The 57,671-nt window shown below is 52.0% G+C and carries 43 protein-coding genes and 3 pseudogenes (2 of these 46 cut by a window edge); 29 read left to right on the top strand and 17 right to left on the bottom strand.

The features are described 5' to 3' along the window. Positions 1-894, top strand: partial view of a gamma-glutamyltransferase gene (gene ggt / locus ACJHWR_RS08955; RefSeq protein ID WP_000595068.1) — the 3' portion only. Its footprint begins 852 nt before the window's first position; only the last 894 of its 1,746 coding nucleotides appear in the window; its start codon lies beyond the left edge, outside the window; it ends in the stop codon at positions 892-894. A 60-nt stretch (positions 895-954) separates the two neighbouring features. Here ggt and yhhY read toward each other — a convergent pair whose 3' ends face one another. Beyond that, positions 955-1,443: an N-acetyltransferase gene (gene yhhY, locus ACJHWR_RS08950; protein ID WP_012311612.1), complete on the bottom strand. Its 489-nt coding sequence runs from the start codon at positions 1,441-1,443 to the stop codon at positions 955-957. Positions 1,444-1,775: 332 nt separating this feature from the next. On the opposite strand from yhhY, the gene ACJHWR_RS08945 reads away from it, so the two are divergent. The 7 genes from ACJHWR_RS08945 to ACJHWR_RS08915 all read left to right on the top strand — a co-directional run bounded on the left by ACJHWR_RS08945 (position 1,776) and on the right by ACJHWR_RS08915 (position 10,298). After that, entirely contained in the window at positions 1,776-2,813 is a 1,038-nt protein-coding gene (locus tag ACJHWR_RS08945) for an oxidoreductase (protein WP_000236279.1), read from the top strand. 122 nt (positions 2,814-2,935) lie between these two features. Next, positions 2,936-3,631 carry a quercetin 2,3-dioxygenase gene (gene yhhW / locus ACJHWR_RS08940; RefSeq protein WP_000639811.1) on the top strand — a complete coding sequence of 232 codons (696 nt, stop codon included), beginning with the start codon at positions 2,936-2,938 and terminating at the stop codon, positions 3,629-3,631. A gap of 223 nt (positions 3,632-3,854) precedes the next feature. After that, on the top strand, positions 3,855-4,850 hold the full coding sequence (gntR, locus tag ACJHWR_RS08935) for a gluconate operon transcriptional repressor GntR (RefSeq protein ID WP_000730252.1): 996 nt from the start codon (positions 3,855-3,857) through the stop codon (positions 4,848-4,850). A gap of 138 nt (positions 4,851-4,988) precedes the next feature. Beyond that, the gene (gntK, locus tag ACJHWR_RS08930) at positions 4,989-5,516 is read left to right on the top strand and encodes a gluconokinase (RefSeq protein ID WP_000108319.1); all 528 of its coding nucleotides are present in this window, start codon (positions 4,989-4,991) and stop codon (positions 5,514-5,516) included. A 3-nt stretch (positions 5,517-5,519) separates the two neighbouring features. Beyond that, positions 5,520-6,860 (top strand): gluconate transporter, encoded by a 1,341-nt coding sequence (gene gntU, locus ACJHWR_RS08925; protein WP_000210111.1) that lies wholly within the window; start codon positions 5,520-5,522, stop codon positions 6,858-6,860. A gap of 139 nt (positions 6,861-6,999) precedes the next feature. Then, the gene (locus tag ACJHWR_RS08920) at positions 7,000-9,096 is read left to right on the top strand and encodes a RecQ family ATP-dependent DNA helicase (protein WP_000410858.1); all 2,097 of its coding nucleotides are present in this window, start codon (positions 7,000-7,002) and stop codon (positions 9,094-9,096) included. Next, entirely contained in the window at positions 9,003-10,298 is a 1,296-nt protein-coding gene (locus tag ACJHWR_RS08915) for a DNA-processing protein DprA (RefSeq protein WP_072157211.1), read from the top strand. Before ACJHWR_RS08920 ends, ACJHWR_RS08915 begins: the two co-directional genes overlap by 94 nt. 45 nt (positions 10,299-10,343) lie before the next feature. On the opposite strand, the gene yhgN is transcribed toward ACJHWR_RS08915, so the two are convergent. After that, a complete protein-coding gene (gene yhgN / locus ACJHWR_RS08910; RefSeq protein WP_001002544.1) occupies positions 10,344-10,937 on the bottom strand; it encodes an NAAT family transporter YhgN in 594 nt (197 codons plus the stop codon). A gap of 191 nt (positions 10,938-11,128) precedes the next feature. Between yhgN and asd the strand changes: the two genes are divergently transcribed. The 9 genes and pseudogenes from asd to ACJHWR_RS08865 all read left to right on the top strand — a co-directional run bounded on the left by asd (position 11,129) and on the right by ACJHWR_RS08865 (position 25,128). Further along, complete coding sequence (asd, locus tag ACJHWR_RS08905) at positions 11,129-12,232, top strand: aspartate-semialdehyde dehydrogenase (protein WP_000799946.1); 1,104 nt, start codon at positions 11,129-11,131, stop codon at positions 12,230-12,232. A gap of 272 nt (positions 12,233-12,504) precedes the next feature. Beyond that, positions 12,505-14,691, top strand: coding sequence for a 1,4-alpha-glucan branching enzyme (gene glgB / locus ACJHWR_RS08900; protein WP_001283737.1), 2,187 nt, complete (start codon positions 12,505-12,507; stop codon positions 14,689-14,691). Then, complete coding sequence (gene glgX / locus ACJHWR_RS08895; RefSeq protein WP_000192569.1) at positions 14,688-16,661, top strand: glycogen debranching protein GlgX; 1,974 nt, start codon at positions 14,688-14,690, stop codon at positions 16,659-16,661. Before glgB ends, glgX begins: the two co-directional genes overlap by 4 nt. Before the next feature lie 17 nt (positions 16,662-16,678). Then, positions 16,679-17,974: a glucose-1-phosphate adenylyltransferase gene (glgC, locus tag ACJHWR_RS08890; RefSeq protein ID WP_000253975.1), complete on the top strand. Its 1,296-nt coding sequence runs from the start codon at positions 16,679-16,681 to the stop codon at positions 17,972-17,974. Then, positions 17,974-19,407 carry a glycogen synthase GlgA gene (gene glgA / locus ACJHWR_RS08885; RefSeq protein ID WP_001197646.1) on the top strand — a complete coding sequence of 478 codons (1,434 nt, stop codon included), beginning with the start codon at positions 17,974-17,976 and terminating at the stop codon, positions 19,405-19,407. The genes glgC and glgA overlap by 1 nt, the downstream gene beginning before the upstream one ends. 18 nt (positions 19,408-19,425) lie before the next feature. After that, positions 19,426-21,873, top strand: a complete 2,448-nt coding sequence (gene glgP / locus ACJHWR_RS08880) for a glycogen phosphorylase (RefSeq protein ID WP_000993450.1) — start codon at positions 19,426-19,428, stop codon at positions 21,871-21,873. 125 nt (positions 21,874-21,998) lie between these two features. After that, positions 21,999-23,507 carry a PstS family phosphate ABC transporter substrate-binding protein gene (locus ACJHWR_RS08875; RefSeq protein ID WP_122991685.1) on the top strand — a complete coding sequence of 503 codons (1,509 nt, stop codon included), beginning with the start codon at positions 21,999-22,001 and terminating at the stop codon, positions 23,505-23,507. 25 nt (positions 23,508-23,532) lie between these two features. Continuing rightward, positions 23,533-24,525: a PstS family phosphate ABC transporter substrate-binding protein gene (locus ACJHWR_RS08870; protein ID WP_001032210.1), complete on the top strand. Its 993-nt coding sequence runs from the start codon at positions 23,533-23,535 to the stop codon at positions 24,523-24,525. Between the two features lie 2 nt (positions 24,526-24,527). Next, positions 24,528-25,128: pseudogene (locus ACJHWR_RS08865) on the top strand (hypothetical protein). Positions 25,129-25,342: 214 nt separating this feature from the next. Here ACJHWR_RS08865 and glpD read toward each other — a convergent pair. Further along, positions 25,343-26,848: a glycerol-3-phosphate dehydrogenase gene (gene glpD, locus ACJHWR_RS08860; RefSeq protein WP_000448165.1), complete on the bottom strand. Its 1,506-nt coding sequence runs from the start codon at positions 26,846-26,848 to the stop codon at positions 25,343-25,345. Positions 26,849-27,037: 189 nt separating this feature from the next. Here glpD and glpE point away from each other — a divergent pair, with 189 nt between their 5' ends. The 3 genes from glpE to ACJHWR_RS08845 are packed head-to-tail and all read left to right on the top strand — an operon-like array spanning position 27,038 to position 29,014. Further along, complete coding sequence (gene glpE / locus ACJHWR_RS08855) at positions 27,038-27,364, top strand: thiosulfate sulfurtransferase GlpE (RefSeq protein WP_000371924.1); 327 nt, start codon at positions 27,038-27,040, stop codon at positions 27,362-27,364. A 44-nt stretch (positions 27,365-27,408) separates the two neighbouring features. Continuing rightward, positions 27,409-28,239: a rhomboid family intramembrane serine protease GlpG gene (gene glpG, locus ACJHWR_RS08850; RefSeq protein WP_000928723.1), complete on the top strand. Its 831-nt coding sequence runs from the start codon at positions 27,409-27,411 to the stop codon at positions 28,237-28,239. Positions 28,240-28,255: 16 nt separating this feature from the next. Beyond that, positions 28,256-29,014 (top strand): DeoR/GlpR family transcriptional regulator, encoded by a 759-nt coding sequence (locus ACJHWR_RS08845; RefSeq protein ID WP_000815099.1) that lies wholly within the window; start codon positions 28,256-28,258, stop codon positions 29,012-29,014. On the opposite strand, the gene rtcR is transcribed toward ACJHWR_RS08845, so the two are convergent. Continuing rightward, a complete protein-coding gene (rtcR, locus tag ACJHWR_RS08840; RefSeq protein WP_001232898.1) occupies positions 28,996-30,594 on the bottom strand; it encodes a DNA-binding transcriptional regulator RtcR in 1,599 nt (532 codons plus the stop codon). The genes ACJHWR_RS08845 and rtcR overlap by 19 nt on opposite strands. 187 nt (positions 30,595-30,781) lie before the next feature. Here rtcR and rtcB point away from each other — a divergent pair, with 187 nt between their 5' ends. The 3 genes and pseudogenes from rtcB to rtcA form a co-directional block, all read left to right on the top strand. Then, complete coding sequence (rtcB, locus tag ACJHWR_RS08835; protein ID WP_001105518.1) at positions 30,782-32,008, top strand: RNA-splicing ligase RtcB; 1,227 nt, start codon at positions 30,782-30,784, stop codon at positions 32,006-32,008. Between the two features lie 3 nt (positions 32,009-32,011). After that, positions 32,012-32,434: pseudogene (locus ACJHWR_RS08830) on the top strand (RNA 3'-terminal phosphate cyclase); the annotation flags it as partial. A gap of 14 nt (positions 32,435-32,448) precedes the next feature. Then, positions 32,449-33,195 (top strand): annotated as a pseudogene (gene rtcA, locus ACJHWR_RS08825) (RNA 3'-terminal phosphate cyclase); the annotation flags it as partial. Positions 33,196-33,237: 42 nt separating this feature from the next. Here the strand turns inward: rtcA and malT are convergent. Beyond that, complete coding sequence (gene malT, locus ACJHWR_RS08820; RefSeq protein WP_000906949.1) at positions 33,238-35,943, bottom strand: HTH-type transcriptional regulator MalT; 2,706 nt, start codon at positions 35,941-35,943, stop codon at positions 33,238-33,240. Positions 35,944-36,565: 622 nt separating this feature from the next. Here malT and malP point away from each other — a divergent pair. After that, on the top strand, positions 36,566-38,959 hold the full coding sequence (gene malP / locus ACJHWR_RS08815) for a maltodextrin phosphorylase (protein WP_000081901.1): 2,394 nt from the start codon (positions 36,566-36,568) through the stop codon (positions 38,957-38,959). Positions 38,960-38,968: 9 nt separating this feature from the next. Further along, entirely contained in the window at positions 38,969-41,053 is a 2,085-nt protein-coding gene (gene malQ / locus ACJHWR_RS08810) for a 4-alpha-glucanotransferase (RefSeq protein ID WP_000444336.1), read from the top strand. Positions 41,054-41,097: 44 nt separating this feature from the next. Here malQ and gntT read toward each other — a convergent pair whose 3' ends face one another. The 3 genes from gntT to gntX all read right to left on the bottom strand — a co-directional run bounded on the left by gntT (position 41,098) and on the right by gntX (position 44,092). Then, entirely contained in the window at positions 41,098-42,414 is a 1,317-nt protein-coding gene (gene gntT, locus ACJHWR_RS08805) for a gluconate transporter (protein ID WP_001131758.1), read from the bottom strand. Between the two features lie 360 nt (positions 42,415-42,774). Beyond that, positions 42,775-43,350, bottom strand: a complete 576-nt coding sequence (nfuA, locus tag ACJHWR_RS08800) for a Fe-S biogenesis protein NfuA (protein WP_000619389.1) — start codon at positions 43,348-43,350, stop codon at positions 42,775-42,777. 58 nt (positions 43,351-43,408) lie between these two features. Continuing rightward, positions 43,409-44,092, bottom strand: coding sequence for a DNA utilization protein GntX (gntX, locus tag ACJHWR_RS08795; RefSeq protein WP_012311770.1), 684 nt, complete (start codon positions 44,090-44,092; stop codon positions 43,409-43,411). A 37-nt stretch (positions 44,093-44,129) separates the two neighbouring features. Here gntX and bioH point away from each other — a divergent pair, with 37 nt between their 5' ends. Further along, positions 44,130-44,900 carry a pimeloyl-ACP methyl ester esterase BioH gene (gene bioH, locus ACJHWR_RS08790; protein ID WP_001060097.1) on the top strand — a complete coding sequence of 257 codons (771 nt, stop codon included), beginning with the start codon at positions 44,130-44,132 and terminating at the stop codon, positions 44,898-44,900. A gap of 28 nt (positions 44,901-44,928) precedes the next feature. Here bioH and rpnA read toward each other — a convergent pair whose 3' ends face one another. The 6 genes from rpnA to greB form a co-directional block, all read right to left on the bottom strand. Then, a complete protein-coding gene (gene rpnA, locus ACJHWR_RS08785; protein WP_000039086.1) occupies positions 44,929-45,807 on the bottom strand; it encodes a recombination-promoting nuclease RpnA in 879 nt (292 codons plus the stop codon). A 202-nt stretch (positions 45,808-46,009) separates the two neighbouring features. Next, the gene (gene feoC / locus ACJHWR_RS08780) at positions 46,010-46,246 is read right to left on the bottom strand and encodes a [Fe-S]-dependent transcriptional repressor FeoC (RefSeq protein WP_000157586.1); all 237 of its coding nucleotides are present in this window, start codon (positions 46,244-46,246) and stop codon (positions 46,010-46,012) included. Beyond that, positions 46,246-48,567 carry a Fe(2+) transporter permease subunit FeoB gene (feoB, locus tag ACJHWR_RS08775; RefSeq protein WP_000737007.1) on the bottom strand — a complete coding sequence of 774 codons (2,322 nt, stop codon included), beginning with the start codon at positions 48,565-48,567 and terminating at the stop codon, positions 46,246-46,248. Before feoB ends, feoC begins: the two co-directional genes overlap by 1 nt. Before the next feature lie 16 nt (positions 48,568-48,583). Beyond that, positions 48,584-48,811 (bottom strand): ferrous iron transporter A, encoded by a 228-nt coding sequence (gene feoA, locus ACJHWR_RS08770; protein ID WP_001200455.1) that lies wholly within the window; start codon positions 48,809-48,811, stop codon positions 48,584-48,586. A 437-nt stretch (positions 48,812-49,248) separates the two neighbouring features. Next, positions 49,249-51,570, bottom strand: coding sequence for a Tex family protein (locus tag ACJHWR_RS08765; protein WP_410226692.1), 2,322 nt, complete (start codon positions 51,568-51,570; stop codon positions 49,249-49,251). A 96-nt stretch (positions 51,571-51,666) separates the two neighbouring features. Then, positions 51,667-52,143 (bottom strand): transcription elongation factor GreB, encoded by a 477-nt coding sequence (greB, locus tag ACJHWR_RS08760; protein WP_000856744.1) that lies wholly within the window; start codon positions 52,141-52,143, stop codon positions 51,667-51,669. 227 nt (positions 52,144-52,370) lie between these two features. Between greB and ompR the strand changes: the two genes are divergently transcribed. Next, a complete protein-coding gene (gene ompR / locus ACJHWR_RS08755; protein ID WP_001157751.1) occupies positions 52,371-53,090 on the top strand; it encodes a two-component system response regulator OmpR in 720 nt (239 codons plus the stop codon). Beyond that, positions 53,087-54,439 carry a two-component system sensor histidine kinase EnvZ gene (gene envZ, locus ACJHWR_RS08750; RefSeq protein WP_001253708.1) on the top strand — a complete coding sequence of 451 codons (1,353 nt, stop codon included), beginning with the start codon at positions 53,087-53,089 and terminating at the stop codon, positions 54,437-54,439. Before ompR ends, envZ begins: the two co-directional genes overlap by 4 nt. Before the next feature lie 31 nt (positions 54,440-54,470). Here envZ and nadS read toward each other — a convergent pair whose 3' ends face one another. The 3 genes from nadS to pckA all read right to left on the bottom strand — a co-directional run bounded on the left by nadS (position 54,471) and on the right by pckA (position 56,880). Continuing rightward, complete coding sequence (gene nadS, locus ACJHWR_RS08745) at positions 54,471-54,767, bottom strand: NadS family protein (RefSeq protein WP_000650976.1); 297 nt, start codon at positions 54,765-54,767, stop codon at positions 54,471-54,473. A 58-nt stretch (positions 54,768-54,825) separates the two neighbouring features. Beyond that, on the bottom strand, positions 54,826-55,143 hold the full coding sequence (locus ACJHWR_RS08740) for a type II toxin-antitoxin system RelE/ParE family toxin (RefSeq protein ID WP_000493757.1): 318 nt from the start codon (positions 55,141-55,143) through the stop codon (positions 54,826-54,828). A 114-nt stretch (positions 55,144-55,257) separates the two neighbouring features. After that, on the bottom strand, positions 55,258-56,880 hold the full coding sequence (gene pckA, locus ACJHWR_RS08735) for a phosphoenolpyruvate carboxykinase (ATP) (protein ID WP_001361659.1): 1,623 nt from the start codon (positions 56,878-56,880) through the stop codon (positions 55,258-55,260). A gap of 378 nt (positions 56,881-57,258) precedes the next feature. Between pckA and ACJHWR_RS08730 the strand changes: the two genes are divergently transcribed. Then, positions 57,259-57,671: the beginning of a DUF4153 domain-containing protein gene (locus tag ACJHWR_RS08730; protein WP_000378656.1), read on the top strand. The gene runs 1,312 nt beyond the window's last position; 413 of the gene's 1,725 nt are visible here — the first part of the coding sequence; the start codon lies at positions 57,259-57,261; the stop codon falls past the right edge of the window.

The raw sequence follows: 57,671 nt of genomic DNA, 5'->3' as shown, positions 1-57,671 counted from the left end.
GGGTATCAGGTTTACTCGATGCCACCGCCATCTTCCGGTGGGATTCATATCGTGCAGATCCTCAATATCCTGGAAAACTTCGATATGAAGAAATATGGCTTTGGCAGTGCCGACGCGATGCAAATCATGGCAGAAGCTGAGAAATACGCCTACGCCGACCGCTCGGAATATCTTGGCGATCCGGATTTTGTCAAAGTACCGTGGCAGGCGCTGACCAATAAAGCCTATGCCAAATCTATTGCCGATCAAATCGATATCAATAAAGCGAAGCCATCCAGCGAAATTCGCCCCGGCAAGCTTGCGCCTTATGAGAGTAATCAAACTACCCATTACTCAGTGGTGGATAAAGACGGTAACGCGGTGGCGGTGACCTATACGCTGAACACCACCTTCGGTACGGGCATTGTCGCGGGCGAGAGCGGTATTCTGCTTAATAACCAGATGGATGATTTCTCCGCCAAACCGGGCGTACCGAACGTTTACGGGCTGGTGGGCGGCGATGCCAACGCCGTCGGGCCGAATAAACGCCCGCTGTCGTCGATGTCACCAACCATTGTGGTCAAGGATGGTAAAACCTGGCTGGTCACCGGAAGCCCAGGCGGTAGCCGGATTATCACCACTGTGCTGCAAATGGTGGTGAATAGCATCGATTATGGAATGAACGTCGCCGAAGCGACCAATGCGCCGCGTTTCCACCATCAGTGGTTGCCGGACGAGCTGCGTGTCGAAAAAGGGTTTAGCCCGGATACGATCAAGCTGCTGGAAGCAAAAGGTCAGAAAGTGGCGCTGAAAGAGGCGATGGGCAGTACACAAAGCATTATGGTTGGGCCGGACGGTGAGCTGTACGGTGCATCCGACCCACGCTCGGTGGATGATTTAACTGCGGGGTATTAATATCTTAAGCCCTCTCCCGGTAGGTGAGGGCTTAAATGACAAACGTAGATTGCAAATTCTCTATTTCACCCGCGCCATATAATACGCATCGACATATTCACCATTACGCAGCGCGTACTTCTTGCCAGTCCCTTCAATCTCAAAGCCAAATTTTTTATAGACCTTAATTGCTGGCGCGTTATCGACGAACACCGTTAGCTCAATACGATCTACCCGCAACCAGTTGTCGCACATTTCAATCATCTCTCGCATCAGGGCGCTGGCGACGCCGCGGTTCTTCCAACGGGAGTCGACACAGATACCAAAGTCGGCAACATGACTGCGGTGTGGGCGTTGTTGCACGTCAATGGTGAGATGGCCTACGACGATTCCATCAATACAGGCGACTAACTGCTTGATGCCGGGGCGAGCGGTGAGTCGTTCCAGCCACATTTGTTCTGAAGGATGAGGCACCTGTAGCGTGTTGTAATACACCTCCGGCTGGGCGTGAATCTGCCTGATGGCCTCGTAATCGCGTGTTTCTGCGTGGCGTATTACTATCTCACTCATTCCTTTGTCCTCTTTGGGGTAAATGTCCCTTTCAACATCATTGACTTTCAAATGCGAGTCAAATGCATTTTTTTGCAAAAAGTGTTGGACAAGTGCGAATGAGAATGATTATTATTGTCTCGCGATCAGGAAGACCCTCGCGGAGAACCTGAAAGCACGACATTGCTCACATTGCTTCCAGTATTACTTAGCCAGCCGGGTGCTGGCTTTTTTTTGACCTTTCGTTCTCAATTTATCCTCGGGAAGTGCTTGTGTTCGTTATGCGCACTCCAGTAGGAACCACGTCCGCTTTGCGCTAAGGTGTAAATAACCACCTTAAAAAGGACGAAATCATGGTCATTAACTGCGCCTTTATTGGCTTCGGCAAAAGCACCACCCGTTACCATCTGCCGTATGTACTTAACCGCAAGGATAGCTGGCATGTCGCGCATATTTTTCGCCGCCATGCGAAGCCGGAAGAACAGGCCCCCATTTATTCCCATATCCATTTCACCAGCGATCTCGACGAAGTGCTAAACGATCCCGATGTTAAGCTGGTTGTCGTCTGCACCCACGCGGACAGCCACTTCGAGTACGCGAAGCGCGCGCTGGAAGCCGGGAAAAATGTGCTGGTCGAAAAACCGTTCACTCCGACAATTGCGCAGGCGAAAGAGCTGTTTGCACTGGCGAAAAGCAAAGGGCTGATCGTTACGCCGTATCAGAATCGTCGCTTTGATTCCTGTTTCCTGACAGCGAAAAAAGCGATTGAAAGCGGCAAGCTGGGAGAGATTGTCGAAGTGGAAAGCCATTTTGACTATTACCGCCCGGTGGCAGAAACCAAACCTGGGCTGCCGCAGGATGGCGCGTTCTATGGCCTTGGTGTGCATACGATGGACCAGATTATTTCTCTGTTCGGTCGCCCGGATCACGTCGCTTATGACATCCGCAGCCTGCGTAATAAAGCCAATCCGGACGACACCTTTGAAGCGCAGCTGTTTTATGGCGATCTAAAAGCCATCGTCAAAACCAGCCATCTGGTGAAAATCGATTATCCGAAATTTATCGTTCACGGTAAGAAAGGTTCGTTTATTAAATACGGTATCGACCAGCAGGAAACCAGCCTGAAGGCTAATATTATGCCGGGCGAACCGGGATTCGCAGCGGATGATTCGGTCGGTGTGCTGGAGTATGTCAATGACGAGGGTGTGACGGTCAGAGAAGAGATGAAGCCGGAGGTGGGCGATTACGGGCGCGTTTATGATGCGTTGTATCAAACCATCACCAACGGTGCGCCAAATTACGTCAAGGAATCTGAAGTTCTTACCAATTTGGAAATCCTTGAACGCGGTTTTGAGCAAGCCTCTCCCTCCACAGTGACTCTCGCGAAGTAAGTTTGATGGCCCCTCGAATAGTTCAATTTTTTTGAACAGAGGGGTCAATTTTCACCCTCTATCATCCCAGGCAGATCGGGTCCACACTAAGCCCATCGAAAACATTCAGGGGGCGAATACAAATGATCTACTTACGCAAAGCAAATGAACGTGGTCATGCAAATCATGGCTGGCTGGATTCCTGGCATACTTTCTCTTTTGCCAACTATTACGATCCGAACTTTATGGGCTTCTCCGCGCTGCGCGTGATTAACGACGACGTGATTGAAGCAGGGCAGGGCTTTGGCACTCACCCGCATAAAGATATGGAAATTTTGACCTACGTGCTGGAAGGTACTGTTGAGCACCAGGACAGCATGGGCAATAAAGAGCAGGTTCCGGCGGGTGAGTTCCAGATTATGAGTGCGGGTACGGGTATCCGTCACTCTGAGTACAACCCAAGCAGCACCGAGCGTCTGCATCTGTATCAGATCTGGATCATGCCTGAAGAAAACGGCATTACGCCGCGTTATGAACAGCGTCGCTTCGATGCCGTACAGGGCAAACAGCTGGTGCTCTCGCCGGATGCGCGAGATGGTTCGCTGAAAGTGCATCAGGATATGGAACTGTATCGTTGGGCATTGCTGAAAGATGAGCAGTCGGTGCATCAGATTGCCGCTGAACGCCGCGTCTGGATCCAGGTGGTGAAAGGCAATGTCACCATTAACGGCGTGAAAGCCTCGACCAGCGATGGTCTGGCAATCTGGGATGAGCAGGCAATCTCCATTCATGCGGATAGCGACAGCGAAGTGTTACTGTTCGATCTGCCGCCGGTTTAAAACTCAACGGCATCTTTGAAGCCTGCCTTTTTGCAGGCTTCCTCGCTCGCTCCGGTCGCGTGCTGATGTACGCGACCGGGGTTTTGCCGCGTCGTTAGCACAATGCGATGCAATTGATTTAGTGTATATCTAATAATTGTAAACAAGCACTGTTTTCCCCGGGAAGGTTCTGAGGCGTCCGTGTTAAACTAAAAGAATCTATCTCTTTTGTACCTTCAGGACGATGAAAAAGAAAAGACCCGTACTTCAGGATGTGGCTGACCGTGTAGGCGTGACCAAAATGACGGTCAGCCGTTTTTTACGCAACCCGGAGCAGGTTTCCGTCGCTCTACGCGGCAAGATTGCCGCCGCTCTTGATGAACTGGGTTATATTCCCAATCGCGCACCCGATATCCTCTCTAACGCCACCAGCCGGGCGATTGGCGTCCTGTTACCTTCTCTCACCAACCAGGTTTTTGCGGAAGTATTACGCGGAATCGAAAGCGTCACCGACGCGCACGGTTATCAGACCATGCTGGCCCACTACGGTTATAAACCGGAAATGGAGCAAGAACGCCTCGAATCCATGCTCTCCTGGAATATCGACGGCCTGATCCTCACTGAACGTACGCACACGCCGCGCACCTTAAAGATGATTGAAGTGGCGGGGATTCCAGTGGTGGAACTGATGGACAGCAAGTCGCCGTGCCTCGATATTGCCGTCGGTTTTGATAACTTTGAAGCGGCACGCCAGATGACCACCGCCATTATTGCTCGCGGGCATCGCCACATTGCCTATCTCGGCGCACGTCTCGACGAACGTACTATCATCAAACAGAAGGGATACGAACAGGCGATGCTGGATGCAGGCCTGGTGCCATATAGCGTGATGGTTGAGCAATCTTCTTCTTACTCTTCCGGTATTGAATTGATTCGCCAGGCGAGGCGGGAATATCCGCAGCTGGATGGCGTGTTCTGTACTAATGATGACCTGGCGGTCGGCGCGGCGTTTGAATGCCAGCGTCTGGGGTTGAAAGTTCCTGACGATATGGCGATTGCCGGTTTCCATGGTCATGACATTGGTCAGGTGATGGAACCTCGGTTGGCGAGCGTACTGACGCCGCGTGAGCGGATGGGCAGTATTGGCGCTGAACGCCTGCTGGCGCGTATTCGTGGCGAATCTGTGACACCGAAAATGTTAGATTTAGGTTTCACCTTGTCACCGGGCGGATCTATTTAAGCCCACAAATTTGAAGTAGCTCACACTTATACACTTAAGGCACGGATGGATATTGCTTCTGATATTGTCCGGCTGGACAATGTTACCGATAACAGTTACCCGTAACATTTTTAATTCTTGTATTGTGGGGGCACCACTTTGAGCACGACTAACCATGATCACCACATTTACGTCTTGATGGGCGTATCGGGCAGCGGCAAATCTGCGGTCGCCAGTGAAGTGGCGCATCAACTTCATGCCGCGTTTCTTGATGGCGATTTCCTCCATCCGCGCTGCAATATCGAAAAAATGGCGTCTGGCGAACCGCTGAATGACGACGATCGCAAACCGTGGTTGCAGGCGCTGAACGACGCCGCGTTTGCTATGCAGCGCACTAATAAAGTGTCGCTGATTGTCTGTTCTGCACTGAAAAAACACTATCGTGACCTGCTACGCGCGGGTAATCCGAATCTCTCTTTCATCTACCTGAAAGGCGATTTTGATGTGATTGAAAGCCGCCTGAAAGCGCGCAAAGGCCATTTCTTTAAAACCCAAATGTTGGTGACGCAGTTTGAAACGCTGCAGGAGCCGGGTGCGGACGAAACCGATGTACTGGTGGTAGATATCGATCAACCGCTGGAAGGTGTTGTGGCAAGCACCATTGAGGTTATTAAAAAAGGCAAATAAGTAGTGACTACATTAACGCTTGTTTTAACAGCAGTAGGGTCTGTTTTACTGCTGCTGTTTTTAGTCATGAAGGCGCGTATGCACGCTTTCCTGGCTTTAATGGTGGTGTCTATGGGGGCTGGCCTTTTTTCCGGTATGCCGCTCGATAAAATCGCAGCGACGATGGAAAAAGGGATGGGAGGCACCCTCGGCTTCCTGGCGGTGGTTGTCGCCCTGGGAGCCATGTTTGGCAAGATCTTACATGAAACCGGCGCAGTCGATCAGATTGCCGTCAAAATGCTCAAATCCTTCGGTCACAGCCGCGCGCATTATGCCATCGGCCTTGCGGGGCTGGTCTGTGCGCTGCCGTTGTTCTTTGAAGTGGCGATTGTTCTGCTGATTAGCGTTGCTTTCTCAATGGCGCGCCACACCGGTACGAACCTGGTGAAGCTGGTAATCCCATTATTTGCAGGCGTGGCGGCCGCTGCTGCGTTCCTGGTGCCTGGACCAGCGCCAATGCTGCTGGCATCGCAGATGAACGCCGACTTTGGCTGGATGATCCTGATTGGCCTGTGTGCGGCAATTCCGGGAATGATTATTGCCGGGCCGCTGTGGGGTAATTTCATCAGCCGCTACGTGGAGCTGCATATTCCTGACGACATCAGCGAACCGCATCTCGGCGAAGGCAAAATGCCATCTTTCGGATTCAGCCTGTCGCTGATCCTGTTGCCGCTGGTGCTGGTAGGGCTGAAAACCATTGCCGCGCGTTTTGTGCCAGAAGGCTCTACCGCTTACGAATGGTTCGAGTTTATTGGTCATCCGTTTACCGCGATTCTGGTTGCTTGTCTGGTAGCGATTTATGGCCTGGCAATGCGTCAGGGCATGCCGAAAGATAAAGTGATGGAAATTTGCGGTCACGCGCTGCAACCGGCGGGGATCATTCTGCTGGTGATTGGTGCGGGCGGCGTATTCAAACAGGTGCTGGTTGACTCTGGCGTAGGTCCGGCACTGGGCGAAGCGTTAACCGGCATGGGCCTGCCGATTGCCATCACCTGCTTCGTGCTGGCAGCTGCAGTGCGCATCATTCAGGGTTCTGCCACCGTTGCCTGTTTAACGGCGGTGGGACTGGTGATGCCGGTTATTGAACAACTGAACTACTCCGGTGCGCAAATGGCGGCGCTGTCGATTTGTATCGCCGGTGGTTCGATTGTTGTCAGCCACGTTAACGACGCGGGTTTCTGGTTGTTCGGTAAATTTACCGGCGCGACCGAAGCCGAAACGCTGAAAACCTGGACCATGATGGAAACCATACTCGGCACTGTTGGTGCCATCGTTGGGATGATTGCGTTCCAGCTGTTGAGTTAATTACTGCGACAAATTACTGCGAGCTTGCTCGCAGTAATTCATTTCTCTTATCTCCTCTCTTCATCTTTTGGATCTCTCTCGCAAATTTACCTGCTAATAATCCGTTCTAATCACTGCCTAAAGATCGCAGGAGATAAAGATGGAAAAGCACGGAGCTGAATTGCTTTTACAGCGGATGTTAGGAAATACCACCGCTACTTTCAGGGAAGGGCAATGGGAAGCCATAGATGCAGTGGTTAATCAGCGGCGAAAACTGCTGGTTGTACAGCGCACCGGCTGGGGGAAAAGTGCCGTGTACTTCATCGCCAGTAAAATCTTCCGCGATCGCGGCGCTGGCACGACAATTATCATCTCTCCTTTGCTTGCCCTGATGCGTAACCAGGTTGCCGCCGCTGAACGGTTAGGTATTACGGCTGAAACGTTGAATTCTACAAACAGGGAAGAATGGCAGCGCATTAGCGATAAGTTGCTGCAAGGTGAGGTCGATTGCTTGCTGGTTTCCCCGGAACGTTTGGCAAACCAGGACTTTATCGAAACGGTTTTATATCCTATAGCCGATCGTATTGGCTTGCTTGTGGTCGACGAGGCGCACTGCATCTCTGATTGGGGCCACGATTTTCGCCCGGATTACCGACGTATATTAGATATTTTGCGCCAACTGCCTGCGAATACCCCTGTTCTGGGTACAACCGCGACAGCGAATAACCGTGTTGTTGAGGATATCCGTCAGCAATTGGGTGACATTGTGATTCAGCGTGGAACGCTGGCTCGCGAAAGTTTGGCGCTTGATGCCTTAGTCTTAGGAGAACAGTCATCCCGTCTGGCATGGTTAGCAACGGTTATCCCTCAGTTTTCCAAATCGGGAATTGTTTATACCCTGACGACTCGCGATGCTGAACTTGTCGCCGAGTGGTTAAGGAAAAATGGTATCAGTGCATTTGCTTACTACAGCGGCGTGACTTGTGAAGGCGCGGAAGATTCTAATACTGCCAGGGAATATCTGGAGCAGGCACTGCTGGCAAATAAAATCAAAGTGCTGGTCGCGACGACGGCATTAGGTATGGGGTTTGATAAACCTGATTTAGGTTTCGTCATTCATTATCAGATGCCGGGGTCTATTGTCGGTTACTACCAACAGGTGGGGCGTGCCGGGCGTGCTATAGATTCCGCAGTTGGCATATTGCTTTGTGGTGGTGAAGACCGCGCTATTCATCAATTCTTCCGTGAAAGCGCCTTTCCTGCGGAGGCGCAAATTCATGAAATACTCAACGTACTTAGCGAGAATGACGGTCTTACCCTACGAGGCATTGAACAACGGACGAATCTTCGTTATGGGCAAATAGAAAAAGCACTGAAATTATTGGTAGCGGAAAATCCATCGCCTGTGGTGTATACCGAGAAATTATGGCGCAGAACTATCGTCAGTTTTTCTCCTGATCATGAACGAATTAACCATTTGATGAATCAGAGAAAAAGTGAACTGGCAGACGTTGAAAGCTATATCACGACCAAGGAGTGCAAAATGCAATTTCTGCGCCGTGCACTCGATGAGCCAAGTGCCGAACGTTGTGGTAAATGTAGCAGTTGTCTTCAGCATCCGTTATTGTCGCCCGACATTGATAGCGGCTTACTCCATGCGGCAAATTTATTTATTAAACACGCTGACCTGCCGTTAAATCTCAATAAACAGATGGCAGCTGGGGCTTTTACTCAATACGGATTTAAAGGGAACTTGCCTGCGGGTTTACAAGGATCTACGGGGCGAATCCTTTCTCGTTGGGGAGATTCCGGGTGGGGAAAGCAGGTAGCACAGGAGAAAAAAACGGGGCGCTTAAGTGATGAGCTGGTAGAAGCATGTGCGGAAATGGTTTGCCAACGCTGGAATCCGCATCCTGAACCAACCTGGGTATGCTGCGTTCCTTCATTAAGGCACCTCGACCTGGTTCCTGATTTTGCCCGGCGACTGGCGGCGAAACTTGGCTTACCTTTTATTGATGCCATTGAAAAAGTCGTGGACAATCCACCGCAGAAAATGCAGCAAAACCGTTTTCACCAGTGTCAAAATCTCGACGGGGCGTTTGTGATTATCCCTCCTTTGATGCCAGGTCCGGCGTTGCTGGTTGACGATATCGTGGATTCTGCATGGACGCTGACAGTTCTGACAGCACTGTTACGCCAGGCAGGTTGCCCGACGGTTTATCCTCTTGCCCTTGCGTCTACCTCGGTAAAAAATTGATGAATCTTTCAGCCAATGCACAAGCGACCCTCCTGCTAACCAGCGATTTTTCTCGCGCGGCGGCGAGTGAGTATAAACCTCTTAGTAATAGTGAATGGGGGAAGTTTGCATTATGGCTGAAGCACCAACGTATCAGTCCCGCCGATCTTCTGGTGCCGCAACCGCAAGAGAAACTTACAGGCTGGAGCGATCCGCGTATTTCTCAGGAGCGTATTCTTGGCTTGCTGGCGCGTGGTCATAGTTTGGCGTTGGCGGTAGATAAGTGGCAACGCGCCGGTTTATGGATCTTAACCCGCGGAGATGCCGATTATCCCGTTCGCTTGAAAAACCGATTGCGAACGGATGCACCTCCCGTTTTATTTGGCTGCGGGAATAAAGCATTACTGCAAGCGGAAGGTATGGCGATTGTTGGCTCGCGAGATGCTCCGACTGCCGATTTGCGCTATACCCAACAACTGGCAGCGAAACTGGCCCAACAGGGGATTTGCGTTATCTCTGGTGGTGCGCGAGGTATTGATGAATGTGCAATGGCGTCGGCACTGGAGGCCGGGGGAACTGCCGTTGGCGTATTAGCTGATAGCTTGTTAAAAACGAGTACGTTAGTGAAATGGCGTGAAGGGCTTATAGCAGGCAACCTGGTGTTGATTTCGCCGTTTTACCCAGAGGTACGTTTCACCGTCGGCAATGCGATGGCGCGAAATAAATATATTTATTGCCTTGCTGAAAGCGCAATGGTTGTACGTGCGGGAATGACCGGTGGAACGATAACCGGGGCGATGGAGGCATTAAAACATCAGTGGCTGCCTGTGCAGGTTAAACCAAATCAGGATATGCAATCAGCCAATTCACGATTAGTAGAAAATGGGGCGTCATGGAGTACTGAACAGGCTGAGAATGTGACGTTCAGACTGCCAGACGTTACTGGGCTGATGTATGACAAAGCACTCCGTAACGCTCAACCAGAATTGTTTTCGCTGCACGAAGATGACGCAAATTACGCAGTGATGCCCTCGCATACCCCTGTCGATTTTTATCAACTTTTTGTGGCGGAACTGGCGATCCTTGCAAAGGAATCGATAAGTATTGAAAGGCTGGCGTCTTGTACTGGTTTAACCATCGAACAAATTAGTGTGTGGCTGAACCGCGCAGAAGAAGAGGGAAGGGTTATCCGATTGGGCGAAGGTCATTATCAGTTCAGGTAATAAAACAGGTGCCGCGTCTGGTTGTGTGCAGCACCTGTTTGAACCTTACCCCTTCATCCACATTCGAATGCCGTCGAGGAACATCTGAGTTGCCATCATCACCAGAATCAATCCCATCAGGCGTTCAAGTGCATTCACCCCTTTCTCGCCCAGCAGACGTAAAAATAGCGAAGACTGTAGCAGGATGACAAAGGTGCCACCCCAGGCCAGCAGCAGAGCAATTACCAGATGTCCCATCTGATTCGGGTACTGATGAGACAACAACATCAGCGTGGCGAGAATAGTCGGCCCGGCGACTAACGGAATTGCCAACGGCACGATAAACGGCTCTTCACCTGCCGGAAGCCCGCTGCTATTTCCTGAAGCGCTGGGGAAAATCATCTTAATGGCGATCAGAAACAGAATGATGCCGCCAGAAATGGAGACGGTTTCTGCTCGCAGGCTGAGAAATGCCAGAATTTTCTCACCCGCAAACAGGAACACCAGCATCACCAGGAGAGCAATAAGCAACTCTCGCACCATGATTGCCCGCCGTCTTTTCGGTTCAGTATGTTTCAGTACGGACATGAAAATAGGTAGGTTTCCGAGCGGATCCATAATCAGGATCAATAAAACTGCTGCAGAAATGATTTCATTCATAACTCAAATTCCCTGATAATTGCCGCGGACTTTCTGCGTGCTAACAAAGCAGGATAAGTCGCATTACTGATGGCTTCGCTATCATTGATTAATTTCACTTGCGACTTTGGCTGCTTTTTGTATGGTGAAAGATGTGCCAAGAGGAGACCGGCACATTTATACAGCACACATCTTTGCAGGAAAAAACGCTTATGAAAAATGTTGGTTTTATCGGCTGGCGCGGTATGGTCGGCTCCGTTCTCATGCAACGCATGGTTGAAGAGCGCGACTTCGACGCCATTCGCCCTGTCTTCTTTTCTACTTCTCAGCTTGGTCAGGCTGCGCCGTCTTTTGGCGGAACCACTGACACACTTCAGGATGCCTTTGATCTGGAGGCGCTAAAGGCCCTCGATATCATTGTGACCTGTCAGGGCGGCGATTATACCAACGAAATCTATCCAAAGCTTCGTGAAAGCGGATGGCAAGGTTACTGGATTGACGCAGCATCATCTCTGCGCATGAAAGATGACGCCATCATCATTCTTGACCCCGTCAATCAGGACGTCATTACCGACGGATTAAATAATGGCATCAGGACTTTTGTTGGCGGTAACTGTACCGTAAGCCTGATGTTGATGTCGTTGGGTGGTTTATTCGCCAATGATCTTGTTGATTGGGTGTCCGTTGCAACCTACCAGGCCGCTTCCGGCGGTGGTGCGCGACATATGCGTGAGTTATTAACCCAGATGGGCCATCTGTATGGCCATGTGGCAGATGAACTCGCGACCCCGTCCTCTGCTATTCTCGATATCGAACGCAAAGTCACAACCTTAACCCGTAGCGGTGAGCTGCCGGTGGATAACTTTGGCGTGCCGCTGGCGGGTAGCCTGATTCCGTGGATCGACAAACAGCTTGATAACGGTCAGAGCCGCGAAGAGTGGAAAGGGCAGGCGGAAACCAACAAGATCCTCAACACATCTTCCGTAATTCCGGTAGATGGTTTATGTGTGCGTGTCGGGGCATTGCGCTGCCACAGCCAGGCATTCACTATTAAATTGAAAAAAGATGTGTCTATTCCGACCGTGGAAGAACTGCTGGCTGCGCACAATCCGTGGGCGAAAGTTGTTCCAAACGATCGGGAAATCACTATGCGTGAGCTAACCCCAGCTGCCGTTACCGGCACGCTGACCACGCCGGTAGGCCGTCTGCGTAAGCTGAATATGGGACCGGAGTTCCTGTCAGCCTTTACCGTGGGCGACCAGCTGCTGTGGGGGGCCGCGGAGCCGCTACGTCGGATGCTTCGTCAACTGGCGTAATCTTTATTCATTAAATCTGGGGCGCGATGCCGCCCCTGTTAGTGCGTAATACAGGAGTAAGCGCAGATGTTTCATGATTTACCGGGAGTTAAATAGAGCATTGGCTATTCTTTAAGGGTGGCTGAATACATGAGTATTCACAGCCTTACCTGAAGTGAGGACGACGCAGAGAGGATGCACAGAGTGCTGCGCCGTTCAGGTCAAAAAAATGTCACAACCAGAAGTCAAAAATTCAGTTGGATGGGGTGACACAATAAAACAGGAAGACAAGCATGTCCGATCGTATCGATAGAGACGTGATTAACGCGCTAATTGCAGGCCATTTTGCGGATCCTTTTTCCGTACTGGGGATGCATAAAACCACCGCGGGACTGGAAGTCCGTGCCCTTTTACCCGACGCTACCGATGTGTGGGTGATTGAACCGAAAACCGGGCGCAAACTCGCAAAACTGGAGTGTCTCGACTCCCGTGGATTCTTTAGCGGTGTCATTCCGCGACGTAAGAATTTTTTCCGCTATCAGTTGGCTGTTGTCTGGCATGGTCAGCAAAACCTGATAGATGATCCTTACCGTTTTGGTCCGCTAATCCAGGAAATGGATGCCTGGCTATTATCTGAAGGTACTCACCTGCGCCCGTATGAAACCTTAGGCGCGCATGCAGATACTATGGATGGCGTCACAGGTACGCGTTTTTCTGTCTGGGCTCCAAACGCCCGTCGGGTCTCGGTGGTTGGGCAATTCAACTACTGGGACGGTCGCCGTCATCCGATGCGCCTGCGTAAAGAGAGCGGCATCTGGGAACTGTTTATCCCTGGGGCGCATAACGGTCAGCTCTATAAATACGAGATGATTGATGCCAATGGCAACTTGCGTCTGAAGTCCGACCCTTATGCCTTCGAAGCGCAAATGCGCCCGGAAACCGCGTCTCTTATTTGCGGGCTGCCGAAAAAGGTTGTACAGACTGAAGAGCGCAAAAAAGCGAATCAGTTTGATGCGCCAATCTCTATTTATGAAGTTCACCTGGGCTCCTGGCGTCGCCACACCGACAACAATTTCTGGTTAAGCTACCGCGAGCTGGCCGATCAACTTGTGCCTTATGCTAAATGGATGGGCTTTACCCATCTCGAGCTACTGCCCATTAACGAGCATCCGTTCGATGGCAGTTGGGGTTATCAGCCAACCGGCCTGTATGCACCGACCCGCCGTTTTGGTACCCGCGACGACTTCCGTTATTTCATTGATGCCGCACACGCAGCTGGTCTGAACGTGATTCTCGACTGGGTGCCAGGCCACTTCCCGACCGATGACTTTGCGCTTGCCGAATTTGATGGCACGAACTTGTATGAACACAGCGATCCGCGCGAAGGCTATCATCAGGACTGGAACACGCTGATCTACAACTATGGTCGCCGTGAAGTCAGTAACTTCCTTGTCGGTAACGCGCTTTACTGGATCGAACGTTTTGGTATTGATGCGCTGCGCGTCGATGCGGTGGCGTCAATGATTTATCGCGACTACAGCCGTAAAGAGGGGGAGTGGATCCCGAACGAATTTGGCGGTCGCGAGAATCTTGAAGCGATTGAATTCTTGCGTAATACCAACCGTATTCTTGGTGAGCAGGTTTCCGGTGCAGTGACAATGGCGGAGGAGTCTACCGATTTCCCTGGCGTTTCTCGTCCGCAGGACATGGGCGGTCTGGGCTTCTGGTACAAGTGGAACCTCGGCTGGATGCATGACACCCTGGACTACATGAAGCTCGACCCAGTTTATCGTCAGTATCATCACGATAAACTGACCTTCGGGATGCTCTACAACTACACTGAAAACTTCGTCCTGCCGTTGTCGCATGATGAAGTGGTCCACGGTAAAAAATCGATTCTCGACCGGATGCCGGGCGACGCATGGCAGAAATTCGCTAACCTGCGCGCCTACTACGGCTGGATGTGGGCATTCCCGGGCAAGAAATTGCTGTTCATGGGGAACGAATTTGCCCAGGGCCGCGAGTGGAACCATGACGCCAGCCTCGACTGGCATCTGTTGGAAGGCGGCGATAACTGGCACCACGGTGTCCAGCGTCTGGTGCGCGATCTGAACCTCACCTACCGCCACCATAAAGCAATGCATGAACTGGATTTTGACCCGTACGGCTTTGAATGGCTGGTGGTGGATGACAAAGAACGCTCGGTGCTGATCTTTGTGCGTCGCGATAAAGAGGGTAACGAAATCATCGTTGCCAGTAACTTTACTCCGGTGCCGCGTCATGATTATCGCTTCGGCATTAACCAGCCGGGTAAATGGCGTGAGATCCTCAATACCGATTCCATGCACTATCACGGCAGTAATGCAGGCAATGGCGGCACGGTACACAGCGATGAGATTGCCAGCCACGGTCGTCAGCATTCACTAAGCCTGACGCTACCACCTCTGGCCACTATCTGGCTGGTTCGGGAGGCAGAATGACACAACTCGCCATTGGCAAACCCACTCCCCTCGGCGCGCATTACGACGGTCAGGGCGTCAATTTCACACTTTTCTCCGCTCATGCCGAGCGGGTAGAGCTGTGTGTCTTTGACGCCAATGGCCAGGAACATCGCTATGACTTGCCAGGGCACAGTGGCGACATTTGGCACGGTTATCTGCCGGATGCGCGTCCGGGTTTGCGTTATGGTTATCGCGTTCATGGCCCCTGGCAACCCGCCGAGGGGCATCGCTTTAACCCGGCGAAGTTGTTGATTGATCCTTGCGCGCGGCAAATTGACGGGGAGTTTAAAGATAACCCGCTGCTACACGCCGGTCATAATGAACCTGACTATCGCGACAACGCCGCCATTGCGCCGAAATGCGTAGTGGTGGTTGATCACTATGACTGGGAGGATGATGCCCCGCCGCGCACGCCGTGGGGCAGCACCATCATTTATGAAGCCCATGTCAAAGGATTAACGTACCTGCACCCGGAGATCCCGGTCGAGATCCGTGGCACTTATAAAGCCCTGGGGCATCCGGTGATGATCAACTATTTGAAACAGTTGGGCATTACCGCGCTGGAACTGCTGCCGGTGGCGCAGTTTGCCAGCGAACCACGCCTGCAACGTATGGGTCTAAGTAACTACTGGGGTTATAACCCGGTGGCGATGTTTGCGCTGCATCCGGCGTATGCCTGCTCCCCAGAAACGGCGCTGGATGAGTTTCGCGATGCAATCAAAGCACTGCATAAAGCGGGTATCGAAGTCATTCTTGATATCGTGCTCAACCATAGTGCGGAACTGGACCTCGACGGTCCGTTATTCTCTCTGCGTGGGATCGACAACCGTAGCTATTATTGGATAAGAGAAGACGGCGATTATCACAACTGGACCGGTTGTGGCAACACGCTCAATTTGAGTCATCCGGCGGTAGTGGATTATGCCAGCGCTTGCCTGCGTTATTGGGTAGAAACCTGCCACGTCGATGGTTTCCGCTTTGATCTGGCGGCAGTCATGGGCCGTACGCCAGAGTTCCGTCAGGATGCGCCGTTGTTTACCGCTATCCAGAACTGCCCGGTGCTCTCGCAGGTGAAGTTAATTGCTGAACCGTGGGATATTGCTCCTGGTGGTTATCAGGTGGGAAATTTCCCGCCGCTGTTTGCCGAGTGGAACGATCATTTCCGCGATGCTGCCCGTCGTTTCTGGCTTCATTATGATTTGCCTCTGGGGGCGTTTGCCGGGCGTTTTGCTGCCTCCAGCGATGTTTTTAAACGTAATGATCGTCTGCCGAGTGCCGCGATTAATCTCGTCACCGCGCATGACGGTTTTACGCTTCGCGACTGCGTTTGCTTCAACCATAAACACAATGAAGCAAACGGAGAAGAAAATCGCGACGGGACCAACAACAATTACAGTAACAATCATGGTAAAGAAGGGTTAGGCGGTACTCTTGACCTGGTTGAACGGCGTCGCGACAGCATTCACGCCCTGTTAACAACGTTGTTGCTCTCCCAGGGTACGCCGATGTTACTGGCCGGTGACGAACATGGTCACAGCCAGCATGGCAATAACAATGCCTACTGTCAGGATAACCAATTAACCTGGTTGGACTGGTCGCAGGCAAGCAGTGGTTTAACCGCATTTACCGCCGCGTTAATCCATCTGCGCAAGCGCATTCCCGCTTTGGTGGAGAATCGCTGGTGGGAAGAAGGCGACGGCAATGTCCGTTGGCTAAATCGATATGCTCAACCTTTAAGCACGGATGAGTGGCAAAACGGGCCGAAACAGCTGCAAATTCTGCTCTCGGATCGCTTTTTGATCGCAATTAACGCCACGCTTGAGGTAACAGAGATTGTTTTACCTGCTGGGGAGTGGCACGCCATTCCCCCATTCGCTGGAGAGGATAACCCAGTGATTACGGCTGTCTGGCAGGGACCTGCACACGGATTGTGTGTGTTCCAGAGATGATAAAAAAGGAGTTAGTCATGGTTAGTTTAGAGAAGAACGATCACTTAATGTTGGCGCGCCAGCTGCCATTGAAATCTGTTGCCCTGATACTGGCGGGAGGACGTGGTACCCGCCTGAAGGATTTAACCAATAAGCGAGCAAAACCGGCCGTACACTTCGGCGGTAAGTTCCGCATTATCGACTTTGCGCTGTCTAACTGCATCAACTCCGGGATCCGTCGTATGGGCGTGATCACCCAGTACCAGTCCCACACTCTGGTGCAGCACATTCAGCGCGGCTGGTCATTCTTCAATGAAGAAATGAACGAGTTTGTCGATCTGCTGCCAGCACAGCAGAGAATGAAAGGGGAAAACTGGTATCGCGGCACCGCAGATGCGGTCACCCAAAACCTCGACATTATCCGCCGTTATAAAGCGGAATACGTGGTGATCCTGGCGGGCGACCATATCTACAAGCAAGACTACTCGCGTATGCTTATCGACCACGTCGAAAAAGGCGCACGTTGCACCGTTGCTTGTATGCCAGTACCGATTGAAGAAGCCTCCGCGTTTGGCGTTATGGCGGTTGATGAGAACGATAAAATTATCGAATTCGTTGAAAAACCAGCTAACCCGCCGTCAATGCCGAACGATCCGAGCAAATCTCTGGCGAGTATGGGTATTTACGTCTTTGACGCCGACTATCTGTATGAACTGCTGGAAGAAGACGATCGCGATGAGAACTCCAGCCACGACTTTGGCAAAGATTTGATTCCCAAGATCACCGAAGCCGGTCTGGCCTATGCGCATCCGTTCCCGCTCTCTTGCGTACAATCCGACCCGGATGCCGAGCCGTACTGGCGCGATGTGGGTACGCTGGAAGCTTACTGGAAAGCGAACCTCGATCTGGCCTCTGTGGTGCCGGAACTGGATATGTACGATCGCAATTGGCCAATTCGCACCTACAATGAATCATTACCGCCAGCGAAATTCGTGCAGGATCGCTCCGGTAGCCACGGGATGACCCTTAACTCACTGGTATCCGGCGGTTGTGTGATCTCCGGTTCGGTGGTGGTGCAGTCCGTTCTGTTCTCGCGCGTTCGCGTGAATTCATTCTGCAACATTGATTCCGCCGTATTGTTACCGGAAGTATGGGTAGGTCGCTCGTGCCGTCTGCGCCGCTGCGTCATCGATCGTGCTTGTGTTATTCCGGAAGGCATGGTGATTGGTGAAAACGCAGAGGAAGATGCACGTCGTTTCTATCGTTCAGAAGAAGGCATCGTGCTGGTAACGCGCGAAATGCTACGGAAGTTAGGGCATAAACAGGAGCGATAATGCAGGTTTTACATGTATGTTCAGAGATGTTCCCGCTGCTTAAAACCGGCGGTCTGGCTGATGTTATTGGGGCATTACCCGCAGCACAAATCGCAGACGGCGTTGACGCTCGCGTACTGTTGCCTGCATTTCCCGATATTCGCCGTGGCGTGACCGATGCGCAGGTAGTATCCCGTCGTGATACCTTCGCCGGACATATCACGCTGTTGTTCGGTCATTACAACGGGGTTGGCATATACCTGATTGACGCGCCGCATCTCTATGATCGTCCGGGAAGCCCGTATCACGATACCAACTTATTTGCCTATACCGACAACGTATTGCGTTTTGCGCTGCTGGGGTGGGTTGGGGCAGAAATGGCCAGTGGGCTTGACCCATTCTGGCGTCCTGATGTGGTGCATGCGCACGACTGGCATGCAGGCCTTGCGCCTGCGTATCTGGCGGCGCGCGGGCGTCCGGCGAAGTCGGTGTTTACTGTGCACAACCTGGCCTATCAAGGCATGTTTTATGCACATCACATGAATGACATCCAATTGCCATGGTCATTCTTTAATATTCATGGGCTGGAATTCAACGGACAAATCTCTTTTCTGAAGGCCGGTCTGTACTATGCCGATCACATTACGGCAGTCAGTCCAACCTACGCTCGCGAGATCACCGAACCGCAGTTTGCCTACGGTATGGAAGGTCTGTTGCAACAGCGTCACCGTGAAGGGCGTCTTTCCGGCGTACTGAACGGCGTGGACGAGAAAATCTGGAGTCCAGAGACGGACTTACTGTTGGCCTCGCGTTACACCCGCGATACGTTGGAAGATAAAGCGGAAAATAAGCGCCAGTTACAAATCGCAATGGGGCTTAAGGTTGACGATAAAGTGCCGCTTTTTGCAGTGGTGAGCCGTCTGACCAGCCAGAAAGGTCTCGACCTGGTGCTGGAGGCCTTACCGGGTCTTCTGGAGCAGGGCGGGCAACTGGCGCTACTCGGCGCGGGCGATCCGGTGCTGCAGGAAGGTTTCCTTGCGGCGGCAGCGGAATACCCCGGCCAGGTGGGCGTTCAGATTGGCTATCACGAAGCATTTTCGCATCGCATTATGGGCGGCGCGGACGTCATTCTGGTGCCCAGCCGTTTTGAACCGTGCGGCTTAACGCAACTTTATGGATTGAAGTACGGTACGCTGCCGTTAGTGCGGCGCACCGGTGGGCTTGCTGATACGGTTTCTGACTGTTCTCTTGAGAACCTTGCAGATGGCGTCGCCAGTGGGTTTGTCTTTGAAGATAGTAATGCCTGGTCGCTATTACGGGCTATTCGACGTGCTTTTGTACTGTGGTCCCGTCCTTCACTGTGGCGGTTTGTGCAACGTCAGGCTATGGCAATGGATTTTAGCTGGCAGGTCGCGGCGAAGTCGTACCGTGAGCTTTACTATCGCTTGAAATAGTTTTCAGGAAACGCCTATATGAATGCTCCGTTTACATATTCATCGCCCACGCTTAGCGTAGAAGCTCTTAAGCATTCTATCGCTTACAAGCTGATGTTTACGATTGGCAAGGACCCGGTCGTCGCCAATAAACATGAATGGCTGAACGCAACATTATTTGCTGTGCGCGATCGTCTCGTGGAGCGCTGGTTACGTTCAAACCGTGCCCAGTTGTCGCAAGAAACTCGTCAGGTTTACTACCTGTCGATGGAGTTTTTGATTGGCCGTACGCTCTCCAACGCCATGTTGTCGCTAGGAATTTACGAAGATGTACAGGGCGCACTGGAAGCGATGGGGTTAAATCTCGAAGAGCTGATTGATGAAGAAAATGACCCGGGCCTCGGTAACGGTGGCCTGGGACGTCTGGCGGCTTGCTTCCTCGATTCTCTGGCGACGTTAGGGTTGCCGGGGCGCGGTTACGGCATCCGCTATGACTACGGTATGTTCAAGCAGAACATCGTTAACGGTAGCCAGAAAGAGTCGCCTGACTACTGGCTGGAATACGGTAACCCGTGGGAATTCAAACGCCACAACACGCGCTATAAAGTCCGTTTTGGCGGTCGCATTCAGCAGGAAGGTAAAAAAACGCGCTGGATTGAAACCGAAGAGATTCTGGGAGTAGCTTACGATCAGATAATCCCAGGTTACGACACCGACGCGACCAACACGTTGCGTTTGTGGAGTGCCCAAGCCAGTAGCGAAATTAACCTCGGTAAATTCAACCAGGGCGACTACTTCGCGGCAGTGGAAGATAAAAACCACTCCGAGAACGTATCTCGCGTACTGTATCCGGACGACTCCACCTACTCCGGGCGTGAGCTGCGACTGCGTCAGGAATACTTCCTGGTTTCCTCGACCATTCAGGACATTTTAAGCCGCCATTATCAGTTGCATAAAACCTACGATAACCTGGCGGATAAAATTGCGATTCACCTCAACGATACCCATCCGGTGCTGTCGATTCCTGAGATGATGCGTCTGCTGATCGATGAGCACCAATTTAGCTGGGACGACGCGTTTGAAGTGTGTTGTCAGGTCTTCTCCTACACCAACCACACGCTAATGAGCGAGGCGCTGGAAACCTGGCCAGTCGATATGCTGGGTAAAATTCTGCCGCGTCACCTGCAGATCATCTTTGAAATCAACGACTATTTCCTGAAAACTTTGCAGGAACAGTATCCGAACGATACCGATCTGCTGGGACGGGCGTCGATCATCGATGAATCCAACGGTCGTCGTGTGCGTATGGCCTGGCTGGCGGTTGTGGTGAGCCACAAAGTTAACGGTGTATCGGAGCTGCACTCTAACCTGATGGTGCAATCGCTATTTGCCGACTTTGCGAAAATCTTCCCGGGTCGTTTCACCAACGTCACCAACGGTGTGACGCCGCGTCGCTGGCTGGCGGTAGCGAACCCATCGCTTTCAGCTGTGTTGGACGAACACCTGGGCCGCAACTGGCGCACCGACCTTAGTCTGCTTAATGAGCTGCAACAACACTGTGATTTCCCAATGGTTAATCACGCGGTGCATCAGGCGAAGCTGGAGAACAAAAAGCGTCTGGCGGAGTATATCGCCCAGCAGCTGAATGTGGTGGTAAATCCGAAAGCGCTGTTCGATGTGCAAATCAAACGTATTCACGAATACAAACGTCAATTGATGAATGTGTTGCACGTGATCACCCGCTATAACCGCATCAAGGCCGACCCGGATGCGAAGTGGGTACCGCGCGTGAATATTTTTGGCGGTAAGGCGGCTTCGGCCTATTACATGGCGAAGCACATTATTCATTTGATCAATGACGTAGCGAAAGTGATCAACAACGATCCGCAGATTGGCGACAAGCTGAAAGTCGTGTTCATCCCGAACTACAGTGTTAGCCTGGCGCAGTTGATCATTCCGGCGGCCGATCTATCTGAACAGATTTCGCTGGCGGGGACGGAAGCTTCCGGCACCAGTAACATGAAGTTTGCGCTTAACGGCGCGCTGACTATCGGTACGCTGGACGGTGCGAATGTCGAGATGCTGGATCATGTCGGTGCTGACAATATCTTTATCTTTGGTAACACAGCGGAAGAAGTGGAAGAACTGCGTCGTCAGGGCTACAAACCGCGTGAATACTACGAGAAAGATGAGGAGCTGCATCAGGTGCTGACGCAAATCGGCAGCGGTGTATTCAGTCCGGAAGATCCGGGTCGCTATCGCGATCTGGTCGATTCGCTGATCAACTTCGGCGATCACTACCAGGTACTGGCGGATTATCGCAGCTATGTCGATTGTCAGGATAAAGTCGACGAACTCTACGAGCGTCAGGAAGAGTGGACCGCAAAAGCGATGCTGAACATTGCCAATATGGGCTACTTCTCTTCTGACCGTACGATCAAAGAGTACGCCGATCATATCTGGCATATTGATCCGGTGAGATTGTAAGTTCGCTAAAAAACAGAACGGGGCCAAAAGGTCCCGTTTTTTTTCGCCTTTATTTAGGAAAAGTGTCCAGAGGGGGCGAGGGTTATCGGGGAGTATAATTTCGCCATTCAGCAAGAATGGAAAGAATAATGCAAAACGGAAAATGGATTTTGACCTCGCTGGTAATGACTTTTTTTGGCATCCCCATACTGGCGCAATTTTTGGCAGCGGTTGTTGCCATGCTGGGGGCCGGGCTTGCCGCTATTTTTGATGTTTGCAATTTACTCTTTACGCCAACAATTTATCTTCTACTCAACGTCTTTATGCTGACGCTGGGCGCATTACTGCTATTTTTCTCTGGGCGAGTGTGGGCGGGCGATAGCGCACCAGAAAACAGAGAAATAGCCGCCTGGCGACAATGTCTTTTTTTAGTTCCCGCTTTATTAACCCTGGTTGGCTGGATAATCACGCTACATCTGGCAGATTATCAATTTCGCCAGATGGTTTCAGGTTGGTTGGCAAACCTTATGCTTCCCTGGTTGGGCGTTTTTACAGTCTCATTCGTCGGTGGTGAGTACTGGTGGATAGTCATTATTCCCGTTGGCGCGCATATCAGTTTTTCACTGGGATACGGCTGGCCGACCAGACACCCTTTAACCGGCACCTCCGGTCTACGTTGCCGTAATTTACTTCTGTTCATTCTTCTCTTACTGGGTATTGTCGCTGGTTATCAGGCTTATTTATATAAACAGCTTAATCCCGGCGTCGGTGTGCGTGAAAATATTGATACCTGGGCCTGGCGACCCGATAAACTTAATAATCAACTGACGCCACTGCGTGGTAAACCACAAATTCAATTTACGCAAAACTGGCCGCGACTCGATGGCGCTACGGCGGCGTACCCCATTTATGCCTCTGCATTTTATGCATTAAGTGTAATACCAGAGGATTTTCACGTTTGGGATTATCTGGATAACTCTCGTACGCAAGAAGCATATAACAAAATCGTTAAGGGCGATGCTGATATTATTTTCGTGGCGCAACCTTCCGATGGGCAAAAAAAACGCGCTGAGAAATCGGGCGTCACTTTGCTGTACACGCCATTTGCCCGTGAAGCGTTTGTTTTCATCGTCAATGCGGATAATCCGGTTAATTCCCTGACTGAACAACAAGTGCGTGACATTTTTAGTGGCGCAATTACCAACTGGCGCACGGTTGGCGGTAACGATCAGGAGATCCAGACCTGGCAACGCCCGGAAGACTCTGGCAGCCAGACAGTGATGCAATCGCAGGTCATGAAAAATGTCCGCATGATCTCGCCGCAGGAAACCGAAGTGGCAAGCATGATGGAGGGAATGATTAAAGTCGTTGCCGAATACCGTAATACAAACAACGCAATAGGCTACACCTTCCGCTATTACGCAACACAAATGAATGCCGATAAAAATATAAAACTGCTAGCGATTAACGGTATTGCACCGACTGCGGAAAATATTCGTAACGGCAAATATCCGTATATCATCGATGCCTTTATGGTAACGCGGGAAAATACTACGTCAGAAACACAAAAACTGGTCGAATGGTTTTTAACGCCGCAGGGACAGAGTCTGGTGGAAGATGTGGGCTATGTGCCGCTGTATCCAACAATGAAATAACGCTCGAGAGAAAGGAATCAGCGCAATGAATAAATTCACCGGTGTTTTACTATTAGGTACGGCGCTACTGGCGGGATGTGTCGACCGGGAAGGGTACTATAACAGCGTCAGGGAAGAAGACAGCCATGGACTGACGTCTCTGCGGGGGCAACCTGAATTACGTTACAACGATGATTGGTCAAGATGGCCGAGAGTGTACGGCGCTACAGCCTTATACCCGCTGTATGCCTCCGCGTATTATGAATTAGTACCCGAGCCAAAAGATAAGGATCGAACCTCGCTGGCCTGGCAGGCGTATGGTTTGCAACAAACCCGAACAGCTGAAGCCTACGATAGTCTGATTAAGGGTACCGCGACGGTTATTTTTGTTGCACAACCGTCGGAAGGACAGAAAAAACGTGCAGAAGAAGCAGGTGTTAAACTCAAATATACCGCTTTCGCCCGCGAAGCCTTTGTCTTTATCGTTGATATCAAAAACCCGGTTAATTCACTTAGCGAACAGCAGGTCAAAGACATTTTTAGCGGTAAAGTGAGTCGCTGGAATAAAGTGGGCGGCGGTGACGAAAGTATAAAAGTCTGGCAGCGGCCAGAAGATTCTGGAAGCCAAACGGTTATGAAGGGACTGGTTATGCAAGATACTCCAATGCTGCCAGCCAAAAAATCCACTGTTATCGATCTTATGGGCGGTTTAATTACCGAAGTCGCCGACTACCAAAATACACCATCTTCTATTGGATACACCTTCCACTATTACGTCACACGTATGAATGACAATATGCTCAAAATGCGCAAACAGATCAAACTGCTGGCTATAAATGGCGTTGCACCTACAGAGGAAAATATCCGTAACGGCACTTATCCGTACATAATTCATGCTTATATGGTGACGCACGAAAACCCTACGCTGGAAACGCAGAAATTCGTCGACTGGTTTTTAAGCCCGCAGGGACAGCAATTGGTAGAGGATGTGGGCTATGTGCCGATTTATGACGCATCATCCGAATCATCAGGACAATAAAGATGAATAAAATCAGACTTTATATTCCTCCGTTAATTCTTGGTTTTGTTATTGTGCCGTTGTTGGTGTGGCCGACGGTGGTTGCTCTGGCTGCTTGTGTTATCACGCTGAGTTTTATGGGAGAAATACTGTTCTCTATCCCGCTCATGTTCAGGCGTATTTCACTTCTGGAATTCCAACTTGGGTTATTGGCTGAATATGCACTTTTTTTTTCTGTGCCATGTGTTGCGTTGGTTGGCAATTTTCTTGCAGAGCTCAATCTGAACTGAAAAGCAGACTCCATTGTTGGTTGGTATTTGCACCAGTTTATTTCTGGTTGCTCCTGTGGAATATCATTTTCTATGTCGCGCCAGCGCAAATTGCTTTGCTGGAAAATATGCGCAATTTCTTTCTGACCATTGTCTGGTTACCCCTGAATTTTTTCAATTTGGGTCTCAGCCGTGGACTGACTTTATCGGTCCGATAAGCGCCCAGCTTGGTTTTGCATTGGGATATTATTGCCAGTGGCGTAGCAAAAATAGAAGTCAGAGGAAGAAGTGGGGCGAGTGGGTAATGTGTCTGAGTTTTGTTACGTTGGGTATGATTGCGTGGGCTTTGCGGTAATTCCTTGAATCAAAAAGTAGGTCAGATTGTTGACGAAGTGCGCTTTGTTTATGCCGGATGCTGCGTGAACGCCTTATTTTGTCTACAAAATCATGCAAATTCAATATATTGCATAAACCACGTAGGCCTGATAAGCGTAGCGCATCAGGCAGTTTTTTTGTTTATCATCAGTCTCAGGTCAGATTGAAATCTGACCTGGCCACCTTACGTTAATTTACGACGCCAGCGACAACTTCTGCTGCGTATACTCCACCAGCCACTGACTCACACGAGATTGTTGATCCGCATTTAGCCACATGCCTTGTTTTGTGCGACGCCACAGGGCATCGTCGGCGCGACGGACCCATTCGTGATCCACCAGGTATTTCAGTTCCGCTTCGTAGAACTCATGACCGAAATCCTCCCCGAGGTCGCTTATCGCCCCCGCATTGCCGAGCAGCAGTTCGCTGTTGCTGCCGTAAGTGCGCGCGTAGTGACGTGCCAGCGATTCAGTCAGGAACGGGTAACGGCGGCGCAGGCGAGCGGCATAATCGTCGCGATCGCCTTCAATGGCACCACCCGGCAGCACGCTCTCTTTCGTCCACGCCGGGCCAATACCCTGATAATACGGCGTTAGTTTTTCCAGCGCATGTTCCGCCAGTTTGCGGTAGGTGGTCAGCTTACCGCCGAATACCGACAGCAGCGGTGCTTTGCCGTTTTCGTCATGGATATCAAGGGTGTAATCACGGGTAATTGCCTGCGGCGAGTCGGACTCATCATCACACAGCGGACGCACGCCGGAGTAAGTCCAGACGATATCGTCACGGCTTAGCTGCTTTTTAAAGTGCGTGTTATACACTTTCAGCAGGTAATTGATTTCACTCTCTTCAATCTTCACGGCTTTCGGATCACCTTTGTATTCCACATCGGTGGTGCCGATGATGGAAAACTCGTCCATCCACGGGATCACGAACACAATACGTTTATCTTCGTTTTGCAGAATGTAGGCTTGCTTCTGGGTATGCACGCGTGGCACCACAATATGGCTGCCTTTGATCAGGCGAATGCCATAAGGTGAAGGCAGATGCATCCCGTCGTCGAAAAATTGTTTCACCCACGGGCCGGTGGCGTTCACCAGGCCGCGCGCCTGCCAGGTGTATTTTTTGCCGGTATCGATATCTTCTGCTTCCACAATCCACAGGCCGTTTTCGCGGCGAGCAGAAGTGGCACGAGTACGAGTAAGCACTTCACCGCCTTTACGTACCACCATCTGGGCGTTGGCGAGTACCAGACGGGCGTCGTCTACCCAACAGTCAGAATATTCGAATCCGCGCTTAATTTCCGGTTTTAACACTGAGTTTGCGCCAAAACGCAAACCGGTTGATCCCGGCAGGCTGGTGCGTTTACCCAGATGATCGTACATAAACAGACCAATGCGAATCATCCACGCCGGGCGCAGATGCGGACGATGTGGCAGGCGAAAACGCATCGGGAAGGCGATATGCGGAGCCATTTTCAGCAACACTTCACGTTCAGCCAGCGCCTCGCTGACCAGGCGGAATTCATAGTGCTCAAGGTAGCGCAGGCCACCGTGAATGAGTTTTGAACTGGCGGAAGAGGTCGCGCAAGCGAGATCCTGCGCCTCCAGCATCAGCACGGATAAACCGCGTCCAGCGGCGTCTGCCGCGATACCAGCACCATTGATGCCGCCACCTATCACAATCAGATCTTTGGTTTCCATGCTGCCCTCATTCACTTTCGTTAAAGTTCATAAATGTTCGTTATCGAACATATTAGCAAAGAATCGCGCTTTGGGTAACATTGAAAAAACATTTTAGAGTGATATGTATAACATTATGGCGTTTATCTGCCGCTTCGACGTAAACTGTGCGGTAAATTTGCCCACTTGTTTGTAAAGAAAGAGAGACGCATGGATCAGTTCGAATGTATTAACGTTGCCGACGCGCACCAGAAGTTGCAGGAAAAAGAGGCGGTGCTGGTCGATATTCGCGATCCACAGAGTTTCGCAATGGGGCATGCGGCGCAGGCTTTCCATTTAACCAACGACACATTGGGCGCGTTTATGCGTGATAACGACTTCGATACGCCAGTCATGGTGATGTGTTACCACGGTAATAGCAGCAAAGGCGCGGCGCAGTATCTGCTGCAACAGGGCTACGATGTGGTCTACAGCATTGATGGCGGCTTTGAAGCCTGGCAGCGCCAGTTTCCCGCAGAGGTGGCGTACGGCGCGTAACGCTTTATACTGTCCCCTTTTGTGTGGAATAAGCGACAGCAACGATGTTGATGATTACCTCTTTTGCTAACCCCCGAGTGGCGCAGGCGTTTGTTGATTACATGGCGACGCAGGGTGTTATCCTCACGATTCAACAACATAACCAAAGCGATGTCTGGCTAGCGGATGAGTCCCAGGCCGAACGCGTGCGGGCGGAGCTGGCGCGTTTTCTCGAAAACCCGGCAGATCCGCGTTATCTGGCGGCCAGCTGGCAGGCGGGCCATACCGGCAGTGGCCTGCATTATCGCCGTTATCCTTTCTTTGCTGCCTTGCGTGAACGCGCAGGTCCGGTAACCTGGGTGATGATGATTGCCTGCGTGGTGGTGTTTATCGCCATGCAAATTCTCGGCGATCAGGAAGTGATGTTATGGCTGGCCTGGCCATTCGATCCGACGCTGAAATTTGAGTTCTGGCGTTACTTCACCCACGCGTTAATGCACTTCTCGCTGATGCATATCCTCTTTAACCTGCTCTGGTGGTGGTATCTCGGCGGTGCGGTGGAAAAACGCCTCGGTAGCGGTAAGCTAATTGTCATTACTCTCATTAGCGCCCTGTTAAGCGGCTATGTGCAGCAAAAATTCAGCGGGCCGTGGTTTGGCGGGCTTTCTGGCGTGGTGTATGCGCTGATGGGCTACGTCTGGCTACGTGGCGAACGCGATCCGCAAAGTGGCATTTACCTGCAACGTGGGTTAATTATCTTTGCGTTGATCTGGATTGTCGCCGGATGGTTTGATTTGTTTGGGATGTCGATGGCGAACGGAGCACACATCGCCGGGTTAGCCGTGGGTTTAGCGATGGCTTTTGTTGATTCGCTCAATGCGCGAAAACGAAAATAATTCCAGGGATTTAGAAATGAAACAAACACAACGTCACAACGGTATTATCGAACTGGTTAAACAGCAGGGTTATGTCAGCACCGAGGAGCTGGTAGAGCATTTCTCCGTTAGCCCGCAGACTATTCGCCGCGATCTCAACGAGCTGGCAGAGCAAAACCTGATCCTGCGCCATCATGGCGGTGCGGCGCTGCCTTCCAGTTCGGTTAATACGCCGTGGCACGATCGCAAGGCCACCCAGACCGAAGAAAAAGAGCGCATCGCCCGCAAAGTGGCGGAGCAAATTCCCAATGGCTCGACGCTGTTTATCGATATCGGCACCACGCCGGAAGCGGTGGCGCACGCGCTGCTTAATCACAGCAATTTACGCATTGTGACCAACAATCTCAACGTCGCTAACACGCTGATGGTAAAAGAGGATTTCCGTATCATTCTTGCCGGTGGCGAATTACGCAGCCGCGATGGCGGGATCATTGGCGAAGCAACGCTCGATTTTATCTCCCAGTTCCGCCTTGATTTCGGCATTCTGGGGATAAGCGGCATCGATAGCGACGGCTCGCTACTGGAGTTCGATTACCACGAAGTTCGCACCAAACGCGCCATCATTGAGAACTCGCGCCACGTTATGCTGGTTGTCGACCACTCAAAATTTGGCCGTAACGCGATGGTCAATATGGGCAGTATCAGCATGGTAGATGCCGTCTACACCGACGCCCCGCCGCCAGTAAGCGTGATGCAGGTGCTGACGGACCACCATATTCAACTGGAGCTGTGCTGATCCTGCACGGCTTCCCACGTCAGATTAAAACGCGCCAGGTATTTGCGTAGCCGATCCGCGTCGTTGACGCTGGCTTTCCCCTGGCGCGAAACGTCAAAAAGCTGGCGTCCGGCAGCGGAAAGCGACTTTGCCTGCCGGCAGATAGCTATAACATGTTCCAGTTGCATACGGTCAAAGAGGTCGATGTTTTCTGCCTCAGCGCCCAGCAACGCCGTAAGCGCGGAAGGACGACTCTCCTGCCAGTTATAGCGCAGACGGTTTATCTCATCTCCAACCACTTCCAGAGTGATGCGTCCGCTAGTGGCAAAGGTTGCCATTCGCGTGACGCTGGCAGAAAGCTCGCGAAAGTTACCGCGCCATGCCGCCTGAGATGATGTTGCAAAGGCCAGCCAGGCGCGCCGCGCTTCGGTGTTAAAACGCACGCTGTCGCCGGTAAGTGAGGCGTGGCGCTCCACTTCATAATCCAGGTTAGGTTCAATATCTTCCTGGCGCTGGCGTAGCCCCGGCAGGGTGAAGGTCCAGAGATTGATCCGCGCGTACAGATCTTCGCGGAATTTGCCTTCGGCAACCAGCTGACGCAAATCGCGCACCGTTCCGGCGATCAGCTGAAAGTCGCTACTCACCTGGCGATCGCTGCCAAACGGATAAAAGGTTTTCTCTTCAATGGCTTTCAGCAGCATTGCCTGTTCGTCTGCGCCCAGTTCGCCAATCTCATCAAGAAATAACATCCCGCCGTTGGCGCTGCGTAATAATCCTTCCCGCGACTCCCGCGCCCCGGTAAACGCGCCTTTCACATGACCAAACAGCGCTGACATGGCGGTATCGCCGCGCAGAGTGGCACAGTTCACCTCCACAAACGCGCCGCTAAACTGATGCCGCGCCTGTTTTAACTCGAAGATGCGTCGTGCCAGAAACGACTTTCCCGCACCGGTTGGGCCGTTGAGCAGGATCGGTGCGCGGGATTTGATCGCCACTTTTTCGATCTGCTCAATCATGCGGTTGAAGTGGGCGTTACGCGTGGCAATGCCGGACTTAAGAAAATCGAGCGTTTGCTGGCGTTCCTCGGCAAAGCGGCTGGCGATGGCGTTATAACGGCTTAAATCGAGATCGATAATCGTCACTTCACCTGCACCGCGCGGCTGTTCTTTTTTACGCGGTGGCGAAGATTGTATTAACCTGGCGGGCAGGTAACGTGCTTCCGCCAGCAGAAACCAGCAAATCTGCGCGACGTGGGTACCGGTGGTGATGTGAATTAAATAGTCTTCTTTATCAGGTTCGAACGCGTAACCACGGGCGAAATCATGCAGGCAGGCGTAAACCTCCTCGAAATCCCATGGGTTATGCAGTTCAATCTCAACGCCCACCACTTTTGTTTCTGGCGAAACATTGGCGATATCGCGTTTAAGCGTTTCAAACAGCGAGCGTGAGCGGGCGTCGTGCAACAATTCCAGTCGATTGATGACTAACGATTCTTGCTGGCATAGACAGAGTGACGGACGCCATTTTGACCAGCGCTGACTGCCGCGCCCGGCATAATCCAACACCGTTCCGACAAAACCAAAAGCCACTGTTTTACGCATCTTAGATATCCTTATAAAAGACGATATTTCATTATCGGTAAATTGGCTTTGCGGGAAATCTCCGTTTACGGACGTAAAGATTTAATCTATTAAAAACAATGAATTAAAAAATTAAGCTGCTTAATTAATTTTCTGGCACGACGGTTGCAATTATCTGGACAGCAAACAACGAAAAGAGAAAAATAAAATGAATTACGAATTACTGACCACTGAAAATGTCCCGGTAAAAATGTGGACCAAAGGCGTACCGGTAGAAGACGATGCGCGTCAGCAACTGATAAATACGGCGAAGATGCCGTTTATTTTCAAACATATTGCGGTAATGCCTGATGTACATCTGGGTAAAGGTTCCACCATTGGTAGCGTGATCCCAACCAAAGGAGCGATTATTCCGGCGGCGGTGGGGGTAGATATCGGTTGTGGAATGAACGCGCTGCGTACCGCGTTAACGGCGGCTGACCTGCCTGAAAACCTGGCGGAGCTGCGTCAGGCGATTGAAGCTGCCGTGCCGCATGGGCGTACCACAGGCCGTTGTAAACGTGATAAAGGCGCATGGGAAAAACCGCCTGTTAACGTCGATGCGAAATGGGCTGAGCTTGAAGCCGGTTATCAGTGGTTAACGCAAAAATATCCGCGTTTCCTTAATACCAATAACTATAAACACCTGGGAACGCTGGGAACGGGTAACCACTTTATTGAAATTTGCCTTGATGAGTCGGATCAGGTGTGGATTATGCTGCACTCCGGTTCACGCGGAATTGGTAATGCCATCGGGACTTACTTTATCGATCTGGCGCAAAAAGAGATGCAGGAAACACTTGAAACGTTGCCATCGCGTGACCTGGCGTACTTTATGGAAGGTACGGAATATTTTGACGATTACCTGAAAGCGGTGGCCTGGGCGCAGCTTTTTGCCAGCCTTAACCGCGATGCGATGATGGAAAACGTGGTAACGGCGTTGCAGAGCGTTACGCAGAAAACGGTAAGACAGCCACAAACGCTGGCGATGGAAGAGATCAACTGTCACCACAACTATGTGCAAAAAGAACAGCACTTTAGCGAAGAGATCTATGTGACGCGTAAAGGCGCGGTGTCTGCTCGTGCTGGTCAATATGGAATTATTCCCGGTTCGATGGGGGCGAAAAGCTTTATTGTCCGTGGGCTGGGAAATGAAGAGTCGTTCTGTTCGTGCAGCCACGGTGCCGGGCGGGTAATGAGCCGTACTAAAGCGAAAAAACTGTTCAGTGTGGAAGACCAAATTCGTGCCACCGCGCATGTGGAATGCCGTAAAGATGCCGAAGTGATCGACGAAATCCCGATGGCGTATAAAGATATTGATGCGGTGATGGCGGCACAAAGCGATCTGGTGGAAGTTATCTATACCCTGCGTCAGGTGGTGTGCGTAAAAGGATAAATGATGAAAAGGATGATTGCGCTGGATGGCGCACAGGGCGAAGGCGGCGGGCAGATCCTGCGCTCGGCGCTGAGCCTGTCGATGATAACCGGCCTGCCATTTACCATCACCGGCATTCGTGCCGGGCGGGCAAAACCGGGACTGTTGCGCCAGCATCTGACCGCGGTAAAAGCGGCTGCGGAAATTTGTAGGGCAACGGTGGAAGGTGCGGAGCTGGGATCGCAGCGTCTGCTCTTCCGGCCCGGCACCGTGCGCGGCGGCGATTACCGCTTTGCTATCGGTAGCGCCGGAAGTTGTACGCTGGTGCTGCAAACGGTGCTGCCCGCGCTGTGGTTTGCCGATGGACCTTCGCGTGTTGAAGTGAGCGGAGGCACCGATAACCCGTCGGCCCCGCCTGCGGATTTTATCCGCCGGGTGCTGGAGCCGCTGCTGGCGAAAATGCTATCGGTAGCGCCGGAAGTTGTACGCTGGTGCTGCAAACGGTGCTGCCCGCGCTGTGGTTTGCCGATGGACCTTCGCGTGTTGAAGTGAGCGGAGGCACCGATAACCCGTCGGCCCCGCCTGCGGATTTTATCCGCCGGGTGCTGGAGCCGCTGCTGGCGAAAATGGGCATTCATCAGCAAACCACACTAATACGCCACGGTTTTTATCCTGCCGGAGGCGGGGTGGTGGCAACGGAAGTCTCGCCCGTGGCATTGTTTAACACCTTGCAACTTGGCGAGCGCGGGAACATTGTGCAGATGCGTGGAGAGGTGCTATTAGCTGGCGTGCCGAGGCATGTTGCTGAGCGTGAAATCGCTACGCTGGTGGGGAGTTTTTCCCTGCATGAGCAGAATATTCATAACCTGCCGCGTGACCAGGGGCCGGGTAATACCGTCTCGCTTGAAGTCGAAAGTGAAAATATCACCGAACGCTTTTTTGTCGTCGGTGAAAAGCGCGTCAGCGCTGAGGTGGTCGCGGCACAGTTGGTGAAAGAGGTGAAACGCTACCTGGCAAGCCCGGCGGCGGTGGGGGAATATCTCGCCGACCAACTGGTGCTACCGATGGCGCTGGCGGGCGCGGGAGAATTTACGGTCGCCCATCCCTCATGCCATCTGCTGACCAATATTGCGGTGGTGGAGCGTTTCTTGCCAGTGCGGTTTGGTCTGGTGGAGGCTGATGGCGTAACGCGGGTGAGCATTGAATGATATAAAGATGTAAGCCGGATCCGACGTATTATCCGGCTAAACTCATACCCCATATCCCATCATCTTCAGCAGTTTCTGCGCGTGTTGTACCGCGGCCTGACGGTGGGCGACACCGAGTTTTTGGTACAGATTGCGGATATGCGTTTTGATGGTGGTTGCCGCCACTTCCAGCTCGCCTGCAATTTGCTCGTTGCTGTAACCGGAGTAAATCAGCCCCAGGACCTGCCATTCACGTTGGGTCAGCGGGCTGGTGCGGATCAGTTCTGGCACTTCCGGATGATTTAGCAGACGTTCAACGAAATTCTCATCGAAATGGGCGAATTTATGCCGATGATGTTGATTGATTTCTCGCAGAATACGCTGCGCACGATGCTGTTCCAGTTCCGGCAGCGTATTAAGCTGAATCAACTGGCGCAGTTGTTGCGCCATCGCTTCGCCTTCGATGACAAAATGACTGATAAATCCGGTGCGATTCGCCAGTTTTAATGCGTCCAGCAACACACGCTGGGCGTCACTTTTACGTCCGGCCTGCCAGTACAGTTGATTAAGCAGCAACAGGTTACGGTTGAGATCGCTCATCAACCGCAGACTGCGGGCATTTTCATTGAGTTCTTCGAGAACAATTTCTGCCGGTTCAAACTCGCCCAGCAAGATTTGTGCACGGGCAATGTTGCGCCATTGACCTTGCAGGAAGTGGTTGTTCGCAAACTCCGGTTTAGCCGTATGACGCAACCAGTTGGCAGCGGCGGCTTTATCGCCGGTCATTTGCCAGTAAATCACCCGGACTTTGTTGGCGTTAGAGATCCAGTCGCTGTGATATTTGCCATTCCCCAGCAGGTTTTCCAGACGGTTAAGCTGGCTACGGGCGTTATCTAAATCACCACGGGCCAGCGAGCATTGAATCAACATTGCCAGGCACTGAAGCTGTTGCTGTGGCTGATAAGACGACAAGACTTCAATCCCGCTACGTGCTGACGCTTCGGCTTCATCCAGCCGTGCCCAGGCCCATAACAGCTGCGCACGAATGCGCACCAGAAACTCATGCATTGGCAGCTGTTCCAGATGCTGCTCGTTGATCAGCTGGAACGCTTTTTCCTGCGTTTCCCACGCGGTTTGCAGGAATCCCTGAGCAAACAGAATTTCACTTTGCTGGATTAAACTCCATAAGGCGTAGTGCCAGACATCGTGCTGGCGTGCCATCTGTTCGGTTTGCTGCATTAACGCCAGTGAGCGGGTCAATTCGCCTTTGCAGTGCAATACTTCACCCAGCACTGAGGTTGCTACAATGCGGCTATAGAACCAGCCCGGCGGCAGCTCTTCCAGTGCCAGTTTTGCCAGCCGTTCCGCTTCATCCGGGTTACCATCGTTAATCGCCACCTGGGCGCGCAGAGCGTTAAATTCTGCGTGCATGGTGCCTTCTCTGATGTCCTTGATTTCATGTTCAGCACGGGCTAGCAGGGTGTTAACTTCGCCGTAGCGATGTTGGCTTTGCATCAGCCACGCCTGCAATAACACTAACTGCGGATTTTCCAGCAAACTGTCCCACGGCAGGGCCTTAAGCGACTCTTCCAGCAGCGACAGTTCGCTATGGTTGAACAGACTCCAGGCGTGATTAAGCAGAATATCGCGCAGCATCAGCGCATCGCCTGCCGCCAGCGCATGATGAATCGCTTCGCTGGGGAATCCCTGGGCCATCCAGCTTTCTGCGGCGGCACGGTGGATTTCCGGCAGCTCCGCCGCCAGTTCCCACTGGCAGCGCTGACGCAGGAAGTTACCAAACAGCGGGTGATAGCAGAACCACTCGCCGGTATCATCCATTCGCTGTAAAAACAGCCCCTGGCGCTCAATCTCTTCGAGACGCATTTGCCCGTTTTCTTCGCCGGTCACACGGTTGATGAGTGCGTCGTTCATTGAGCGCAAAATGGCGCTTTTCAACAGAAAATGGCGCGTTGCGAGATCGACGTTATCCAAAACCTCATCGACCAGATAATCCGAAAGATGGCTGGCATTGATTCCCGCCAGGCGGCGTGCCGACTTATGGGCTGAGTGGGTATTCTGCCGGGCGGAGAGGGCGATTAGCTGCAGTGCCGTCGCCCAACCGGAAACGTCATCACAAATCCGACTGCTTTCTGCGGCTTCAATCGGCGATGACAGACGGCAATCAAAAAACTGCTTCGCTTCCTGATGGGTAAATGCCAGTTGCTGACTGCCAATTTCCAGCAGTTGGTCACGAACACGCAGATTGGCAATGCCCAGTTGCGGAAGGTTGCGTGACAACACCACCAGGGTGAGATTTTCTGGTTGATGGCGAATAAAGAAGCGCATTGACTCGTGGATCACTGGATTAGTGATCAGATGATAGTCATCGATGACCAGATAAAGTGGGCTATGCCATTCCGCCAGCTCAATGAAAAGCTGGGCGAAGAGTGACGTCAGGCTGGCATATTGCCGTTTTTGCGCCATTGTCTCACATATCGCACAGTGACCGTTGGTTGCCTGCTGCACGGCGGCAATGAGATAGCTGGCGAAACGCTCTTGCTGGTTATCACCTTCATCCAGCGAGTACCAGCCGATATCGTTTTTGCCTGCCGCCCACTGGGAAATGAGCGTGGTCTTTCCGTAGCCCGCAGGACTTGTGATCAGCGCCAGCCGGAAGTTGTTCGCGCCGGAAAGTTTAGCCAGCAGGCGCTCACGAACCACGGTATGGTCGAGTCGAACCGGACGACTTAATTTTGACGGAATCAGCATAGTTAATCACTTCACTGTGGAATATGAGGAAATATTATTTTTTTTGCGCTTCGTAATTAATGGTTATAAGGTCGGCCAGAAACCTTTCTAATGCAAGCGATGACGTTTTTTTATGTGTCTGAATTTGCACTCTGTCACAATTCCAAATCTTTATTAATGACTCACCTAAAACGACGCTGATCCAGCGTGAATGCTGGGTTGTACGGTATTTTCCTTATGTTCATCAGTTTCATTTAAGCAAGGGTTTCTTCTTTATCCCTGATGAAAGTGCCATCTAAAAAGATGATCTTAATAAATCTATTAAGAATGAGATGGAGCACACTTGATATTTTACTTATGAAACTGTTTCACTCCTTTACTTAATTTATAGAGTTACCTTCCGCTTTTTGAAAATACGCAACGGCCATTTTTTGCACTTAGATACAGATTTTCTGCGCTGTATGGCATTGATTTGCTGCTAATCCTGTGGTTTGCACTAGCTTTAAGTGGTCGAGATCACATTTCCTTGCTCATCCCCGCAACTCCTCCCTGCCTAATCCCCCGCAGGATGAGGAAGGTCAACATCGAGCCTGGCAAACTAGCGATAACGTTGTGTTGAAAATCTAAGAAAAGTGGAACTCCTATGTCACAACCTATTTTTAACGATAAGCAATTTCAGGAAGCGCTTTCACGTCAGTGGCAGCGTTATGGCTTAAATTCTGCGGCTGAAATGACCCCTCGTCAGTGGTGGCTGGCAGTGAGCGAAGCACTGGCCGAAATGCTGCGTGCTCAGCCATTTGCCAAACCGGTGGCGAATCAGCGACATGTTAACTACATCTCAATGGAGTTTTTGATTGGTCGCCTGACGGGCAACAACCTGTTGAATCTCGGCTGGTATCAGGATGTACAGGATTCGTTGAAGGCTTATGACATCAACCTGACTGACCTGCTGGAAGAAGAGATCGACCCGGCGCTGGGTAACGGTGGTCTGGGACGTCTGGCGGCGTGCTTCCTCGACTCAATGGCAACTGTCGGGCAGTCAGCTACTGGCTACGGCCTTAATTATCAATATGGCTTGTTCCGCCAGTCATTTGTCGATGGCAAACAGGTTGAAGCGCCGGATGACTGGCATCGCAGTAACTACCCGTGGTTCCGCCACAATGAAGCACTGGATGTGCAGGTAGGAATTGGCGGTAAAGTGACGAAAGACGGACGCTGGGAGCCGGAATTTACCATTACCGGTCAAGCGTGGGATCTCCCCGTTGTCGGCTATCGTAATGGCGTGGCACAGCCACTGCGTCTGTGGCAGGCGACGCATGCGCATCCGTTTGATCTGACTAAATTTAACGACGGTGATTTCCTGCGCGCCGAACAGCAGGGCATCAACGCGGAAAAACTGACCAAAGTTCTCTATCCAAACGACAACCATACTGCCGGTAAAAAGCTGCGCCTGATGCAGCAATACTTCCAGTGTGCCTGTTCGGTAGCGGATATTTTGCGTCGCCATCATCTGGCGGGGCGTAAACTGCACGAACTGGCGGATTACGAAGTTATTCAGCTGAACGATACCCACCCAACAATCGCGATTCCAGAACTGCTGCGCGTGCTGATCGATGAGCACCAGATGAGCTGGGATGACGCCTGGGCTATCACCAGTAAAACTTTCGCTTACACCAACCATACCCTGATGCCAGAAGCGCTGGAACGCTGGGATGTGAAACTGGTGAAAGGCTTACTGCCGCGCCACATGCAGATTATTAACGAAATTAATACACGCTTTAAAACGCTGGTGGAAAAAAACTGGCCGGGCGATGAAAAAGTGTGGGCCAAACTGGCGGTGGTACACGACAAACAAGTGCATATGGCGAACCTGTGTGTGGTTGGCGGTTTCGCGGTGAACGGTGTTGCGGCGCTGCACTCGGATCTGGTGGTGAAAGATCTGTTCCCGGAATATCACCAGCTATGGCCGAACAAATTCCATAACGTCACCAACGGTATTACCCCACGTCGCTGGATCAAACAGTGCAACCCGGCACTGGCGGCTCTGTTGGATAAATCACTGAAAAAAGAGTGGGCTAACGATCTCGATCAACTGATCAATCTGGAAAAATTCGCTGATGATGCGAAATTCCGTCAGCAATATCGCGAGATCAAGCAGGCGAATAAAGTCCGTCTGGCAGAGTTTGTGAAAGTTCGTACCGGTATTGAGATCAATCCACAGGCGATTTTCGATATTCAGATCAAACGTCTGCATGAGTACAAACGCCAGCACCTGAATCTGCTGCATATTCTGGCGTTGTACAAAGAAATTCGTGAAAACCCGCAGGCTGATCGCGTACCGCGCGTCTTCCTCTTTGGCGCGAAAGCGGCACCGGGCTACTACCTGGCGAAAAACATTATCTTTGCGATCAACAAAGTGGCTGACGTGATCAACAACGATCCGCAGGTTGGCGACAAATTGAAGGTGGTGTTCCTGCCGGATTATTGCGTTTCGGCGGCGGAAAAACTGATCCCGGCGGCGGATATCTCCGAACAAATTTCGACGGCAGGTAAAGAAGCTTCCGGTACCGGCAATATGAAACTGGCGCTCAATGGTGCGCTTACTGTCGGTACGCTGGATGGTGCGAACGTTGAAATCGCCGAGAAAGTTGGTGAAGAAAATATCTTTATTTTTGGTCATACCGTGGAACAAGTGAAGGCAATTCTGGCCAAAGGCTACGACCCGGTGAAATGGCGGAAGAAAGATAAGGTGCTGGACGCAGTATTGAAAGAGCTGGAAAGCGGCAAATACAGCGACGGCGATAAGCATGCCTTCGACCAGATGCTGCACAGTATCGGCAAACAGGGCGGCGATCCGTATCTGGTGATGGCGGATTTCGCAGCCTATGTAGAGGCACAAAAGCAGGTGGATGTGCTGTACCGCGACCAGGAGGCCTGGACCCGCGCGGCGATCCTCAATACCGCCCGCTGCGGTATGTTTAGCTCGGATCGCTCTATTCGCGATTATCAGGCTCGTATCTGGCAGGCAAAACGCTAAGGAAGCTCGATGGAAAGCAAACGTCTGGATAATGCCGCGCTGGCGGCGGGGATCAGCCCCAATTACATCAATGCCCACGGTAAACCGCAGTCGATTAGCGCCGAAACCAAACGGCGTTTGCTTGACGCGATGCATCAACGTACCGCCACGAAAGTGGCGGTAACGCCAGTCCCGAATGTCATGGTTTATACCAGCGGCAAAAAAATGCCGATGGTGGTGGAGGGCAGCGGCGAATATAGCTGGCTGCTGACCACCGAAGAAGGAACGCAGTACAAAGGCCATGTAACGGGGGGCAAAGCGTTCAATCTACCGACGAAGCTGCCGGAAGGTTATCACACGCTGACACTCACCCAGGACGACCAGCGTGCTCATTGCCGGGTGATTGTGGCACCGAAACGCTGTTACGAACCGCAGGCGTTGCTGAACAAACAAAAGCTGTGGGGGGCCTGCGTTCAGCTTTATACGCTGCGATCGGAAAAAAACTGGGGTATTGGGGATTTTGGCGATCTCAAAGCGATGCTGGTGGATGTGGCAAAACGTGGCGGGTCGTTCATCGGTCTGAACCCGATTCATGCGCTCTATCCGGCAAATCCGGAAAGTGCCAGCCCGTATAGCCCGTCTTCTCGCCGTTGGCTGAATGTGATTTATATCGACGTTAACGCCGTTGAAGATTTCCATCTTAGCGAAGAGGCTCTGGCCTGGTGGAAGTTGCCGACCACGCAACAGACGCTGCAACAGGCGCGGGATGCCGACTGGGTCGATTACTCCACGGTTACCGCCCTAAAAATGACAGCATTACGAATGGCGTGGAAAGGTTTCGCGCAACGTGATGATGAACAGGTGGCCGCGTTTCGCCAGTTTGTTGCAGAGCAAGGCGACAGCCTGTTCTGGCAGGCGGCGTTTGACGCACTACATGCCCAGCAAGTGAAAGAGGACGAAATGCGCTGGGGCTGGCCTGCATGGCCAGAGATGTATCAGAACGTGGATTCACCAGAAGTGCGCCAGTTCTGCGAAGAACATCGTGATGACGTCGATTTTTATCTCTGGTTGCAGTGGCTGGCTTACAGCCAGTTTGCCGCCTGCTGGGAGATAAGCCAGGACTATGAAATGCCGATTGGCTTGTATCGTGATCTGGCCGTTGGTGTAGCAGAAGGTGGGGCAGAAACCTGGTGCGACCGTGAACTGTATTGCCTGAAAGCGTCGGTTGGCGCGCCGCCGGATATCCTCGGCCCGTTGGGGCAGAACTGGGGATTGCCGCCAATGGACCCGCATATTATCACCGCGCGTGCCTATGAACCGTTTATCGAGCTGTTGCGTGCCAATATGCAAAACTGCGGCGCATTACGAATTGACCATGTGATGTCGATGCTGCGTTTGTGGTGGATACCGTATGGCGAGACGGCGGATCAGGGGGCATATGTTCACTATCCAGTGGATGATCTGCTCTCGATTCTGGCACTCGAAAGTAAACGTCATCGCTGCATGGTGATTGGTGAAGATCTCGGTACCGTACCGGTAGAGATTGTCGGTAAGCTGCGCAGCAGCGGTGTGTACTCCTACAAAGTGCTCTATTTCGAAAACGACCACGAGAAGACATTCCGCTCACCGAAAGCGTACCCAGAGCAGTCGATGGCGGTTGCGGCGACACACGACCTGCCTACGCTACGCGGCTACTGGGAGAGCGGGGATCTAACGCTGGGCAAAACGCTGGGGTTGTATCCGGATGAAGTGGTACTGCGCGGTCTGTATCAGGATCGCGAACTGGCGAAGCAAGGACTACTGGATGCTCTGCATAAATATGGTTGTCTGCCAAAACGTGCCGGGCATAAGGCATCGTTGATGTCGATGACGCCGACGCTGAATCGTGGCTTACAGCGCTACATCGCCGATAGCAACAGCGCCCTGTTAGGACTACAGCCAGAAGACTGGCTGGATATGGCGGACCCGGTAAATATTCCCGGCACCAGTTACCAGTATAAAAACTGGCGGCGCAAGCTCTCCGCAACGCTTGAGGCGATGTTTGCCGATGATGGCGTGAACAAGTTGCTGAAGGATTTGGACAGACGGCGCAGAGCGGCAGCGAAGAAGAAGTAGAGTGCGGTTGATGCCGGATGCGATGCATCCGGCAGTCAGTGTTATCAAATCACCATATTCAGCAGCAGACAGCCTACCAGACCGCACACCGAGATAATGGTTTCCAGCATCGACCAGGATTTGATGGTCTCGCCGATAGTCAGGTTAAAGTACTCTTTGAACAACCAGAAGCCCGGATCGTTCACGTGAGAGAAAATCACACTACCGGAACCAACCGCAATAACCATCAGCTCCGGGCTAACACCCGTCGTTGCAATCAGCGGTGCCGCGATACCACCCGCAGTGATTGCCGCAACGGTTGCGGAACCCAGCGCGATACGCAGTACGGCAGCAATCGACCAGGCCATCAGCAGCGGAGAAATGTTGGTTTCGTGCATCATGGAAGCAATGTATTTGTCCACGCCGCTGTCTACCAGCACCTGCTTGAACGCACCGCCACCACCGATAATCAACAGCATCATCGCAATGATTTTGATGGAAGAAACCAGCGTGTCGTTAATCTGATCCATTGAACGACCACGGTTCAGACCAAAGGTGAACATCGCAATCAGTACGGCAATCAGCGTAGCCATTACCGGGTCACCGAGGAACTCCGCTACCGGCAGGAAAGCGTGACCTTTCGGCAGGATCATTTCGGCAATCGCACGCATCGCCATCAGCACTACCGGCACCAGAGAGGTCCAGACGCTGACGCCAAAGCTCGGCATCTCTTCTTCGCTGAAGGTTTTCGCGCTGTACAGACCTTCCGGGATCGGCTTATCGATACCTTTCAACACGCGAGCGTAAACCGGACCGGCGAGAATCACGGTCGGGATTGCCAGAATAGTCCCGTACAGCAGAGTTTTACCCATATCGGCATTGAAAATGGTGGCAATCGCAGTCGGACCCGGATGCGGTGGCAGGAAGCCGTGGGTCACAGACAGTGCAGCCGCCATTGGTACACCAACATACAGCAGTGGAATATTCGCGGAAGCCGCGATGGTAAACACCAGCGGCAGCATCAGCACGAAACCCACTTCATAGAACAGGGCAAAACCAACGGTAAAACCGGTCAGTACCACCGCCCACTGGATGTGTTTTTTACCAAATTTAGCAATCAGCGTGGTGGCGATACGTTGTGCGCCACCGCAGTCTGCCAGCATTTTGCCCAGCATCGCGCCAAAACCCATGATCAGGGCAAGGCTACCGAGCGTTCCGCCGACACCGGCTTTGATGGAGCCAATAACTTTATCCAGCGGCATCCCTTGCATTAATCCAACAGCAAGCGCCACGAGGACGAGAGCGATGAAACCGTTCATTTTGAAGCGGATCATCAGGAGCAACAACAAGATTACACCGATAGCAACAATGACTAATGGCATGATTTACCTGGCCTTTCATTTGTTATGGGTAACGTCAATTTTCTGACGACAAACTCTAATTATCCCAATCGGGAACAGAGATATTGCGGCACCACGACTGATACCCACTAAAACTAATTATTGTAGTCAGATGTCAGGAGTATGTTTGGTACCCACGTGAATGATACGGGTAACATCTGGCGTTTGAGAATCACCAGAGCGGGGTAAATTTAAATTATGAGAGGTTGGTCATATTATCGCGGGGAAACGAAGGGAGGGATTTGCCAAAGCAATGCAGCGCCAACGTCTGGCACATGTTCAACGTAGGCCCGAAATGACGCTTTAGCGTCGCATCGGGCAATCTACAAAAGAGGGGATAACTTAGTAGTAGGAGTGTTCGCCGCGCTGGTGTTCGGTGAGATCGCGCACACCTTTCAGCTCCGGGAATTCGTTTAGCAGCTGCTTCTCGATCCCTTCTTTCAGCGTCACATCGACCATGGAACAACCGTTACAGCCGCCACCAAATTGCAGAATGGCGTAACCGTCTTCGGTGATTTCCATCAGCGAAACGCGACCACCGTGACCAGCCAGTTGCGGGTTGATCTGCGACTGCAGCATATACTCAACGCGCTCCATCAGCGGCGCATCGTCTGCGACTTTACGCATTTTGGCGTTAGGCGCTTTCAACGTTAACTGGGAACCCAACTGGTCGGTAACAAAGTCGATCTCTGCATCTTCCAGGTAAGGAGCGCTTAACTCATCAACATACGCGGTCAGCAGGTCAAATTTCAGGGCAGTGTCGGTGGCTTCCACAGCATCCGGCGGACAATAAGAAACGCCACATTCAGCGTTAGGCGTGCCAGGGTTAATCACAAATACGCGGATTTGTGTCCCTTCTTCCTGATTTGCCAGCAGTTTGGCAAAGTGCGCTTGTGCAGCATCGGAAATACGGATCATAGTAATGGCCTAATAGTTGACTATTTTAGTTGGTTATAATACGCCCATCATCGAGGCTCTACAAGGTTCGACAAAGGCACCAGACCTGGACAGTCGCCGCACCATTGCGTAAAAGCAACTGCGCAATCTCTGCGACGGTACTTCCGGTGGTAACGACATCATCCACAATCACCATATGGCGACCTTGCACAGGCAATTCAAGGCGAAAGGCATTTTTCAGGTTGCGCTTGCGCAGCCGGGCACTGAGAAAATGCTGGGTCGCAGTGGCCCGTGTTCGTGTGACGGCTTCGCTATCCCATCGGCAGTGCAACCAGCGTGATAACGGCTGACACAGCAAATCGCTCTGATTAAATCCCCGACGCCAGTGACGCCGCTGCCATAACGGAACGCTGATGATGCGATCCGGCAATTGCAACCCGGTGGTGCGACGAGCGTGTAAGACCTCCAATAGTAACAGACGTGACAGGGCGCTGGCGATTTCGCTGCGCCGGGAAAACTTAAGCTGGTGGATTAGCGGGCTTAACGGTGGCGCATAGTCGGCAACCGTGACCAGTCTTTGCCAGGGCGGTGGTTTTTGCAGGCAGCGACCGCAGGGAAGATGTGAGTGTGTGGCGGGTAATCCACATTGTGGGCATAACGTTTTATCTGTACGGGCGGCGAGTGAGCAGACCGAACAAATCCCCCAATGACCTAACGCCAGCGGCATTCGGCATAGCCAGCATAATCCCGGTACTGTTAGCATATGTTCATCCTTGTAAGTCAAAAGAGAACAATAGCGGATGAATAACATCTGGTGGCAGACCAAAGGTCAGGGGAATGTTCATCTTGTGCTGCTGCACGGATGGGGACTGAATGCCGAAGTGTGGCGTTGCATTGACGAGGAACTGAGCTCGCATTTTACGCTGCACCTTGTTGACCTGCCCGGCTTCGGGCGTAGCCGGGGATTTGGTGCGATGTCACTTGCTGATATGGCCGAAGCCGTGCTGCGACAGGCACCTGATAAAGCCATTTGGTTAGGCTGGAGTCTGGGCGGGCTGGTGGCAAGCCAGATTGCGTTAACCCATCCCGAGCGTGTTCAGGCGCTGGTCACCGTGGCGTCGTCACCTTGTTTTAGTGCTCGTGACGAGTGGCCGGGGATAAAACCGGACGTGCTGGCGGGATTTCAGCAGCAACTCAGTGATGATTTTCAGCGTACAGTGGAGCGGTTCCTGGCGTTACAAACCATGGGTACTGAAACGGCGCGCCAGGATGCGCGGGCGCTGAAGAAAACCGTTCTGGCGTTACCGATGCCGGAGGTTGACGTGCTTAATGGCGGGCTGGAAATCCTGAAAACGGTCGATCTCCGTCAGCCGCTGCAAAACGTGTCCATGCCGTTTTTGCGATTGTATGGCTATCTCGACGGTCTGGTGCCGCGCAAAGTGGTGCCGATGCTGGATAAACTTTGGCCTCACAGCGAATCATACATCTTCGCCAAAGCGGCCCATGCGCCGTTTATTTCGCATCCGGCCGAGTTTTGTCGCATGCTGGTGGCGTTGAAGCAGAGGGTGTAGGTGGCTTTTGAAATGGCGAGACAGAACTTTACTGACTCGCCGCAGCCAACTCTTCTTCTGACACCCCGGTAAAACGCATGATGTCCGCAAGAGGGACTCCGGATTCAAGCATTATTTTTGCTATATGCAAGGCTTTGGATTGTTCCCCCTCTTGCCGCAATCTTTCCGCAATAGTCATTAAGCTCTCCTTGTGTTTCGGTGAATGTTCGGCAACGCCGTCGATAAAATCGTTAAAACGTACCGCATCGCCGGTTTGCAAGATGTAATTAAACAGCCCTTTGATTTGTCTGTCATTAGCGTATCCACTACTTAATAAGCAGGCCATTTGCTCTACCAGCCCCATCAGATCGCGTTGACGTATATGTTTTTGAATTAGCTCCAGCAGCGCCATGCGCCGGTGCTGCATGATTTCATCATCAGGCATGACAGTGACATCAATCAGCGGAAATGCAGAGGCATAAAGCTGCCTTGCCAGTTTGGGATCGGCGAAACAATCCAGCCAACACAGTGAATAGGGATAGGGGCTTTCAATGCCGTGGTAAAACAACAATGGCACCACCATCGGCAACGTTTTGTATCCGGCATCCAGGTGATTTTGCATTGCGGCAATAGCGTAACGCATCATGCGAAATGCGATCAGTTTGTTTGAGGTGCTTTGATGTTCAATCAGACAATAGATGTATCCTGGTCCTTGTTCCGTTTTCACCGACCACAGCACATCGGAATAGCTTTCACGCAGATCGTCATCAATAAAGCTGCTCGACTCCAGCTTGAGGGTTTTCATATCACAGAGCGCGTGAATGGGTGCCGGTAAATGAAACGCAAGAAAATCGCGTGCCGTCTCCGGTTGGCGTAAAAAGAGTTTGAACAGCGCATCGTGTGGGGTGGAACTCTGCTTTTTGCTCATGGCGTTCCTTCACCTGTTGTTTGAATGCCGCGACTCTACGCGCCACTCAACACCTGTGCATTAGCGAGTTTTTATCCCTGCGAGACGCTTTCAGAGGAACTTGCGCCGTGCTGCAAGGGTTACATTTTTATGGAAAGCCGCACGCAAAAAAGCCCGGATGCAAACGCATACCGGGCTTTTCAAAACAGGCGATGGAGTATGGTTAACGCAGCGCCCACCACTCGCGCAGACAGGCTTTGCCTTCCGGGCAGCTTTTACAACTGCCAGAGAGGCAGCCGTCAGGTTCTTCCTGAATCCGCACGGCTTTGCCCATGCTTTCCAGCTGTTGCAGCATGGCGTTAATCATTGGCTGCGGAGTGTTCAATGTCTGGCTTATCTGGGCCGCTTCCATACGGCCCCGTAACGCCAGCAAATCACGCACCTGAATAAGTGAAGCCATTAATGGCAATCACCGGTGGTGCTGGCTGCGCAGCAACTGCTTACCGACTTGCGGGTTGCCAGCAGTTCGATATCCACCCGGCTACGCGCGCGGCGCAGCAGACCGATAACCACGATGTTAAACAGGATAACCGCCAGAATGCACACCAGGCTGTAAGTTGGGTGCTGACTGTAGCTGGCGACCTGATAGAACAATGTTGCCAGTGAGTAAGCGATATTCAGCCCCCACAGGATGGAGAAGCCCATCCAGCCACGGCTTGATTCACGGGCGATAGCCCCCATCACCGAGATGCACGGTACATACAGCAGGACGAAAATCAGGTAGCTGTATGCGGCAGCTGCGCTACCGAATTTCTGATCCATCACGCCCATCGCCCCGGTACCCATTTCGCCGTCGCCTTTGCTGGCTTCAATGGGGTTCATCAGTACGCTAAGGCTGAAGGTGTCTTTCAGGCTCTGCCAGGTTTCATCTATCGCACTGAACAGCTCTTCACCGAGGTTAAACTCTGCCGGATTGAACTCTTCGTCCTGAATATTTTCTGCGGTGTAGAGGGTGTTGAGCGTACCCACTACCACTTCTTTCGCCATGGCACCTGTAAACAGGCCAACCGTTGCCTGCCAGTTATCTTCATGCACGCCAATTGGCTTGAAGACCGGGGTGATCACCCGGCTGACGGACGCCAGCGCCGAGTCGTTGATGTTATCGACGATTTTCCCGCTCAGCGAGAAGCTGTTGAAAGCGCTCAGGAAAATGCTGACGATGATAATCACTTTACCAGCACGCAGAACGAAGCCTTTCAGACGCTGCCAGGTCTGGATAATCAGGCTTTTAACGTGTGGTACATGATAGACCGGCAACTCCATGACAAACGGCGTCGCTTCACCGCGCATGATGGTGTACTTGAGCATCAGGCCAGTCAGCACCGCCATCACGATACCCAGCATATACAGCGAGAAGACCGCCAGCGCACCGTTCTGCCCGAAGAAAGCAGCCGCAAATACGGCGAAGATAGCCAGACGCGCGCCGCAGGACATAAACGGTGCCATCATGATGGTCATCAGACGTTCACGCGGTGCATCAAGCGTACGTGCGCCCATTACCGACGGTACGTTACAACCGAAACCAACGATCAGCGGTACAAAGGATTTCCCCGGCAAGCCCAGCGCCTGCATCAGACGGTCCATCACAAACGCCGCACGCGCCATATATCCGGAGTCCTCGAGGAAGGAGAGGAACAGGTACATCATGCCGATCTGCGGCACCAGTGGCAGCACGGTGTTAATACCGCCGCCCAGGCCCTGGGCGAGGAAGATAGTCAGCCAGTCCGGGAAGTGGAGCGTGTAGCCAATCCACTGAATACCATGCACAAATAGCGCCACGGAGCCGACGTCAAACAGCGGCTGTAACGCCCCGCCGATGTTGATAGCCAGCAGGAACATCAGGTACATCACAAAGAGGAAAATCGGCAGACCGAGGAAACGGTTGAGCACGATTTTATCTACCGCAGTGGTGAAACGGCTGGGTTCTGCCGTCAAGGTGTTGCTTACCACATCACAGATAGCAGCAATGCACTGGTAACGCGCATCGGCAATGTGCAGCGCCGGATCGTCCATCTCATTACGCAGACGGGCGAGGGCGGCATCAAGATGCTGCGACGCTTCACCGGCGTAGGCGCGGCTGTAGATATCGCCTTCCAGCATTTGCAGACCCAGCCAGCGACGTTGTTTCAGCGGGATGTCGGAAGGCATCACTTTTGCCAGTGAATCTGCTTCGTTGAGTAGCGGCTGTGCGTAATGCACCAGTTCCACATTCTCGTTAGCTTTATAGCGATCAATCGCCAGCTTGAGCGCTTCAATACCGCGACCACGGGTTGAAACCAGCGGGATCACCGGGCAGCCAAGACGCGCCGACAGAGCATCAATTTCAATACGAATATTTTGCTTCTCGGCAATGTCGAGCATGTTCAGCGCCACGATGCAGGGAATGCCGAGTTCCAGCAGTTGCAGCGTCAGGTACAGGTTACGCTCAAGGTTAGACGCATCCACCACGTTAATCAGCAGGTCGGCGTCGCCACTCAGAATATAGTGACAGGCGATTTGCTCATCGAGCGAGGTCTGCGATGAGATGGTGGTCAGAGAATAGGTGCCAGGCAGGTCCACCAGGGTGACCTGATGATCGGTGGTGGAGAATTGCCCTTCTTTACGTTCGACGGTAACGCCAGCCCAGTTACCTACACGCTGACGTGCGCCAGTGAGCTGGTTAAATAAGGTTGTCTTGCCAGAATTTGGATTACCAATTAAGCCAATGGTTAATTTTTTCATTGTTGTTATCACCGTATTAACAGGAAACCGCTTCCACTTCTAATAAGGCCAGATCTTTTTTGCGTAATACCAGGCTCACACGACGGGTTTCGATATGAATGGGGTCGCCGAGTGGAGCGACGCGCACCACATTAAAAGAGGAGCCAGGTAACATGCCAAGAGAAAGCAGTTTTTGGCGATATGCCGGGCTGATTTCACGGGAAAAGCCAGTGATTTTCCACGCAGTATCTGGAGTGTATTGCATAGGTGCCTACTTGTTTCTCATTAACTGGATAACTACCTCATGGGGCGTTTGACAGCGACATGAGACCAGATGATTTGCCAACGAAGGAGAGATTAAATAATCAACAGTACAATGATAATGAGAATGGTTTCTATCAGCAATACTTAAAATGTGTGTGAATGTTGGTTTGAATAATAATCTGACTCAATGTTGATATGGCTCAAGGTTATATCGCAGCGAAAATATAATTCGCATGACGAATTATTAGGGCTGGTTAATGTTTAATTAAGGTTTCAGTTGTTAATGAAATGATAAATATTAACGGGATATATTATGAGTTTGCTTGTGGAATAAAAAGGCCGGAGATATTCTCCGGCACTTTTATGTCAGGCAAGGCGTTCGTTGCCAGATGTGGCGTGAACGCCTAATCGCGCAGGTTTAGGGGCCAGTCCGGGCGTTTAACGTTTTTTGCCCATTGCCGCCGCCAGCGCATCCATCATCGCGCTATTACCGGCAGGCTGCGCTTCACGCCCACGCGGTTTGGCTGCCGGGCGGTTGTTCTGCGGACGTTCATTACCGCCGCCGCGACGAGCGTTGGTTTCGCCAGGCTGCTCGTCCAGACGCATAGTCAGGGCGATACGTTTGCGCTGAAGATCCACTTCCAGCACTTTCACCTTCACAATATCGCCCGCTTTCACCACGGTATGCGGATCTTCCACAAACTTGTTCGACAATGAAGAGATGTGAACCAGGCCGTCCTGATGAACGCCAATATCGACAAACGCGCCAAAGTTGGTGACGTTGGTCACCGCACCTTCGAGGATCATACCCGGTTGCAGGTCGTTCATCGTTTCGACGCCATCGGCAAACTGAGCGGTTTTAAATTCCGGACGCGGATCGCGACCCGGTTTTTCCAGCTCTTTGATGATGTCAGTTACCGTCGGTACACCGAATTTTTCATCAGTAAAGTCAGACGCTTTCAGGTTACGCAACTCGCTGCTGTTACCCATCAGATCTTTCAGTGCCTGCTGTGTTGCTGCCAGAATGCGTTCCACCACCGGATAGGCTTCCGGGTGGACGGTAGACGCGTCCAGCGGGTTATCACCATGGTTAATGCGCAAGAAGCCCGCGCACTGCTCGAAGGCTTTCGGCCCCAGACGGCTCACTTTCAGCAGTTGCTGACGGTTCTGGAACTGACCGTTCTCATCGCGCCAGGCAACGATGTTTTGCGCCATCATGCGCGTCAGGCCCGCCACGCGAGTTAACAGCGGAACAGAAGCGGTGTTGAGATCGACGCCAACGGCGTTTACGCAGTCTTCTACTATTGCGTCCAGTTTGCGGGCCAGTTGCGTCTGGCTGACGTCATGCTGATACTGACCTACGCCGATAGATTTCGGATCGATTTTCACCAGCTCCGCCAGCGGATCCTGCAAACGGCGGGCTATAGACACCGCGCCACGCAGCGAAACGTCGAGATCCGGGAACTCCTGTGCTGCCAGCTCGGAAGCCGAGTAAACCGACGCGCCAGCTTCGCTGACGATCACTTTCTGCGCGCTCACTTTCGGGAACTGCTTCTGCACGTCGAGATAGAAACGCTCGGTTTCGCGGGAAGCTGTACCGTTGCCGATCGCCACCAGTTCAACGTTATGCTTTTCACACAGGGCAGCAACGGTCATCGCTGCTTTTGCGGCTTGTCCGGTATGTGGATAAATGGTATCGGTCGCCACCAGTTTGCCAGTTGCATCGACCACCGCTACTTTTACCCCGGTACGCAGACCCGGATCGAGGCCCATCGTTGCACGCAGTCCGGCTGGGGCCGCCATCAGCAGATCGTGCAGGTTACGGGCAAAGACGTTGATTGCTTCATCTTCCGCGCGTTCGCGCACGGTGCCCATCAGTTCGGTTTCCAGATGCATCAGCACCTTGATGCGCCACGTCCAGCTCACCACGCCTTTGCGCCAGCTATCCGCCGGGGCATTGTTCAGGCGCAGGCCAAGGTGATCCATGATGATTTGCTCGCAATAGCTCTCTTTCGGCGGCTCTTCGAACTGCGGATCGGCATTCAGCGAAAGCTGAAGTATGCCTTCGTTACGCCCACGGAACATCGCCAGCGCGCGGTGAGAAGGCACCGTGGATAGCGGTTCGTGATGATCGAAATAGTCGCGGAATTTCGCCCCTTCCTCTTCTTTACCGCTCACCACCGTCGAAACCAAATGCGCGTTCTTCCACAGATAATCACGCACTTTTGCCAGCAGCGCGGCATCTTCGGCAAACCGTTCCATCAGGATATAGCGCGCGCCGTCCAGCGCGGCTTTGGTATCTGCCACGCCTTTATCTGCATCAACATATTGTGCAGCCGCGACTTCTGGCGTGTGTGACGGATCGCTCCACAGCAGGTCAGCCAACGGCTCAAGCCCTGCTTCAATGGCGATTTGCCCGCGGGTGCGGCGTTTAGGTTTGTAGGGTAGGTAGAGGTCTTCGAGTTCGGTTTTGCTTAAGGTGGCGTTGATGGCCTTCGCCAGATCATCGGTGAGTTTGCCTTGCTCGGAAATGGATTTGAGGATCGCCTGACGCCTCTCTTCCAGCTCGCGCAGATAGCTCAGACGCGTTTCCAGATTACGCAGCTGCGTGTCATCCAGACCGCCGGTGATTTCCTTACGATAACGTGCGATAAACGGCACGGTATTCCCTTCGTCAAGCAGGCGAACGGCAGCGTCAACCTGTTCCGGGCGCGCCTGAATTTCACCCGCAATAATGCGGCAGAACGAATCATTCATCATGGTTTGAGTTCATCTTTTCGGATCAAAAATCAGGGGATAGTTATACGGACTGGCTGGCAAAAATGCCAGCCATCGGCAGGAGGTTAAGACTCTTCCTTACGGTTTCACGTACTCGATAGCATTAACATACCAGCTCGCTTCCCCGGCAGGGGTATTCACCACCGCCAGATCGCCGACTTCTTTTTTCAGCAATGCGCGGGCCATCGGGGAATCGATAGAGATGTAATCTTTACGGCCAAAAATTTCATCGTAGCCGACAATACGGAAACGGTGAGTCACGCCATCGTCGTTTTCAATCTCCACCCACGCGCCAAAAAAGACTTTGCCTTCCTGCTGCGGGGAGTAATCGACGATTTTGAGATTTTCCATGCATTTAGTGAGATAGCGCACGCGACGGTCGATTTCACGCAGGCGCTTTTTATTATACTGATAGTCAGCATTTTCGCTGCGGTCGCCCAAACTTGCGGCCCAGGTCACTTTCTTTGTGACCTCCGGGCGTTCTTCACGCCAGAGATAATTAAGCTCTTGTTTGAGTTTTTCATACCCTTCCCGGGTAACCAGGGGCGTTTTCATCTCGTTGATTCCCTTTGTCTGTTTGATAATGCGCACATTGGGTATAACGTGATCATATCAACAGAATCAATAATGTTTCGCCGAATAAATTGTATACTTAAGCTGCTGTTTAATATGCTTTGTAACAATTTAGGCTGAAATTCATACCAGATTTAGCTGGTGACGAACGTGAGCTTTTTTAAGAATACACGCTTACAAATTGTTGCGAACCTTTGGGAGTACAAACAATGCAAGAGAACTACAAGATTCTGGTGGTTGATGACGACATGCGCCTGCGCGCGCTGCTGGAACGTTATCTCACCGAACAAGGCTTCCAGGTTCGAAGCGTCGCTAATGCAGAACAGATGGATCGCCTGCTGACTCGTGAATCTTTCCATCTTATGGTACTGGATTTGATGTTACCTGGTGAAGATGGCTTGTCGATTTGCCGACGTCTTCGTAGCCAGAGCAATCCGATGCCGATCATTATGGTGACGGCGAAAGGGGAAGAAGTGGACCGTATCGTTGGCCTGGAGATTGGCGCTGACGACTACATTCCAAAACCGTTTAACCCGCGTGAATTGCTGGCCCGCATTCGTGCAGTGCTGCGTCGTCAGGCCAACGAACTGCCGGGCGCGCCGTCACAGGAAGAGGCGGTAATTGCTTTCGGTAAGTTCAAACTTAACCTCGGTACGCGTGAAATGTTCCGCGAAGATGAGCCGATGCCGCTCACCAGCGGTGAGTTTGCGGTACTGAAGGCACTGGTCAGCCATCCGCGTGAGCCGCTCTCCCGCGATAAGCTGATGAACCTTGCCCGTGGCCGTGAATACTCCGCAATGGAACGCTCCATCGACGTGCAGATTTCGCGTCTACGCCGCATGGTGGAAGAAGATCCGGCGCATCCGCGTTACATTCAGACCGTCTGGGGTCTGGGCTACGTCTTTGTACCGGACGGTTCTAAAGCATGAGGCGATTGCGCTTCTCGCCACGAAGTTCATTTGCCCGCACGTTATTGCTCATCGTCACCTTGCTGTTCGTCAGCCTGGTGACGACTTATCTGGTGGTGCTGAACTTCGCGATTTTGCCGAGCCTCCAGCAGTTTAATAAAGTCCTCGCGTACGAAGTGCGTATGTTGATGACCGACAAACTGCAACTGGAGGACGGCACGCAGTTGGTTGTGCCTCCCGCTTTCCGTCGGGAGATCTACCGTGAGCTGGGGATCTCTCTCTATTCCAACGAAGCTGCCGAAGAGGCAGGTCTGCGTTGGGCACAACACTATGAATTCTTAAGCCATCAGATGGCGCAGCAACTGGGCGGCCCGACGGAAGTGCGCGTCGAGGTCAACAAAAGTTCGCCTGTCGTCTGGCTGAAAACCTGGTTGTCGCCCAATATCTGGGTACGCGTGCCGCTAACCGAAATTCATCAGGGCGATTTCTCCCCGCTGTTCCGCTATACGTTGGCGATTATGCTATTGGCGATAGGCGGGGCGTGGCTGTTTATTCGTATCCAGAACCGACCGTTGGTCGATCTCGAACACGCAGCCTTGCAGGTGGGTAAAGGGATTATTCCGCCGCCGCTGCGTGAATATGGCGCTTCGGAGGTGCGTTCCGTTACCCGCGCCTTTAACCATATGGCGGCTGGTGTTAAGCAACTGGCGGATGACCGTACGCTGCTGATGGCGGGGGTAAGCCATGATCTGCGCACGCCGCTGACGCGTATTCGTCTGGCGACCGAGATGATGAGCGAGCAGGATGGCTACCTGGCAGAATCGATCAATAAAGATATCGAAGAGTGCAACGCCATCATTGAGCAGTTTATCGACTACCTGCGCACCGGGCAGGAGATGCCGATGGAAATGGCGGATCTCAACGCCGTGCTCGGTGAGGTGATTGCCGCCGAAAGTGGCTATGAGCGGGAAATTGAAACCGCGCTTTACCCCGGCAGCATTGAGGTGAAAATGCACCCGCTGTCGATCAAACGCGCGGTGGCGAATATGGTGGTCAACGCCGCCCGTTACGGCAATGGCTGGATCAAAGTCAGCAGCGGCACGGAGCCGAATCGCGCCTGGTTCCAGGTAGAAGATGACGGTCCGGGTATTGCGCCGGAACAACGTAAGCACCTGTTCCAGCCGTTTGTTCGTGGCGACAGTGCGCGCACTATTAGCGGCACGGGATTAGGGCTGGCGATTGTGCAGCGTATCGTGGATAACCATAACGGCATGTTGGAGCTTGGCACCAGCGAGCGGGGCGGGCTTTCCATTCGTGCCTGGCTGCCAGTGCCGGTAACGCGGGCGCAGGGCATGACAAAAGAAGGGTAAATAAAACGGGAGGTGAAGGTGCCTCCCGTTTTTAGATTGTTTTCAATTGATTGATAATGAAAGGATTCGCTTGCAAAAGCAGGAGCAATTTTCGGGGTGCTCCGGTAGGCTGACGGCGTTTGGTTTCCCAGCTTTTGACCAGGTCATAACTTACCCCTACGGCGACAGCAAAATCTTGCTGACGTAAACCCGTTGCTTCACGGATCGCTTTTACATCGATTTCGCTAAAAGTATGGACGTGCTCTGGTTCTGGCGTTTCTTCACCCTTTTCGATGCGTACCATTTCTTCTGCGCTGGCAAGAAGATCAGCAAATAATTCATCTTTCATCTGTTTTCAATGCCTCCGTTGACATTTCGGCCATGGTGGAATTTGTGGAGCTTCAACATTAAAGCAGCTTCTCGGACAATAGTTTCAATGCCTTTCTTTGTTCTTCTGTTAAATCATCCTGTTCATTTTTAGGATAAATCAACGCCAGATAAATTCGGCCATTGCGTGTTACGTTGTAATAAATTATCCGAGTGCCACCCCGTTTCCCCATTCCAGAACGGTTCCAGCGAATTTTTCTAAAACTGCCTGTGCCTGCGATAATGTCACCGGCAGTGGGATCTTGAATGAGTAGTTCCTGAAAAGCCCGGAACTCATCATCAGGTAGCAATAACTGGCGGCGTTTGCTAAATCCTTGTAGTTCAATAAAGGTGAACATAATGCATCCTGCGGTCTATTGATAATTATAAGTGTACCGTGTACATATTGGTAGCTAATTAGATAAAAAAACCCCTTATCCGTTTGGATAAGGGGTCAATGAGATATCAGCTGATTACAGCTTAGGACCTGCCGCTACCAGCGCGGCACCCGCAGGGGTGTCGGTGTATTTATCAAAGTTGTCGATAAACAGTTTCGCCAGGGTTTCGGCTTTTTCCTGCCACTGTTCCGGGGAAGCGTAGGTGTTACGCGGATCGAGGATCTTCGTGTCTACGCCCGGCAGTTCGGTTGGGATCGCCAGGTTAAACATCGGCAGAGTGAAGGTTTCTGCGTTATCCAGCGAACCGTTGAGGATGGCGTCGATAATGGCGCGGGTATCTTTAATCGAGATACGTTTGCCAGTGCCGTTCCAGCCGGTGTTAACCAGATACGCCTGCGCGCCTGCCGCCTGCATACGTTTCACCAGCACTTCTGCGTACTGAGTTGGGTGCAGCGACAGGAATGCCGCGCCGAAGCAGGCGGAGAAGGTTGGCGTCGGTTCGGTGATGCCGCGCTCTGTACCAGCCAGTTTGGCGGTGAAGCCAGAGAGGAAGTGGTACTGGGTTTGATCGGCAGTCAGACGAGAAACCGGCGGCAGCACGCCGAAAGCATCAGCAGTCAGGAAGATAACCTTAGTTGCGTGGCCCGCTTTGGACACCGGCTTAACGATGTTTTCAATGTGATAGATAGGATAAGAAACGCGGGTGTTCTCGGTTTTTGAACCATCATCAAAGTCGATAGAACCATCTTCACGCACGGTGACGTTTTCCAGCAGCGCATCACGACGGATAGCGTTGTAGATTTCAGGTTCCGCTTCTTTCGACAGCTTGATAGTTTTTGCGTAGCAGCCGCCTTCAAAGTTAAACACGCCGTCATCGTCCCAGCCGTGTTCGTCATCGCCAATCAGGCGACGTTTCGGGTCGGTGGAAAGGGTGGTTTTACCGGTGCCGGAAAGGCCGAAGAACACCGCAACATCGCCTTTCTCACCAACGTTGGCGGAGCAGTGCATAGAAGCGATACCTTTCAGCGGCAGCAGGTAGTTCATCATTGAGAACATCCCTTTCTTCATTTCGCCGCCGTACCAGGTGCCGCCAATCAGCTGCATGCGCTCGGTCAGGTTAAACGCCACGAAGTTTTCGGAGTTCAGACCCTGTTCTTTCCACTGCGGGTTAGTGCACTTCGCGCCGTTCATAACGATAAAGTCTGGTTTGAAACCTGCCAGCTCTTCATCGCTCGGGCGAATAAACATGTTTTTGACAAAATGCGCCTGCCAGGCCACTTCGGTGATGAAACGGACGGAAAGACGAGTATCCGGGTTCGCACCACAGAAAGCGTCGACAACGAACAGACGTTTGCCGGAAAGCTGTTTGGTCACCAGGCCTTTAAGATGCTGCCAGGTTTCCGGAGAGAGAGGTTTGTTGTCGTTCTTACCTTTGCCTTTGTCTGCCCACCAGAAAGTATCGCGAGTGGTATCGTCACGGACGATATACTTATCTTTTGGTGAACGACCGGTGAAGATCCCGGTATCGACGGCAACGGCACCCAGATTAGTTAACACCCCGCGCTCATAACCTGTCAGGCTCGGATCGAGCTCTTCCTGATACAGCAGGTCGTAGCTTGGGTTGTAAACGATATCATGTACGTCACTGATACCATAAGCCTCGAGTTCTTGCGGGGTCAAACCATTGTTAACGCGCATTTCACTGCTCCTTAGCCAATATGTATTGCCTGAATAGTAAAGTCTTTTTGGGGGTGTTAACCGCGACAAGGCTCATAGATTTACGTATCTGGAGAAATTCATATTTGACAAAAAACTCCGTGATTCCTGTCACGAAACGGTTGCTATTATCGCAGAAATAGCATTTTAGGTGTGGAAAATGTTCTCAAAAGGTTAAATCTTGGTTTATATGGCGGGAATATTGTGAGTGGAATCGCATTCCTGAATGAAATTGATGCAAATTCAATCGGTAAAGTATCGATTCACCACGCTAACTTTTTTTGATTATTTTCTGAAAAAAGCAAAATACTACGGCCTGGATGCGATAATTAACCCACTTTTTGATTCTGGATAACTAACATGGATAGCGTTGAACTTTCACCCGCAACACGTTGGGGGATGATTGCTACCGGATTACTTCAGGGTCTGGTTTGCTACCTGCTGATCGCCTGGCTTGCAGGAAAAAATCTCAGTTGGATTGTTTATGGCGTGCCTGCGACCGTCGCGTTTTCATCCGTTTTACTCTTCTCCGTGATCTCCTTTAAACAGAAGCGCCTTTGGGGATGGCTGGCGCTGGTGTTTATTGCCACGCTAGGGATGAGCGGTTGGCTAAAGTGGCAAATTGATGGCATGACCCCCTGGAGAGCTGAAAAGGCGATTTGGGATTTTGGCTGCTATCTGCTGCTGATGGCAATGTTGTTGCTACCGTGGATACAACAAAGCCTTCGCATCCGCAATGACAGTAGCCGCTATCGCTATTTTTACCAGTCAGT

The organism is Escherichia sp. WS568, from assembly GCF_046486085.1.
Classification (GTDB): Bacteria; Pseudomonadota; Gammaproteobacteria; order Enterobacterales; family Enterobacteriaceae; genus Escherichia; species Escherichia coli.
This window is presented reverse-complemented; position numbering and strand designations above follow the sequence as displayed.

Bases quoted from the DNA above. Each gene is read 5' to 3' on its own strand.
- glgX (WP_000192569.1), top strand. From the start codon at position 14,688: ATGACACAACTCGCCATTGGCAAACCCACTCCCCTCGGCGCGCATTAC.
- malP (WP_000081901.1), top strand. From the start codon at position 36,566: ATGTCACAACCTATTTTTAACGATAAGCAATTTCAGGAAGCGCTTTCA.
- yhgN (WP_001002544.1), bottom strand. From the start codon at position 10,937: ATGAATGAAATCATTTCTGCAGCAGTTTTATTGATCCTGATTATGGAT.
- bioH (WP_001060097.1), top strand. From the start codon at position 44,130: ATGAATAACATCTGGTGGCAGACCAAAGGTCAGGGGAATGTTCATCTT.
- glpD (WP_000448165.1), bottom strand. From the start codon at position 26,848: ATGGAAACCAAAGATCTGATTGTGATAGGTGGCGGCATCAATGGTGCT.
- glpE (WP_000371924.1), top strand. From the start codon at position 27,038: ATGGATCAGTTCGAATGTATTAACGTTGCCGACGCGCACCAGAAGTTG.
- ACJHWR_RS08765 (WP_410226692.1), bottom strand. From the start codon at position 51,570: ATGATGAATGATTCGTTCTGCCGCATTATTGCGGGTGAAATTCAGGCG.
- pckA (WP_001361659.1), bottom strand. From the start codon at position 56,880: ATGCGCGTTAACAATGGTTTGACCCCGCAAGAACTCGAGGCTTATGGT.
- rpnA (WP_000039086.1), bottom strand. From the start codon at position 45,807: ATGAGCAAAAAGCAGAGTTCCACCCCACACGATGCGCTGTTCAAACTC.
- ACJHWR_RS08915 (WP_072157211.1), top strand. From the start codon at position 9,003: ATGGACGCTGACAGTTCTGACAGCACTGTTACGCCAGGCAGGTTGCCC.
- malT (WP_000906949.1), bottom strand. From the start codon at position 35,943: ATGCTGATTCCGTCAAAATTAAGTCGTCCGGTTCGACTCGACCATACC.
- nfuA (WP_000619389.1), bottom strand. From the start codon at position 43,350: ATGATCCGTATTTCCGATGCTGCACAAGCGCACTTTGCCAAACTGCTG.
- feoB (WP_000737007.1), bottom strand. From the start codon at position 48,567: ATGAAAAAATTAACCATTGGCTTAATTGGTAATCCAAATTCTGGCAAG.
- gntT (WP_001131758.1), bottom strand. From the start codon at position 42,414: ATGCCATTAGTCATTGTTGCTATCGGTGTAATCTTGTTGTTGCTCCTG.
- glgA (WP_001197646.1), top strand. From the start codon at position 17,974: ATGCAGGTTTTACATGTATGTTCAGAGATGTTCCCGCTGCTTAAAACC.
- envZ (WP_001253708.1), top strand. From the start codon at position 53,087: ATGAGGCGATTGCGCTTCTCGCCACGAAGTTCATTTGCCCGCACGTTA.
- ACJHWR_RS08740 (WP_000493757.1), bottom strand. From the start codon at position 55,143: ATGTTCACCTTTATTGAACTACAAGGATTTAGCAAACGCCGCCAGTTA.
- ompR (WP_001157751.1), top strand. From the start codon at position 52,371: ATGCAAGAGAACTACAAGATTCTGGTGGTTGATGACGACATGCGCCTG.
- nadS (WP_000650976.1), bottom strand. From the start codon at position 54,767: ATGAAAGATGAATTATTTGCTGATCTTCTTGCCAGCGCAGAAGAAATG.
- gntX (WP_012311770.1), bottom strand. From the start codon at position 44,092: ATGCTAACAGTACCGGGATTATGCTGGCTATGCCGAATGCCGCTGGCG.
- ACJHWR_RS08920 (WP_000410858.1), top strand. From the start codon at position 7,000: ATGGAAAAGCACGGAGCTGAATTGCTTTTACAGCGGATGTTAGGAAAT.
- feoC (WP_000157586.1), bottom strand. From the start codon at position 46,246: ATGGCTTCACTTATTCAGGTGCGTGATTTGCTGGCGTTACGGGGCCGT.
- rtcR (WP_001232898.1), bottom strand. From the start codon at position 30,594: ATGCGTAAAACAGTGGCTTTTGGTTTTGTCGGAACGGTGTTGGATTAT.
- glgC (WP_000253975.1), top strand. From the start codon at position 16,679: ATGGTTAGTTTAGAGAAGAACGATCACTTAATGTTGGCGCGCCAGCTG.
- feoA (WP_001200455.1), bottom strand. From the start codon at position 48,811: ATGCAATACACTCCAGATACTGCGTGGAAAATCACTGGCTTTTCCCGT.
- ACJHWR_RS08845 (WP_000815099.1), top strand. From the start codon at position 28,256: ATGAAACAAACACAACGTCACAACGGTATTATCGAACTGGTTAAACAG.
- glpG (WP_000928723.1), top strand. From the start codon at position 27,409: ATGTTGATGATTACCTCTTTTGCTAACCCCCGAGTGGCGCAGGCGTTT.
- ACJHWR_RS08870 (WP_001032210.1), top strand. From the start codon at position 23,533: ATGAATAAATTCACCGGTGTTTTACTATTAGGTACGGCGCTACTGGCG.
- ACJHWR_RS08945 (WP_000236279.1), top strand. From the start codon at position 1,776: ATGGTCATTAACTGCGCCTTTATTGGCTTCGGCAAAAGCACCACCCGT.
- malQ (WP_000444336.1), top strand. From the start codon at position 38,969: ATGGAAAGCAAACGTCTGGATAATGCCGCGCTGGCGGCGGGGATCAGC.
- gntR (WP_000730252.1), top strand. From the start codon at position 3,855: ATGAAAAAGAAAAGACCCGTACTTCAGGATGTGGCTGACCGTGTAGGC.
- asd (WP_000799946.1), top strand. From the start codon at position 11,129: ATGAAAAATGTTGGTTTTATCGGCTGGCGCGGTATGGTCGGCTCCGTT.
- greB (WP_000856744.1), bottom strand. From the start codon at position 52,143: ATGAAAACGCCCCTGGTTACCCGGGAAGGGTATGAAAAACTCAAACAA.
- rtcB (WP_001105518.1), top strand. From the start codon at position 30,782: ATGAATTACGAATTACTGACCACTGAAAATGTCCCGGTAAAAATGTGG.
- yhhW (WP_000639811.1), top strand. From the start codon at position 2,936: ATGATCTACTTACGCAAAGCAAATGAACGTGGTCATGCAAATCATGGC.
- yhhY (WP_012311612.1), bottom strand. From the start codon at position 1,443: ATGAGTGAGATAGTAATACGCCACGCAGAAACACGCGATTACGAGGCC.
- glgP (WP_000993450.1), top strand. From the start codon at position 19,426: ATGAATGCTCCGTTTACATATTCATCGCCCACGCTTAGCGTAGAAGCT.
- glgB (WP_001283737.1), top strand. From the start codon at position 12,505: ATGTCCGATCGTATCGATAGAGACGTGATTAACGCGCTAATTGCAGGC.